This window comes from Mycolicibacterium sp. 624, assembly GCF_040548615.1.
In the GTDB taxonomy this organism is placed as follows: Bacteria; Actinomycetota; Actinomycetes; order Mycobacteriales; family Mycobacteriaceae; genus Mycobacterium.
Map to the genome: position 1 here is coordinate 172,021 of NZ_JBEPRZ010000001.1, position 56,954 is coordinate 228,974.

56 protein-coding genes and 2 pseudogenes (2 of these 58 only partly in view) are annotated in these 56,954 nt (G+C 64.0%); 24 read left to right on the top strand and 34 right to left on the bottom strand.

The window, feature by feature from the left end; all coding sequences use genetic code 11:
* The 8 genes from ABIA65_RS00765 to moaA form a co-directional block, all read right to left on the bottom strand.
* Window positions 1-451: the beginning of an MlaD family protein gene (locus ABIA65_RS00765; RefSeq protein ID WP_354522309.1), read on the bottom strand. The gene continues 557 nt to the left of window position 1, outside the view; only the first 451 of its 1,008 coding nucleotides appear in the window; its start codon is at window positions 449-451; its stop codon lies beyond the left edge, outside the window.
* Entirely contained in the window at window positions 448-1,635 is a 1,188-nt protein-coding gene (locus ABIA65_RS00770) for an MlaD family protein (RefSeq protein WP_354522310.1), read from the bottom strand. The genes ABIA65_RS00765 and ABIA65_RS00770 overlap by 4 nt, the downstream gene beginning before the upstream one ends.
* Window positions 1,599-2,471: an MlaE family ABC transporter permease gene (locus tag ABIA65_RS00775; protein ID WP_241401601.1), complete on the bottom strand. Its 873-nt coding sequence runs from the start codon at window positions 2,469-2,471 to the stop codon at window positions 1,599-1,601. Before ABIA65_RS00775 ends, ABIA65_RS00770 begins: the two co-directional genes overlap by 37 nt.
* Window positions 2,471-3,361 (bottom strand): ABC transporter permease, encoded by an 891-nt coding sequence (locus tag ABIA65_RS00780; RefSeq protein WP_371747147.1) that lies wholly within the window; start codon window positions 3,359-3,361, stop codon window positions 2,471-2,473. The genes ABIA65_RS00775 and ABIA65_RS00780 overlap by 1 nt, the downstream gene beginning before the upstream one ends.
* A 519-nt stretch (window positions 3,362-3,880) precedes the next feature.
* Window positions 3,881-4,435, bottom strand: a complete 555-nt coding sequence (locus ABIA65_RS00785) for a hypothetical protein (protein WP_354522311.1) — start codon at window positions 4,433-4,435, stop codon at window positions 3,881-3,883.
* Window positions 4,436-4,767: 332 nt separating this feature from the next.
* Window positions 4,768-5,286, bottom strand: coding sequence for an Rv2253/PknI dimerization domain-containing protein (locus ABIA65_RS00790; protein WP_354522312.1), 519 nt, complete (start codon window positions 5,284-5,286; stop codon window positions 4,768-4,770).
* Window positions 5,287-5,516: 230 nt separating this feature from the next.
* A complete protein-coding gene (locus ABIA65_RS00795; protein ID WP_241401604.1) occupies window positions 5,517-5,852 on the bottom strand; it encodes a DUF732 domain-containing protein in 336 nt (111 codons plus the stop codon).
* A 765-nt stretch (window positions 5,853-6,617) separates the two neighbouring features.
* The gene (gene moaA / locus ABIA65_RS00805; RefSeq protein WP_241401605.1) at window positions 6,618-7,676 is read right to left on the bottom strand and encodes a GTP 3',8-cyclase MoaA; all 1,059 of its coding nucleotides are present in this window, start codon (window positions 7,674-7,676) and stop codon (window positions 6,618-6,620) included.
* A gap of 749 nt (window positions 7,677-8,425) precedes the next feature.
* Between moaA and ABIA65_RS00810 the strand changes: the two are divergent.
* A pseudogene (locus ABIA65_RS00810) lies at window positions 8,426-8,632 on the top strand (hypothetical protein); the annotation flags it as partial.
* On the opposite strand, the gene ABIA65_RS00815 reads toward ABIA65_RS00810, so the two are convergent.
* The 5 genes from ABIA65_RS00815 to ABIA65_RS00835 form a co-directional block, all read right to left on the bottom strand.
* Window positions 8,596-8,775, bottom strand: a complete 180-nt coding sequence (locus tag ABIA65_RS00815) for a hypothetical protein (protein ID WP_354523115.1) — start codon at window positions 8,773-8,775, stop codon at window positions 8,596-8,598. The pseudogene ABIA65_RS00810 and the gene ABIA65_RS00815 overlap by 37 nt on opposite strands.
* A 375-nt stretch (window positions 8,776-9,150) precedes the next feature.
* Entirely contained in the window at window positions 9,151-12,567 is a 3,417-nt protein-coding gene (locus tag ABIA65_RS00820) for a pyruvate carboxylase (protein WP_354522313.1), read from the bottom strand.
* A 120-nt stretch (window positions 12,568-12,687) separates the two neighbouring features.
* On the bottom strand, window positions 12,688-14,166 hold the full coding sequence (locus ABIA65_RS00825) for an aldehyde dehydrogenase (RefSeq protein WP_354522314.1): 1,479 nt from the start codon (window positions 14,164-14,166) through the stop codon (window positions 12,688-12,690).
* Window positions 14,167-14,183: 17 nt separating this feature from the next.
* Window positions 14,184-14,774, bottom strand: a complete 591-nt coding sequence (locus ABIA65_RS00830; RefSeq protein WP_241401608.1) for a thiamine pyrophosphate-dependent enzyme — start codon at window positions 14,772-14,774, stop codon at window positions 14,184-14,186.
* Window positions 14,774-15,307: a phosphonopyruvate decarboxylase gene (locus ABIA65_RS00835; protein WP_354522315.1), complete on the bottom strand. Its 534-nt coding sequence runs from the start codon at window positions 15,305-15,307 to the stop codon at window positions 14,774-14,776. The genes ABIA65_RS00830 and ABIA65_RS00835 overlap by 1 nt, the downstream gene beginning before the upstream one ends.
* A gap of 101 nt (window positions 15,308-15,408) precedes the next feature.
* On the opposite strand from ABIA65_RS00835, the gene ABIA65_RS00840 reads away from it, so the two are divergent.
* Together ABIA65_RS00840 and ABIA65_RS00845 are read left to right on the top strand one after the other, a co-directional pair.
* The gene (locus ABIA65_RS00840) at window positions 15,409-16,335 is read left to right on the top strand and encodes a LysR substrate-binding domain-containing protein (protein ID WP_241401610.1); all 927 of its coding nucleotides are present in this window, start codon (window positions 15,409-15,411) and stop codon (window positions 16,333-16,335) included.
* A gap of 347 nt (window positions 16,336-16,682) precedes the next feature.
* A complete protein-coding gene (locus ABIA65_RS00845; protein ID WP_354522316.1) occupies window positions 16,683-17,495 on the top strand; it encodes an HpcH/HpaI aldolase/citrate lyase family protein in 813 nt (270 codons plus the stop codon).
* Between the two features lie 53 nt (window positions 17,496-17,548).
* On the opposite strand, the gene ABIA65_RS00850 is transcribed toward ABIA65_RS00845, so the two are convergent.
* The 4 genes from ABIA65_RS00850 to ABIA65_RS00865 form a co-directional block, all read right to left on the bottom strand.
* A complete protein-coding gene (locus tag ABIA65_RS00850) occupies window positions 17,549-18,247 on the bottom strand; it encodes a GntR family transcriptional regulator (RefSeq protein ID WP_241401612.1) in 699 nt (232 codons plus the stop codon).
* A gap of 291 nt (window positions 18,248-18,538) precedes the next feature.
* Window positions 18,539-19,234: a YoaK family protein gene (locus ABIA65_RS00855; RefSeq protein ID WP_241401613.1), complete on the bottom strand. Its 696-nt coding sequence runs from the start codon at window positions 19,232-19,234 to the stop codon at window positions 18,539-18,541.
* A 62-nt stretch (window positions 19,235-19,296) separates the two neighbouring features.
* A complete protein-coding gene (locus ABIA65_RS00860; protein WP_354522317.1) occupies window positions 19,297-20,712 on the bottom strand; it encodes an MFS transporter in 1,416 nt (471 codons plus the stop codon).
* A 72-nt stretch (window positions 20,713-20,784) separates the two neighbouring features.
* Entirely contained in the window at window positions 20,785-21,018 is a 234-nt protein-coding gene (locus ABIA65_RS00865; RefSeq protein WP_354522318.1) for a hypothetical protein, read from the bottom strand.
* 211 nt (window positions 21,019-21,229) lie between these two features.
* Between ABIA65_RS00865 and ABIA65_RS00870 the strand changes: the two genes are divergently transcribed.
* The 11 genes from ABIA65_RS00870 (at window position 21,230) to ABIA65_RS00920 (ending at window position 31,293) form a co-directional block, all read left to right on the top strand.
* A complete protein-coding gene (locus tag ABIA65_RS00870) occupies window positions 21,230-22,765 on the top strand; it encodes a hypothetical protein (RefSeq protein WP_241401615.1) in 1,536 nt (511 codons plus the stop codon).
* Between the two features lie 386 nt (window positions 22,766-23,151).
* Window positions 23,152-23,769, top strand: a complete 618-nt coding sequence (mspA, locus tag ABIA65_RS00875; protein WP_371747148.1) for a porin MspA — start codon at window positions 23,152-23,154, stop codon at window positions 23,767-23,769.
* A gap of 303 nt (window positions 23,770-24,072) precedes the next feature.
* Window positions 24,073-24,840, top strand: coding sequence for an iron-containing redox enzyme family protein (locus ABIA65_RS00880; RefSeq protein ID WP_241401617.1), 768 nt, complete (start codon window positions 24,073-24,075; stop codon window positions 24,838-24,840).
* 32 nt (window positions 24,841-24,872) lie between these two features.
* Entirely contained in the window at window positions 24,873-25,235 is a 363-nt protein-coding gene (locus ABIA65_RS00885; RefSeq protein ID WP_241401618.1) for a 2Fe-2S iron-sulfur cluster-binding protein, read from the top strand.
* Window positions 25,232-25,573, top strand: coding sequence for a Rieske (2Fe-2S) protein (locus tag ABIA65_RS00890; RefSeq protein ID WP_241401619.1), 342 nt, complete (start codon window positions 25,232-25,234; stop codon window positions 25,571-25,573). The genes ABIA65_RS00885 and ABIA65_RS00890 overlap by 4 nt, the downstream gene beginning before the upstream one ends.
* On the top strand, window positions 25,563-26,078 hold the full coding sequence (locus tag ABIA65_RS00895) for a RidA family protein (protein ID WP_241401620.1): 516 nt from the start codon (window positions 25,563-25,565) through the stop codon (window positions 26,076-26,078). Before ABIA65_RS00890 ends, ABIA65_RS00895 begins: the two co-directional genes overlap by 11 nt.
* A gap of 80 nt (window positions 26,079-26,158) precedes the next feature.
* Window positions 26,159-27,577 carry an aldehyde dehydrogenase family protein gene (locus ABIA65_RS00900; protein ID WP_354522319.1) on the top strand — a complete coding sequence of 473 codons (1,419 nt, stop codon included), beginning with the start codon at window positions 26,159-26,161 and terminating at the stop codon, window positions 27,575-27,577.
* Between the two features lie 77 nt (window positions 27,578-27,654).
* Window positions 27,655-28,074 (top strand): GlcG/HbpS family heme-binding protein, encoded by a 420-nt coding sequence (locus ABIA65_RS00905; protein WP_241401622.1) that lies wholly within the window; start codon window positions 27,655-27,657, stop codon window positions 28,072-28,074.
* Window positions 28,071-29,561: a gamma-glutamyltransferase gene (locus ABIA65_RS00910; RefSeq protein ID WP_354522320.1), complete on the top strand. Its 1,491-nt coding sequence runs from the start codon at window positions 28,071-28,073 to the stop codon at window positions 29,559-29,561. The genes ABIA65_RS00905 and ABIA65_RS00910 overlap by 4 nt, the downstream gene beginning before the upstream one ends.
* Window positions 29,562-29,616: 55 nt before the next feature.
* Window positions 29,617-30,486, top strand: coding sequence for a PDR/VanB family oxidoreductase (locus ABIA65_RS00915; protein ID WP_354522321.1), 870 nt, complete (start codon window positions 29,617-29,619; stop codon window positions 30,484-30,486).
* A gap of 126 nt (window positions 30,487-30,612) precedes the next feature.
* Window positions 30,613-31,293, top strand: coding sequence for a GntR family transcriptional regulator (locus ABIA65_RS00920; protein WP_241401625.1), 681 nt, complete (start codon window positions 30,613-30,615; stop codon window positions 31,291-31,293).
* 640 nt (window positions 31,294-31,933) lie between these two features.
* Here the strand turns inward: ABIA65_RS00920 and ABIA65_RS00925 are convergent.
* From ABIA65_RS00925 to ABIA65_RS00945, 5 genes and pseudogenes are all read right to left on the bottom strand, one after another.
* Complete coding sequence (locus ABIA65_RS00925) at window positions 31,934-33,106, bottom strand: CaiB/BaiF CoA transferase family protein (RefSeq protein WP_241405893.1); 1,173 nt, start codon at window positions 33,104-33,106, stop codon at window positions 31,934-31,936.
* Window positions 33,107-33,135: 29 nt separating this feature from the next.
* Window positions 33,136-34,290, bottom strand: a complete 1,155-nt coding sequence (locus tag ABIA65_RS00930; RefSeq protein WP_354522322.1) for an acyl-CoA dehydrogenase family protein — start codon at window positions 34,288-34,290, stop codon at window positions 33,136-33,138.
* 829 nt (window positions 34,291-35,119) lie between these two features.
* Window positions 35,120-35,521 (bottom strand): VOC family protein, encoded by a 402-nt coding sequence (locus ABIA65_RS00935; protein ID WP_241401627.1) that lies wholly within the window; start codon window positions 35,519-35,521, stop codon window positions 35,120-35,122.
* A 32-nt stretch (window positions 35,522-35,553) separates the two neighbouring features.
* Complete coding sequence (locus tag ABIA65_RS00940; protein ID WP_241401628.1) at window positions 35,554-35,949, bottom strand: beta-ketoacyl-[acyl-carrier-protein] synthase family protein; 396 nt, start codon at window positions 35,947-35,949, stop codon at window positions 35,554-35,556.
* Window positions 35,928-36,215, bottom strand: a pseudogene (locus ABIA65_RS00945) (thiolase family protein); the annotation flags it as partial. The gene ABIA65_RS00940 and the pseudogene ABIA65_RS00945, both read right to left, overlap by 22 nt.
* Before the next feature lie 290 nt (window positions 36,216-36,505).
* Here ABIA65_RS00945 and lysE point away from each other — a divergent pair.
* Window positions 36,506-37,105 (top strand): L-lysine exporter, encoded by a 600-nt coding sequence (gene lysE / locus ABIA65_RS00950; RefSeq protein ID WP_241401629.1) that lies wholly within the window; start codon window positions 36,506-36,508, stop codon window positions 37,103-37,105.
* Here lysE and ABIA65_RS00955 read toward each other — a convergent pair.
* Both ABIA65_RS00955 and ABIA65_RS00960 read right to left on the bottom strand, forming a co-directional pair.
* Complete coding sequence (locus ABIA65_RS00955; RefSeq protein WP_502919502.1) at window positions 37,056-38,456, bottom strand: MFS transporter; 1,401 nt, start codon at window positions 38,454-38,456, stop codon at window positions 37,056-37,058. The genes lysE and ABIA65_RS00955 overlap by 50 nt on opposite strands.
* 48 nt (window positions 38,457-38,504) lie before the next feature.
* Window positions 38,505-38,795, bottom strand: a complete 291-nt coding sequence (locus ABIA65_RS00960; RefSeq protein WP_241401630.1) for a hypothetical protein — start codon at window positions 38,793-38,795, stop codon at window positions 38,505-38,507.
* 164 nt (window positions 38,796-38,959) lie between these two features.
* Here ABIA65_RS00960 and ABIA65_RS00965 point away from each other — a divergent pair, with 164 nt between their 5' ends.
* On the top strand, window positions 38,960-39,334 hold the full coding sequence (locus tag ABIA65_RS00965; protein WP_354522323.1) for a heme-binding protein: 375 nt from the start codon (window positions 38,960-38,962) through the stop codon (window positions 39,332-39,334).
* Window positions 39,335-39,449: 115 nt separating this feature from the next.
* On the top strand, window positions 39,450-40,112 hold the full coding sequence (locus ABIA65_RS00970; RefSeq protein ID WP_354522324.1) for a hypothetical protein: 663 nt from the start codon (window positions 39,450-39,452) through the stop codon (window positions 40,110-40,112).
* 8 nt (window positions 40,113-40,120) lie between these two features.
* On the opposite strand, the gene ABIA65_RS00975 is transcribed toward ABIA65_RS00970, so the two are convergent.
* The 10 genes from ABIA65_RS00975 to ABIA65_RS01020 form a co-directional block, all read right to left on the bottom strand.
* Window positions 40,121-42,382 (bottom strand): molybdopterin-dependent oxidoreductase, encoded by a 2,262-nt coding sequence (locus ABIA65_RS00975; RefSeq protein ID WP_354522325.1) that lies wholly within the window; start codon window positions 42,380-42,382, stop codon window positions 40,121-40,123.
* Between the two features lie 7 nt (window positions 42,383-42,389).
* A complete protein-coding gene (locus ABIA65_RS00980) occupies window positions 42,390-43,241 on the bottom strand; it encodes a type II toxin-antitoxin system RelB family anti-toxin (RefSeq protein ID WP_354522326.1) in 852 nt (283 codons plus the stop codon).
* Window positions 43,242-43,308: 67 nt separating this feature from the next.
* Window positions 43,309-44,820, bottom strand: a complete 1,512-nt coding sequence (locus ABIA65_RS00985; RefSeq protein ID WP_354522327.1) for an NAD-dependent succinate-semialdehyde dehydrogenase — start codon at window positions 44,818-44,820, stop codon at window positions 43,309-43,311.
* Window positions 44,820-46,094 (bottom strand): aminotransferase family protein, encoded by a 1,275-nt coding sequence (locus ABIA65_RS00990; RefSeq protein WP_354522328.1) that lies wholly within the window; start codon window positions 46,092-46,094, stop codon window positions 44,820-44,822. The genes ABIA65_RS00985 and ABIA65_RS00990 overlap by 1 nt, the downstream gene beginning before the upstream one ends.
* A gap of 53 nt (window positions 46,095-46,147) precedes the next feature.
* Window positions 46,148-46,873 (bottom strand): DUF2848 family protein, encoded by a 726-nt coding sequence (locus ABIA65_RS00995; RefSeq protein ID WP_241401637.1) that lies wholly within the window; start codon window positions 46,871-46,873, stop codon window positions 46,148-46,150.
* Window positions 46,867-47,832, bottom strand: a complete 966-nt coding sequence (speB, locus tag ABIA65_RS01000; RefSeq protein ID WP_241401638.1) for an agmatinase — start codon at window positions 47,830-47,832, stop codon at window positions 46,867-46,869. The genes ABIA65_RS00995 and speB overlap by 7 nt, the downstream gene beginning before the upstream one ends.
* 59 nt (window positions 47,833-47,891) lie before the next feature.
* Entirely contained in the window at window positions 47,892-48,677 is a 786-nt protein-coding gene (locus tag ABIA65_RS01005) for an amino acid ABC transporter ATP-binding protein (protein ID WP_305853313.1), read from the bottom strand.
* On the bottom strand, window positions 48,677-49,624 hold the full coding sequence (locus ABIA65_RS01010) for an amino acid ABC transporter permease (RefSeq protein WP_241401640.1): 948 nt from the start codon (window positions 49,622-49,624) through the stop codon (window positions 48,677-48,679). Before ABIA65_RS01010 ends, ABIA65_RS01005 begins: the two co-directional genes overlap by 1 nt.
* A 49-nt stretch (window positions 49,625-49,673) precedes the next feature.
* Window positions 49,674-50,579, bottom strand: coding sequence for an ABC transporter substrate-binding protein (locus tag ABIA65_RS01015; RefSeq protein ID WP_354522329.1), 906 nt, complete (start codon window positions 50,577-50,579; stop codon window positions 49,674-49,676).
* Window positions 50,580-50,765: 186 nt separating this feature from the next.
* Window positions 50,766-51,518 carry an SDR family NAD(P)-dependent oxidoreductase gene (locus tag ABIA65_RS01020; RefSeq protein WP_354522330.1) on the bottom strand — a complete coding sequence of 251 codons (753 nt, stop codon included), beginning with the start codon at window positions 51,516-51,518 and terminating at the stop codon, window positions 50,766-50,768.
* A gap of 107 nt (window positions 51,519-51,625) precedes the next feature.
* Here ABIA65_RS01020 and ABIA65_RS01025 point away from each other — a divergent pair, with 107 nt between their 5' ends.
* The 7 genes from ABIA65_RS01025 to ABIA65_RS01055 form a co-directional block, all read left to right on the top strand.
* Complete coding sequence (locus ABIA65_RS01025) at window positions 51,626-52,306, top strand: GntR family transcriptional regulator (protein WP_241401643.1); 681 nt, start codon at window positions 51,626-51,628, stop codon at window positions 52,304-52,306.
* 90 nt (window positions 52,307-52,396) lie between these two features.
* Entirely contained in the window at window positions 52,397-53,389 is a 993-nt protein-coding gene (locus ABIA65_RS01030; RefSeq protein ID WP_354522332.1) for an ABC transporter substrate-binding protein, read from the top strand.
* Between the two features lie 12 nt (window positions 53,390-53,401).
* A complete protein-coding gene (locus ABIA65_RS01035) occupies window positions 53,402-54,091 on the top strand; it encodes a queuosine precursor transporter (RefSeq protein WP_354522333.1) in 690 nt (229 codons plus the stop codon).
* Window positions 54,092-54,166: 75 nt separating this feature from the next.
* Entirely contained in the window at window positions 54,167-54,823 is a 657-nt protein-coding gene (locus ABIA65_RS01040; RefSeq protein WP_241401646.1) for a 5-oxoprolinase subunit B family protein, read from the top strand.
* Complete coding sequence (locus ABIA65_RS01045) at window positions 54,820-55,707, top strand: 5-oxoprolinase/urea amidolyase family protein (RefSeq protein WP_241401647.1); 888 nt, start codon at window positions 54,820-54,822, stop codon at window positions 55,705-55,707. The genes ABIA65_RS01040 and ABIA65_RS01045 overlap by 4 nt, the downstream gene beginning before the upstream one ends.
* Window positions 55,708-55,809: 102 nt before the next feature.
* Window positions 55,810-56,367: a GNAT family N-acetyltransferase gene (locus ABIA65_RS01050; RefSeq protein ID WP_354523063.1), complete on the top strand. Its 558-nt coding sequence runs from the start codon at window positions 55,810-55,812 to the stop codon at window positions 56,365-56,367.
* A gap of 138 nt (window positions 56,368-56,505) precedes the next feature.
* Window positions 56,506-56,954: the start of a uroporphyrinogen-III synthase gene (locus ABIA65_RS01055; protein WP_241401648.1), read on the top strand. The gene runs 700 nt beyond the window's last position; 449 of the gene's 1,149 nt are visible here — the first part of the coding sequence; the start codon lies at window positions 56,506-56,508; its stop codon lies off the right edge, out of view.

Below are 56,954 nucleotides of genomic sequence, written 5' to 3' on the forward strand. Positions count from 1 at the left end.
CTGGTTGAAGACCGTTGAATAGGACCGTGATGTCGAATGACGGCAGTGTCATAGTGGTCGGAACGTCGATGACTCGATTCGGGGCCGTCTGCCCTTGTACGGGGTTCTGCACATCGACGTAACGCAGCCCAGTGAGGGCTTGGTATCGAACGGCGAGGCGGCTTTCCCGCACTATGCTGAATCTCTGATCCAGGGTGAAGTTCACGACGGCGAGACTTCGCCCGTCGCCAGACCGCTCCAGGGCGATGTCACTCACCTTGCCCACTCGAACACCCCGGACGCGTACGTCGGCTCCGTTCATGAGGCCGGAAACGTCGGTGAATTCAGCGTGGTATGTCGTGCTGGGAGCGTCGAGGGGATGGCTCAGTTCGTTGCCAATCGTGACCAGTAGAAATCCGCTCACGACAGCGGCGATTGCAACCCGCCACGCCGCACCCCTGGCCGTAATCAAGACGGACCCATCATTGTTCCGAGTGGTGCTGCGACGCCTGGAAGCTGGTCCAAGATTATCCTCACTTGCAGCGCACGCTGCTCACCCGAGCCCGCGTACATGCGCTCGAACCGCGACCGGATCTCGGTGATGGTGGTCGCAAAGGCCTCAGCGCTCAGCACCTTCGGGACTGTGTCGGTCAGCGCCCTCACGCTCTCGATAACCGGGAACAGGTCCTCCACGTGAGAGGACAGCAACACGCCGATTGGTGTGAAGAGTTCATTCTGTGCATTGGTCATCGTCGGAATGAGGTGGTTGTCGTACCAGACGTCGTTGTCCCTGTTCGCCAGCCACAGCTGTACGTTCTCGCGGTACTGGCGCTGGTTGGCTTCGCCCAACGCCGGGAAGAAGTTCCACTTCTTCTCGACCTCGTCGGCAGTCTCCGGCGTGAGAGTGTTGGGGTACGTGTTCAGCACCAGATCACCGGTACGGATCAACGCTTCGATGTAGCCCGGGAACGCCACGCTGATACCGGTCGTGTTGCGCAGAAGCTGCTCCGTGCTAACCGTCTGCACGACGGCCACGGAATTCGCCACGACGAGCGCGGTTTCGAGCAGCGGATTGAGACCGTCAACATACCGTGTCGCGCGATCGATGACGCTTACCAGTCTTTGGTCGAACACCCCGTTCGACAGTTCGCCCAACCGATACAGCAGTGTCTGCAAGCTGTAGTTGCCTTGAGGGGCGACATTGATCTCCATGCCGTCCCGGAGCGGACTGCCGTCCTGTACCGGTGTGATATTAATCCCTGTAACACCAAAGTAGTTCGATGGCCGATAGTCGATCGACATTGCGTCGGTGAGTCCACGGGTTGGCTTTGACTGCAAGTCCGTAGTCAGTCGAACCCCACCACCGGAAAGGCTCGATACGTCCGTCACTTCGCCGATCTTCACGCCGTGCATGATCAACGGGGTGCCGGTGGCTACTCCTTGACCGACGTATGTCGTTTCGATCGCGACCGAAATGACGTCCTTCTTGTGGCCGAACGGGTTGACGGCGAAGTACACGACTGCTGCGACCATTACGGCTACAACGGCGACCACACCGACTCTCGTCAGCGTTCGACTCTCTGATTCGGCTGTTGTGTGAAGCAGTGTCATCTGGTTGCCTAGCCCTTGAATACGAACGTTGGCTTGAAGCCCCATAGGGCAATGGTCATGATGAAGTCGAGGGTCATGATCGCCACCAGGCTGGCTCGGACGGCACGACCGGATGCTCGGCCCACCCCGACAGGTCCTCCTGACGCGAAATAGCCGTAGTAGCAGTGGATGATGATCACGGCGGTGGCGAACATGACCGCTTTGATGGTCGAATAGATGATGTCTCGTACAGGTAGAAACTGGACAAGGTAGTGCTGGTAGGTCCCGCCGGAAGCCGCGTAGATGCCTTCGATCAACAGGCTCGAGACGAAGAAACTAATGAGGAGTGTCAGCAGGTAGCCGGGGATCATGCACAGGAGGCCACCAATGAGGCGGGTGCCGACGACGAACGGGATGGGCCGCAACCCCATCACCTCGAGCGCGTCGATCTCCTCCGAGATGCGCATGGATCCGATTTCTGCTGTGAGTCGACATCCGCATTGGGCTGCGAACGCGATTCCAAGGCAGAGTGGCGCCATCTCCCGCACGTCGCCGAGGCCGGCGATGATGCCCGCGAGCGCTCCGAAGCCGATCATGTTCAAGATCGCCCACGCCTCGATGGCCACCATCCCACCGATCGCGATGCCCAAGACGACTAGGACGCTGATCACTCCCCCGTCCACGACCAACGATCCGCGTCCCCATGCGAGGTCGATCATTCGGGCGAGGCACTCGCGACCGTACTTTCGTGCCGTCAGCGGTAGGTAATAGAAGGTTTGCCCGATGAAGACAAGCCACTGGCCGACTTCTTCAAACGGTCTGCGCACTGCTTGTGCCAGTTTTCGCCAAGGCCTGAAGTAGGCGGACGGTTCGGCCTGGCTGGTTGACGACCCGACATCCATCACGCCACCTGCAAAGGGAAGAACATGGTCTGCAGCTGCGTGATCGCGAGATTCACGACGAGAATGAGGACGACGTTGATCACTACGGACGAGTTCACGGCGTCCGCGACGCCGCGGGGGCCACCTTTCGCTTCCATACCTCGCAGCGATGAGACGATCCCGGTGATGGCAGCGAACACGATCACCTTACCGATGGCGAAGTAGACGTCGACTGTCTTTGCGAAAGCACCGAAGGATTGCCAGTACGTGCCAGGCGCGGCGTCGCTGACCGCCAGGGAGAGAAGAAACGACGCGGTGATCGCCGAGGCGAGGATGACGGCACACAGGATCGGTGCGAGCACCAACAACGCCAGGAAGCGCGGTACAACTAGATACCGTACGGGGTTGATGCCCATCGTTCGAAGGGCATCGAGTTCGTCCCGGACAGCGCGAGCACCGAGATCGGAAGCGATCGCCGACGCCGCCGCGCCGCCCATCAGCAGCCCTGCGGTTATCGGCGTGCCCTGCCTGATGACCGCCACACCGCTCGCCGCTCCCACCAGTGAACTCGCTCCGACCTGGTTGATGAGGCCCGAGATCTGGACCGCGACCATCGCGCCGAAGGGGATGGCCATGAGCACCGCCGGCAGCGCCGTCACCTTGTAGAGCGACCAGGCTTGAATAATCAAGTCGCGCAGCGGCAGTCGCGCGGAGAGCGTGTCGGTCACACAGAAGCGAAGGACTTCGCCCGTCAACTTCGCTCCTCGCCCGATGGTCCCCAGCGCTTGCACCGGACGCCCCAGGAAAACCTTCACCGACTTGGCGAGCCGCGATGATGCCGAAGGACCAGGAGACGGCGCCTGTTGCTGGGGCTCCGACGTCTCAGAAGCCTGGACGAGCGTCGCTACCACTGGCACATCACCAGCGACCCCAAGACAGGTCGGCACCAGTTGGGCTGGGCCAACACAGCGATTGCGCTCGGGTCGAGGCGTCGCGAGATGCATTCCATGGCTGGTCAGGACCTGCTTCCATCTGGTCCCGCAGCTCCCCACGTTGGGAACTTCGAGACGTCCATCGGGGGCTGTAAACCGTGTGCGGACGGACTCATGGTCTGGCAATCCGGCGAGTAGGTAAAGAGCGGCGGCCCACATAGCTGAACTTTGCCAGAATCACCGCAGCGATCCGCCATTTTCGCGTAAGCTGAAGCCGCAACGTTGATGAGCTGAATCTGCAACGTTGATGAGCGGCTGTGTTAGTTTGCCATGCCGAATGGTCCGCCGTACCTGCCCGATCGGGCAGGCCCACGACACCTCACCGGTTAAGGCAGGTGCAGCCCTCTCCGCATGGTCTATCGAAATCCGAAAATTCAGCAATGTCGGGCATGAAAATTAGGGTGCGATGCCTAACGATCCCGATCCGGCTGTAGTTACCTATTCGCAAACGTGCGACCGATTGATCTTGCTTCCCCAGTGTTTGGTTCGCTGCACCGAAGGACCGTAGATCCACGCGGTGTTTCGGGCCTCGATACCAACACCGACGTTCGAGAGGTGCTGCCACAACCGATAGAATGCCTCACCTTGATAAAGGGGGAAGTACACGTCGCCTGCGAAATCCTGGGTCTGGGTCAGCGCCAGGGCCCGGGGTGCGAGCCAAGCCACCGTGTCCTTTACGTTGACGACCACGGCATCTGCTTGAGCCTGGATCTGCCCGATCGTCCAATCGTTATTCGCGGCTAGCAAGTTGAAACCGAAGCCCTCGACTTGACCCATCAGTTCGTCATACGTTGACGTGAACCACTGGCACATCTCACGCTGAGCGTTGATGTCAGCATCCGTCACGTCCCTTCTGGTCTCGTCGTACGGAATCGGGAACTTCGGCGCCCAATCGCTTGGCGTTACCGTCACGGCAGGTAGTGGCGGTACCGGTGGGTCGAACGGGCTGGCCGCGGCTGAACCACCGACCGCGGAGAGCGTCGCCGCGAACATCGCTACGCAAGTGAATACTGCACTAGCCGCGCACCGCAGAGCGGTCCGCGCCCGTGTTCGCCTCGGAGCCATAAACATCTGAAACCTCCGGAGAAACAGGCAACCACTAGTCCAGCCCGCGGGCTGCTCGCTAGTCGATCAGCAATGAAGTGCACCGACAACCGACACTCAATCACGAGATCCCGCTACTTCGTGCCATCTTGTTCCACGCATGTGAACGAACCCGCACGCCGCTCGAAAGCTCAAAACGGTGGAATCACTGGAATTGTGTTCCCGTCAACGGAGCACAAGACGCAGGCGCGCTTCTGAATCAAGCACGCCAGGCCCTTAGATCACGCGATCTTGTTCAGCCGCAACGGCAAGATGATCGTGAGCGGCTTGGCTCGACCGCATGCGTAGCGCTCTCCTACCGTCTTATCGGTTCCTTCAAGATAGGGCGACCCGATCTGGGTGAGACCGTCCGAGTCCGAGGGATAGAACTTGAACGTCTGACGCCCTGGCAACACTGATCCATCTGGACATGGCTGCCAGTTCGGCAGATCGCGTTCGACGTACCAAACATGGCCCTCACTCGTGTAAACCGGTGCGGTCCAACCCTGATCGCTCGATACCTGGCCGGTACAGGACACTTCTGTGGTGCAGGTTGACGTGATAGTCCACGTGCTGATCACCGTCGCCTCCTTGTGGAACGCGTAGTCGGTCGTCGCCCACTCACCATCCGACGTCACGGTGAAGGTTCCGTTGATCGCGAACGCATCTTCGTTCGCTTGTGCCGACGGCGTGGCACCGACTGCGGTGGCCACGATGATCGGGATCGCCGCTGCACTGGCGGCTGTGCTGATTCGACGCATCATGCCCTCCTTGTCGGGTCACCCTATGCGCCAATACCTCTCGATCAGCCGCGGCGACACCCTCGAGCGGTGACCGTAGCACCGATCATGGCTACAACGGGAGTGATGCTCGACGATTTCCGGCTGATAGGGCTGCCAAACAATCGGGTGAATGCACCAGCGAGTCCGCTCGAAGACCGGCTGGACGCGCGAACTCGAGCGCGGACCCGTGTGAGGCGCGCCCAATCTTCTTAATTCGGATGGACCGGTTCGTAGGCGACTTCGCACAATGTCGCCTGGGCGGCCTCCACGAAAGCCGCTAGCTGTTGCGGTGTGGCGTGGGGAAACTCATAGACGATGTCAGCTTGGGCGTCTTCGGCGGTGAATCCGTAGTGGAACAGCGTACATACAGAGGTGGCGGTGCTGAGCGTATAGGCGATGTCAGTACCTGTGTCACCGACATCAAAGCCACTGGCAGACACCATGTTCAGGAAATCGTCACTGGCGTCGGCGTGCGCCGGCGCGGCGACGGCGAGCATCACGGCCGCCGCGATCGCAGTCATCCCGATGCCAAGGCGCGTACGCATAGTGCCGAACTATAGACCCAAGAGGACGTTGCCGGCGAGAGCTGCCCGAGTTCCCGTACATACGGTCCGCATGTTGGAACAGCTCACTGGTACTGCCGCCGCCCGCCTGACTGAATCGGCGGCATGGCGGCACGGCGGCGTTAAGCGCTGCCGACCACTCGTTGAATCCGTACGCGGGTCTGGTGCTTCCACACCGGTAGACGTGACGGATTCGAAGAGCAGGGCACAGGTCTCGAATGCCACAACCCGGCGGTCGGCCCCGACGGAGGCGACCGCCGCATTACCGATCTCCAGCGTTCCGACTCGCTTCCTGGCGGCGATTGCGCGTACACGTCCACTGTCCGAGGCGATTTCGCTCGCCACCCCGACGAGCACCTCGTGGTCGATGAGATCGATCCGCTGCTCGGTGAGATCCGCACGGCCCACGTTCGCGCTCACCGGGGTTGTCTCCGCCGGCAACGTGATCGAGGGCGACGCGAACCATCGTATCCGCCGGCGAAGGGCGGCAACACATCGACTATCCCCGTTCTTTCCAGGGACTTTCCCCGATCACGCACCGCCACACCGTTTTTCAGAACAGAGCACCGACGGAGAATCTCAGCCAACTGCGGCCCACGCCCCCGAGAGTACCCTCACCAGATCGTCAATCCTCATGTCTGAGGCCACATCAATGGTATTTCCGTCTCCTTACCCGCTGCCGCACGCGTTGCTGCGAAATGGCAGACGGTGACCCACCATCAGGGCCTCTAGCATTCGCGCTAGCGCTCATCCGCCGATCGCGGACATCGGACGGTTCGGCTGCACGAATCCTGGATCGTTGATGCCGTGACCTGCAGGCTTGCCCCACATCGCGGTGCGCCACGCGGCCTCGACGGCGGCGTCGTCGGCGCCCGCGCGGAGAAGGCCCCGCAGATCGGTCTCCTCGCGGAAGAACAGACAGGTGCGCATCTGACCGTCGGCCGTGAGCCGGGTGCGGTCACAGGCAGAGCAGAAGGCGTGCGACACCGACGCGACGAGGCCGACGGTGCCCGTGGGGCCTGGGCCGGTCACGCGCCACAGTTCCGCGGGCGCGGAGCCACGTGGGGTGGGACCCGGCTCGAGGTCGAAATGGGTGCGTAGCGCCAACAGGATGCTGTCGGCATCGAGTGTGTTGTCGCGCTGCCAGTGATGGCCGGCGTCCAGGGGCATCTGCTCAATGATGCGGAGTTGGTATCCGTGCTCGAGGCAGAAGCGCAGCAGTGAGACAGCGTCGGACAGCCCGGTGACCGGGTCGAGCACCGCGTTGACCTTGACGGGTGTGAGGCCTGCCGCTGCCGCAGCGGCAAGCCCCGCCACCACGTCGGACAGCCGGTCACGCCGAGTGATTTTGGCGAACCGGCGGGCGTCGACAGTGTCGAGCGACACGTTGACCCGATCGAGGCCCGCGGCCTTCAACTGTGCGGCGCGACGCGCCAGTCCGAGTCCGTTTGTGGTCAGGGCGATTTCGGGCCGCGGACTGAGCGCCGCCGCGGCGGCGATCGCGGCCTCGAGGTTCGGCGACACCAGCGGTTCGCCGCCGGTGAACCGCACGCTGGTGACACCGAGTCGCGCGACCGCGATGCCGATCAGCCGGCCGAACTCGTCCGCGTTCAGCAGTTCGTTGCCCGGCAGCCAGTCCAGTCCCTCCGCGGGCATGCAGTACGTGCAGCGCAGATTGCAGCGGTCGGTCAGCGACACCCGCAGGTCCGTCGCCGCGCGCCCGCAGGCGTCGACCAGGGGTCCGGAGGCGGGTGCGGTCCCCGTCGCGCGGCGCAGCGATGGCACACCGAGATCGGTGACCGTCACTGAACGCGCAGCAGCTGCGAGCTGCGCTCCTCGGCATCAGCACAATCGCTGCGACACACAGTGGTTACGTCGGTCACGTGTAATCCGCTCCTTTGGGTCCGGGCCGGTCGGTTCGACGGCTACCACCCGCCCTGAGACAGGGGCACCCAGTTCGGTCTGATCCGACAAGGCCCGGTTCAGCCTGACGGAACGTGCCGAGATCAAGCGACGGCATATCGAGCCGGGGGTTAACGAGGCGGGGTTCAGGGTGAAGATTGTCAGCGACCGCAACAACCGCCCCTCCGGGGCACTGCACGTTAGGCGACGAAACGCAGCTATTTCAGGAGCGGCTGTCGCTTCTCAATCTGAATGGCAATCGTTAACGCTCCCAGCTGCCGTTTACCGCAATTCTCAAGGCGATGGCAGACCGCTTTCTCGCAACCAGATGACAAAAGCAACAACGGTACGGTCGTCCACAACTGTGACCGAATGCGAGGGGGCGCGGTAAGAGTGGCCATGCCGCCGCATTCACTTACGCATCGGCGGCAGCGCGGATTGGCATCACGCAAGCGCTCGGCTTGTTCGACAACCCCATGCACTTCGTTTCGTCACGTGACATGCAGCGCTGCCGGCTGCGGCCCTGACATACGGAATTGATTCCAAGGCAACATATTTCGTGGACACCGGCCGTCATCAGCCGCCCTAGTGGGCGGCTGTTCTGCGACACATCGGGACGCGCCGAGTAGAGACGCTCCCGGATCGTGCTGATGGCATCGGGGATTGCCATGGCCTACAAGCTGATCGATGCCGCACAAGCACGCTGGAGGACCGTTGACGCACCACACCTGGTCGCCCTGGTGCGCGGGGGCGCCATCTTCCACAATGGCAAACTGCTCGAGCACAGACCAACTGAAAATCGACTGCACTGTTTCCGCTGGCCTCACGCAGCGGCCTCGTTCGTGGGAACCGACACATGAGTCGGCACGGTCTGGATGGCGCCTTCCGCCCGCCTGGTGGCTACGCGCAGCTCGATATCGACCCCGGCGTCGTGCTGCTCGCGTACCCACCGGTACCAGCCCCGTACTTGCCCTGCCAGCTCCTCGACAGCGATCGCCCCCACTGGGAACCTGTGCGGCCACGCACTCAACGCCGGTTCGGCCAGTGCTGAAGCCCAGGTGCGATCTGGGCGCCGCCGGATATCACCGGTAACCCGATCCAGCGACTTCACGACCACGCTGCGGCCAAATTGCCGACAGGTTCGGTGCTCGCTCCGGCTTTTGGAGAAACTCGTAACGCGCGCGAAACCTGGCCTGCCGCCGGAGCCACGGCGGGATCGCCGCGGTGCCCGCGGCGCAGTGGGTGGGTTCCGCGGAGCGGCGGATCGTGGTTCCAGTTTGGTGCGGTCATCGTGATGCCGACCTCAGGACAATCTTGGTCGGGCTTGTCTGCGCCGTCACGGAGTTGCAATCGGTCTGGTTACGCATGGCCCACGGTCCTAGTTTTCTGATGGCGACGAGCGGGGCACTGAGCGCCGGACGGCGATCAGTAGATCATCGCTTTCCACCTGTGCGGTCGAGGTGACAGCAACTCGGTCAACGGTTCCTGAGGCGGGGGCGGTGATGGCAGCCTCCATCTTCATGGCCTCGATCGTGGCGACGGTCTGTCCGGCGTCGATCGCGTCACCGGCGTTGACGATTACGGTGACAACGCCGGCGAATGGGGCGGCCACGTGATCTGGATTGGTGCGGTCGGCTTTCTCGGCAGCCGGAACCTGGGAGGCGATACTACGGTCGCGCACCATGATTGGACGGAACTGGCCATTTATGATGCACATGACGGTGCGCATGCCACGGTCGTCAGCATCCGAGATGGCTTCGAGCCCGATCAGGAGCTCAACTCCCCTCTCAAGTTCGACGCGGTGTTCTTCACCTTGCCGCAGCCCGTAGAAGAACTGGTTGGTACTCAATCGCGAAGTGTCACCATAGAGTTCGCGGTGTGTTTCGAACTCTTCGGCTGGGCGTGGAAAGAGTAGCCGATTCAGTGCCCCCTGTCGTTTGGGTCCGGGTTGGGCGAGAAGAACCTCGTCGTCTGGTGATAGCGCAGCAGCCTCGACCGCCGGGGCCCTCCCCTGGAGCGCCCTTGTCCGAAGAGGTTCTGGCCAGCCGCCGGCGGGCTCGCCGAGTTCACCCCGAAGGAACCCGATCACCGAGTCGGGGATGTCGTGATTGGCTGGGGCGGCGGCGAATTCCTCGGCGCTGATGCCGGCTCCCACCAGCGCCAGGGCCAGGTCGCCGACCACCTTCGACGTGGGTGTGACTTTGATCAGCCGCCCCAGGACGCGGTCTGCGGCAGCGTAGTTGGCTTCGATCTCTTCGAACCGATCGTCCAACCCGAGGGCGATGGCCTGCTGTCTCAGGTTCGATAACTGCCCGCCGGGGATCTCGTGGGTGTGTACGTGGCCGGTCGGTGCGGGTAGGCCGGACTCGAACGGCGCGTAGACCTTACGCAGCGATTCCCAGTACGGTTCCAACTCGCATACCGCACGCAGATCCAGGCCGGTGTCACGATCAGTGTGGGCCACCGCGGCCACGATCGATGACAGTGCGGGCTGGCTCGTTGTGCCGGCCAGCGGCGCCGCCGCACCGTCGACCGCATCGGCACCTGCGGCCCAGGCGGCGAGATAGGTGGCTAGTTGGCCGCCTGGGGTGTCATGGGTGTGGACGTGCACCGGCAGGTCGAATCGGTGGTTGAGCGCCTTGACCAGCGTCGCGGCTGCTGGCGGGCGCAGTAGTCCAGCCATGTCCTTGATTGCCAGCACGTGTGCACCGGCCTCGACGATCTGCTCAGCAATCCGCAGGTAGTAGTCCAAGGTGTAGAGCTGCTCGTTTGGATCTGAGAGGTCGCCGCTGTAGCACATCGCGACCTCGGCGACGGCGGTGTTGGTGGCTCGCACGGCGTCGATCGCGGGACGCATAGAGTCGATGTTGTTGAGCGCGTCGAAGATCCGGAAGATGTCGATCCCGGTGGTGCTCGCTTCGTCGACGAACGCGGACGTGACGATCTCCGGGTAGGGAGTGTAACCGACGGTGTTACGGCCACGTAGCAGCATCTGCAGACAGATGTTGGGCAGGACTTCACGCAGGGCGGCCAGCCGCTCCCACGGATCTTCCTTCAAGAACCGCAACGCAACGTCGAACGTCGCGCCGCCCCAACACTCCACCGACAGCAACTGCGGTGTGTACCGTGCGACGTATGGCGCCACCTGCAGCAGGCTAGCGGAGCGTAGTCGGGTGGCCAGCAGCGACTGATGGGCATCTCTGAACGTGGTATCGGTGACGCCAAGAGCCGCAGAACCTTTGAGCCAGGCCGAAAATCCCTGCGGACCGAGCTGCATCAGCTTCTGCTTCGACCCTGCTGGCGGCGCCGCGGACAGATCTAGCTCTGGCAGTTTGTCGTGTGGATACACCGTCGAGGGCCGCTCCCCGTGCGGTTTGTTGACCGTCACATCAGCCAAGTAGTTCAAGATCTTCGTGCCTCGATCAGCACTCGAGCGCGCGGTACGCAGTTTCGGTCGCTCGTCGATGAAGCTGGTGGTGATGCGGCCGGCGGCGAAGGCCGGGTCGTCCAATACCGCTTGCAGGAAGGGGATGTTCGTCGAAACCCCACGGATCCGGAACTCTGCCACCGCGCGGCGTGCCCGCCGCACTGCGGTCGCGAAATCTCCGCCCCGGCAGGTCAATTTCACGAGTAACGAGTCGAAGTGCGCCGACACCTCCGCGCCCAGCACTGAGCCACCGTCGAGACGGATGCCAGCACCGCCCGGCGATCGGTAAGCGGTGATTCGGCCAGTGTCGGGCCGGAACCCGTTGGTGGGATCCTCGGTGGTGATTCTGCACTGCAGCGCCGTGCCATGTGCCTCGAGAGTCTCCTGGCTCAATCCCAGATCGGCCATCGACTCGCCCGCGGCGATTCGCAGCTGCGAGGACACTAGATCCACATCGGTGATTTCCTCAGTCACGGTGTGTTCCACCTGGATCCGCGGGTTCATCTCGATGAAGACGTGGTTGCCGCTCTCGTCGACTAGGAACTCGACGGTGCCCGCACACGAGTATCCGATGTGCCTGGCGAATGCGACGGCGTCCGCGCAGATCCGTTCTCGCAGTGCGGGGTCGAGATTCGGCGCGGGGGCCAGTTCGACCACCTTCTGGTGACGCCGCTGTACGCTGCAGTCCCGTTCGAACAGATGAATGACCTCGCCGTGGGTGTCGGCGAGGATTTGCACCTCAATGTGGCGAGGATTGAGCACTGCCTCTTCGAGGAACACAGTCGGATCACCGAACGCCGATTCGGCCTCTCGCGAAGCGGCCTCGATCGCCTCACCCAGCGCGGACGGCACCGTCACCCGCCGCATGCCGCGACCGCCTCCACCGGCGACCGCCTTGACGAACACTGGGAATTGCATCGACTCAGCTGCTACCAGCAACTCGGTGACATCTCGGGAAGGAGGCGAGGACGCCAGCACCGGCAACCCGGCTTCGCGAGCGGCGGCGATTGCCCGCGACTTGTTCCCGGTCAGCTCGAGCACATCGGGCGATGGACCCACGAACGTGACACCGGCTGCCGCACACGCCCTGGCGAGGTCAGGATTCTCCGAGAGGAATCCATAGCCCGGGTACACCGCATCGGCCCCGGCGAATACCGCCGTGGAGACGATGTCGTCGACCGACAGGTACGCCCGCACCGGATGGCCCATCTCGCCGATCTGGTATGACTCGTCGGCCTTCGACCGGTGCACCGAGTTACGGTCCTCAAACGGGTACACGGCGACCGTACCGACACCCAATTCGTATGCCGCGCGGAATGCTCGGATAGCAATCTCGCCGCGGTTGGCAACCAGAACCTTCGAGAACATGCGTACACCCGTCTGTAGTGGAGATGACGAACCAGGTAGTGACGAAGATCGGTTGCGACCCGGTCCGGAGCGTGGCAGCTTCTCCGCGTCGGCTACACACGTCGGCGCAGTCAGATCAATTCAGCGCAGGACGAACGGATTGCCCGTTGTTGCACCGATGTTGATCCACACGCTCTTGGTCTGCAGGTAGTCACGCACCGCGTCGATGCCGTTCTCCCTGCCGATCCCGGAATCCTTGACACCGCCGAATGGCATCAGGTAGCTCACGGCGCGGTAGGTGTTGACCCACACGGTCCCGGTCTGGATTGCCGCCGACATCCGAAACGCACGACCGATGTCGGCCGTCCAGACCCCCGCACCTAGACCGAAGCGTGAATCGTTGGCTATCGCGACGGCCTCGGCCTCGTCCTCGAAAGGGATCACCGCGAGCACGGGCCCAAACACTTCTTCCTGCGCGAGCCTCGACGAGTTGGCCACCCCGGTGAAGATGGTGGGCTCGATGAATCGGCCGCCCGCGCAGGGACCGGACGTGACTTCGCTGCCGCCGAGAGCGAGTTCGGCGCCCTCGGATTTGGCCACGTTGATGTAGTCCAGAACCTTCGCGTACTGGTCTGGCGTCGTGATCGGGCCGACCTGTGTATTGGGATCGAGGGGGTCTCCCATCTTCGCAGTCGCGGCAAGCTTGACTACGCGCTCGACGAATTCATCGTGGATCGAGGATTGCACCAATAGACGAGAACCTGCGATACAAGTCTGGCCGGTAGCGGCGAAGATCCCCGAGATGACGCCATTGACAGCGGCATCCAAGTCGGCGTCATCGAACACGATGTTCGGTGACTTACCTCCCAGTTCAAGTCCGACATGCTTGAAGGTCCGCGCCGCCTGCGCACTGATCCGCCGGCCTGTGGTATCCGACCCAGTGAAGCTGATCTTGGCGACCCGGGGGTGGTCCACCAACGGCTCCCCCACATCAGCGCCGTATCCCGTGACGACGTTGACAACGCCCGGCGGCAGGCCAGCCTCCTCGAGGACACGAACGAAGTCCAGCGTCGACGCGGAGGTGAACTCCGAAGGTTTGATCACCACCGTGCATCCGGCCGCCAGCGCGGGCGCGAGCTTCCACGTCAGCAACAACAGTGGTGAGTTCCACGGCGTGATGATGCCGACGACTCCGACGGGAGATGTGGTGGTGTAGCCGAAGAAGCCCTTCTTATCGAGAGGTACCACGTCGCCTACGAGCTTGTCCGCCAGACCGCCGTAGTAATAGAACCACTCGGGAATGTACCCGAGCTGGCCGCGCATCTCGGTCAGGAGTTTGCCGTTGTCGCGCACCTCCGTCCTGGCCAGCTCGTCGCCACGTTCGGCGATGGCGTCGCCCAGGCGATGTAGCAGTCGGCCGCGCGCAGATGCCGTCAGCTCTGGCCAGGCACCCGAGGTCAACGCGGCATGCGCGGCATCGACAGCCAACTCGACGTCCTGTGGGCCGCCCCGGGCGATCTCGGCCCAACGAGCGCCGCTGTAAGGATCATCGGTCGGGAAGAAGCCACCGGTCCGCGACTGGACCTGCTGACCGTTGATGTGAAGCAGATAGCGTTGCATCTCAGTACCTTTCGCCGCTAGAAGGTCGGGAAGCCGAGTGCGTCACGGAATCTGTTCTTCACCGCAACCCCATCCCGAGGTGGCAGCGCGCGTGGGGGTGCGCCGGTGTCAATGAAGATCTGGGCAAAGGTGAACGAGAGACGGGAGTTCACACATTCCGCGACGTCGGCGACCTGGCCCTGCTCGCGCACCTTCAGCACTTTCGGCACCCCGAAGCCCGCGGCCACCGCGGCCAGATCGGCGCCGAGGCTGGAATGGCTGCGCTGCATCCCGGTCTCGCCGAAGTGGCCGTTGTCCAGTACTGCGATGGTGAGGTTCGCGGGGCTCTGAACGGCTGCTGAGCCGAGAGTGCCAATCCCCATCAGCATTTCACCATCGCCGGTGACGACCAGTACTGGTCTGTCCGGCTGCGCCAGCGCCAGTCCAAGTCCGGTCGGCACAGCGCCCCCCATCGCGCCCCACAGGTAGAAGTTGTACGGCCGATCCCCGGCGGCGAACACGTCATAGGACGGCGATCCCAGGCCCGTCACGATCAACGCGTCAGGGCTCGCCGCAATCAGGTCAGCGACGAATGCCCGCCGGTCGATACCGGCTGTGAAAGTTGTCATCAGTTGCGCTCCCACTTCTTGCGTCCGATCAGAGTCTGTCCGAGCAGCACCGCTACGCGCTCGCCCGCCAGGAAGACAGAATCGAATGCAGCACTGACGATCTCGCTGACCTGATCCGGGTGGTCGGCGCGCATGACGGTGATACCCATCAGCTCCAGGGCCTGCTGCGTCCCGTGCCCCATGGGGACCTGCCACGGATTGAACTCGGCGTACTCGCCCCGCATGGTCACCAGCGTCAGGAACGGGAACTTGCACATCTGCAGCAGTGAAAACATGTTGACGCAGTTACCGACCCCGCTGCTCTGCATGAGCAGCACTGCGCGCTGACCGCCGAGCCAGGCGCCACACAGTACGCCCACACCCTCTTCCTCGGTGGTCAGAACGACGTCACGGATTCCTGGATCGGCGGCGGCGGCGTTGATGGCGTAGGCGTGCCCGGCATCGGGCACGTAGGCGATCTGTTTGACCTCGCCGGCGCGAAGGATGTCGAAAATCTCCTTCTGCCACGATGACGAGTCGGTAGGGGCGCTCATATCTTCCTTTCACACACGTTGTGTAGTTCAATTCTGGATCGTGATGTGAAGTAAGTGAAAATCACGATTCGTGATACCGCTATTCCGGTTGGAGGCCCCTGATGGAAACACGGCACCTGCAGGCGTTGATTGCCGTCGCCGACACTGGCAGCGTCACTCGCGCCGCCGAACTCTTGCATGTGGTCCAGCCTGCGGTGACGCGATACATCAGGGCGCTCGAAACCGAGTTGGGCACCGAACTGTTCGAGCGCAGTCGCTCGGGCATGCGGCTGACCCAGGTCGGCCGCCAGGTGACCCATCACGCCCGGCGGGCCTTGGCCGAACTCGAGCGGGCTCGCGAAGAGGCCCGCTCCGCACAGCACGTGGTCCGTGGCATCGTGACCGTCGGTCTCCTTGTGAGCACGGCGCGGTTGCTTGCTCCCGCGCTCGTCACCGAGGTGACCAAGCGCTATCCGGGAGTGAGACTGCGCGTGGTTACCGGCTACGCGGGCAACCTCGTTCAATGGCTGGAGAACGGCGACGTTGACGTCGCGCTGTTGTTCGATCAGCCGATCTCCCCGACGTTCGCCACGACTGAGCTGATCATCGAGGATCTGTGGGCGGTCATGCCGAAGCGGACGGCCACTTCTCGTCCGACACAACCCATCCCGTTGTCCGATGTGCTGGCGAAGCCGCTCATCGTGCCGAGCGCTCCTCACGGCCTACGCACATTGATCGACACCGCCGCGGCCCGCGTCGGGGCCACTGTCACCATCGCGGTGGAGACCAATGACGCCGATTTACAGCAGTGCCTGGTTGCGGCAGGCCACGGATGGTCGGTGCTGCCAGCGATCGTCGCGACCAACAAGGTGCCGGGAGTTGCCATGGCCCCCATCAGCGATCCCACGATTCGTCGCACCATCGTCCTGGCCGTCCCGGGGCGACCGGCACCCTCGGAAGCAGTGCGGTCGGTGGCCGGCGTCCTGCACGACACCGCACAACTGGCCGTCATCGACGGCCGCTGGCCCGGCGCTCGACTTACCGAGTGATCTGAGGCGTTGTGACGGAGACGCGCGCACGGTAGCGTCTCTATAGATAATATTCTATGGAGGAATCGATTGCTCCCCCTGTACGACGTGTCTACCCCCTTCGTCGAGCAAGCCGCCGACGTACCCTTCGCCCCGCGGCCCCATGCCGGTCGCGTCATCAAGTTCGAGCGCCCCGGCGACTCCACGCCATTGCGAAGTGCCCGCCATGAGTTCGGTGCCGGCACTGCGGCAGCGCACTGCTCAAATTCTCTCCGGAAACTGCTGGGGCTTAGAAGAAGTCACTCAAAGACGCAGTGCAGTCCGACGACGGCTCGGTGCGACGACGCCCAGCGTGAGCGGGGTGTCCGATGACTGACTCTGCGATCGGTTTGGCCCGGACCCTCCTCTTCGTACCGGGATGCCGGCCGGAGCGGTTCGCCAAGGCCCTGGCGGCACAACCAGATATGGTCGTTCTCGATCTTGAGGATGCCGTCCCCGCAGAGCAGAAGGACCGGGCTCGTCAGGAGGTTGGGGCGTGGCTGGCAGCGGGTAACGCGGCCGCTGTGCGGATCAATGGTGTCGGAACATCCTGGCATTCTTCGGATCTGGATTTGATGGCCGAGGTCGGAGCACCGGTCATGCTGCCCAAGGCAGAGGAGCCCGACGCTGTTGCCGACGCCACGCGAGGCGGTCGGCTCGGCATCATCGCCCTGATCGAGACGGCCGCTGGCGTGCTGGCCGCACCAAAGATCGCTGAAGTGCCCGGCGTGCATCGGCTCGCGTTCGGACACATCGACTTCTGCGCCCAGCTGGGAGTGGATCCAGGCGATCGTGACAGCTTGCTGGCAGCGAGAATTGCGCTGGTCCTGGCCTCAGCGGCAGCCGGTCTGTCAGCACCCGCCGATGGCGTTACCACCGCGTTGAACGACTCGAACATGCTGCGCGATGACATCAGGTACGCGCGTCGGCTCGGATTCGGGGCCAAGTTGTGCATCCATCCAGCGCAGGTCGACGTTGTCCACGAGGCAATGCTGCCATCGGCCGTTGAGGTCGAGTGGGCGCGGCGGATCGTCTCAGTCTCGGGGCCCCGTGACGCCGCCGTGACCGTCGACGGTCAGATGGTGGACGCTCCGGTCGTCAAACGCGCGCAGCGGATCCTTGCTGCGATGTCGAGGAACTGAGCGGTTCCGTCACAAACCTGCACGAAATGTGCTCGCGCGTTCGACTTTCGGGATCAAGCCCTGGTTGGGTTGTATCGGATCGCATCCTGGTCGGTCACTGCAAGGTGCTGCGCCAGCAGCGTGCCGGCGTGACGGATGTGGTCTGCCATCGCGGCGCGCGATCGCTCGGCATCACCAGCCTGTAGGTGTTCGATGATCGCGCGATGATCGGCTGCTGACGCATCAGGCCACCCCTCCACCTTGGCGAAGAACTTGCGCGGGGCGTAGGCCAGGGTGCGCTTGAGCAGCCAGCGGATACGACGCGAATTCCCTGCTCGGTAGATCATCGCGTGGAACTCATGGTTAAGACGTTCGACCTCGTCGTAGTTGCCGCTGGCGGTTGCGTGTTCGAGAGATTTCTGCACCGCCTTAAGCGAGGCGATCGTCTGCGGTGTGCGCGAGGCCGCGGCCCTGGCGGCGAGTTCCCCGCCCAGCAGGGCTTGAGCATCATAGATGTCGCGGATATCGCTCTCGGAGAGAGAACTCACGCTGAAGCCGCGTCGCGGCACCATGTCCAGGAAGCCTTCGGACTGCAGTTGTAGGAGACCTTCGCGCGCCGGCGTTGCGCTGATACCGAGATCCTCGGCTATCGACTCGGGGCGAATGAACTCGCCTGGCCGCAGTTGCCCGGACACGATCAGCTCGCGGACGTGATCCGAGGCGATGTCGCTCAGTCGCTGCAGGCGCCGCCGCGGCGCGTCGGAAGCGGGCATCACACGAATATAGTCCATTTTCTGTTCCGTCAGATTTACCACCGTGCGACTGATGCTGTCTGCTTCGGGGCCCAGTAGCTGAGCAGATCAAGGCTACGCAAAGCTGAGGCGACTCGGGGGAGGGTTGCTGCAGCCGAGAACACTGCTCACGGACCTGCAATACCATGGCGCCACCGGGATCTCGCAGTCCGAAGGGGTCATCGCACTGCGGCGGTCCGTGTGGGTCCGGGGTACGCCATCTCAAGAAACGATGAGGCTGCGCTGGCTTTGCCGCGACCACATCGCGTGCGCCTAGGCATCGGTTCCTCGCCCCCAGCGATGTCCGGCCAGCGCTGTCAGGAACACAACTGCGGCGGCAGTGAAGATTCCAGCGCACAGGTGCAGGCGCAGCAACAGGGTTCCGATCACGGCGCCCACGCCAATGAGCGCGATAGCAGCGGCCCGCCGCCGCCACGGGTGGGGCCGCCCAGCGCCCAGCCTCGAGTCGGCCGCCAACCCGGTGATCGTCGAGGTGACCACGACTGTGGTCACATCCTTGACGGCGACATGACGTGCCACCAGTGCCTGTGCCCCGGACCCGCATGCCAACATGCCCGCGGCGATGACGGGGGTTAGGGTCGAGGAATCCGCGAGCACGACGACACCGGATGCGCAGAACATCAGTGCGACCACAGTCAGGGCGACGGTCGTCCGGTTACTCCATGCAGAGCTGCACGTCCGCATGAAACGCCCCGCGAGCGCGGCGCCTAACATGAACGACGCAAGCGCCGTCAGGGGGCCGAACACGGGTAGCTCATCGCCGCCGGCGAGCGCCATACCCAGGATCGCGACGTTACCGGTCATGTTGCCCGTGAACACTCGATCGAGCCCCAGGAAGCCCACGGCGTCGATGACGCCCGTGGCAGCCGTCAGCACAAGCATGCAGACGAGGTGCACGTCGGTGGGATCCAGCCGCCAAACGCGGGGACTATCGGTCGGAGTCGACATGGGGTGCACGCAGCCTCTCTCTTGCAGGTTTGACGAACAGTCCGCGGGGTTCGCGGGCTTACCTAGACCGTGGAAGCGATCGAAACACGCTGAGCAGCATCATCTTCCGGATTTCGGCCGACGAATGAAACGACGAGGGCAATCGCTGCGGCGCCCGCGGTTCCCGCGAAGATGAACAGGGGCGAGCCCGAGAGCAACACACTGGCCGATACCCAGGCTCCGCCGGTGGCCGAGGATCCGAAGCGCAGAAGATTGAACAACCCGAGTCCGCTGCCGCTGGCACCTGCGGCGGAGCGGGTCGTGCCCGCGGCGGCGAGGGTCTGGATGAAACCCATGCCGATCCCGTTCGCGACCAGAAGCCCCGTGACGACCACGACGGGCGGCGGCACGGGGTTGAGGGCAACACCAATCCCGATCTGAGCACAACCCAGGATCACGAGGCCGATGCGCATCAACCGGCGAGGTCCGAACCGTTCACCCACCGCCCCGATGAACGGCGCGACAAGGACCAGCGTGACTGGTAGCGCGAGAACGATGAGTCCAACGGTTCCGCTGGCAAACCCGTACTCACGCAGGTGAAGTGGAACGCTCAGTAGCGTGGCGCCCAGGGCAAACATATGAGCCATCGCCGCGACCGCACTGCGTCTGTACCGCGTCTGGGCCACTGCCCTCAGGTCGATGAAGGGTTTCGGGGCGCGCAAGCTGTGCCAGATGTAGACACCACCGAGAGCTGCTGCGGCACCGAGCAATGCGGGTGCAACCCAGTTCGGCATACCAGTCATCGGCAACAGCGACAGGGCGAGCAACAGAAGGGTGCTGCTCAACGTCAACGTCACCGCCCCGAGGCGATCTAGCGAGATGCGTTGTGCGGGATACCGGGGGATCAGGATCAGGGTTCCCACAAGCGCGATCATCGCCAGTGGTGGCACCGGAACGAAGATCCACCGCCAGCCCGCTACCTGGGTGATGAACCCTCCGAGCGACGGCCCAACTGCCTGGGCAGCACCGTTGACGCCGGCCCAGGCACTGACAGCACGGACCCGGCGCTCGGGGCCTGCGAGCCAGGTGATGAGACCCATGACCACCGGGGCGAAAGTCGCCGTGAACGTTCCGTCGAGGACCCGCCAGGCGATCAGCGCGTCGAGAGTAGGCGCCGTGGCGGCACCAACCGAGCACACCGCAGAACCGACGAGCGCCCCGCAATAGACCCTGCGCCGGCCGAAGCGGTCGCCTGCCCATCCCACGAGCGGCATCGACGCCGCCATGGCGATCAGGAACCCGATGACAACGAATGCGCCTTTGGCGAACGGCGCATCGAACTCAGCCATGATGTCAACCAGCGGGACATTGACCACACTGTTGCTGGTTGTGCCGATGAACGTGCCGGTGAGTAGGACAGTCAGGGCCAGCGGAAGCCGCTTTACCGGAGTCGGGTGCGCTGACGCGGACGGACGGTGCGTGCGGCGCAGCGCTGGCATCACGCTGTCCCCCTTATCAGTTCTGCACCCGCATACCTGGCGGCTACCACCGATAATACAGTACGCGGTATACTACATACCGCGTAGTGATCGCTCGACACGACCAAGTCGATGCGTGTCGATGATGTTTGCACATTCACGATCGCGTCGGCCCGCGCCGGCCTTATCGCCGCTGTCGCGGTCGTCATCCATTTCGTGCCAGATGCCGCCAAGTTCATTCACTCTCGATTCCTGCCTGGCGGCCCAAGGCCTTTCGCCCAGCGACCGCGTATCACCGAAATGAATATGTGCATCTGAAATGGGCATGAGTTCCTGAGAGCGACGAAACCGCAGGTTGAAGAGGTTTCAGAAGCGGCGTTCCACTAGCTGGAGGCCGGGGGTGCGCGGTGCGTCCAAGTTCAGTCGCCGGAAATCTGAACGCTGCCCTAACCTAGCTTCCACCAACGAGATCCACGTCACACCCGACCGGATCTGTGGGGTCGACAGCCCAAATTTGACCACCCAGAATGAGGATTATGTGAACGCGCATTTACAGGCCGCGCACTGGATCTACCTAATCGGAATCGTGCTGATCCTGGTGACCATGATGATGCGGAGAAGCATCGTCGTCCCGGCGGTGCTCGCCACCTTCCTGACAGCAGCGATCTATCTCCACAGCTTCACCGGCGGCCTGGCTGCCATCTTCAACGCCAGCCTCACCGCTGCCAGGGATCTCTTCAGCGTCTTCCTGATCATTGCTGTCATCGTCGCGATGTTCGGCTCGCTACGCGTGCTCGGTGCCGACAAGCGGATGGTCGCGCCGTTCCGGAAAGTCATGCGAACCAGCACATCGAGCTTCATCGTCCTGGCATTGGTCACGTATGTAATCTCGCTCTTCTTTTTCCCCACCCCCGCGGTACCTCTCGTCGGCGCCGTGCTCATCCCCGTCGCGATCAGGGCGGGCTTATCCCCCATATCCGTCGGTATGGTGATCGCCATCGCCGGTCAGGGCATGGCCCTCTCCTCGGACTACATCATCAAGGTCGCTCCTGGCATCTCCGCCAAAGCGGCCGGCGTTGAGGTCGACGCGGTCGCCAATAGAGCACTGGTGCTGTCGCTTATCGTGGGCGTCACCGCGCTGTTGATCACCTACGTCACACAGCGAAAGACGTGGAAACAGCCTTCCGAGGAGCTCCTCACGGCCTGGGAGAACAAGGCCGATGCCCCGCAGGCGCCGCAGCCCGACGGCACAAGCGACATCCCCGCGGACGGCGGCGCAGCAGGGGCCGGCTCCAGCAGCGCAAGTGGCGTCGCGGTACTCACCGCTGCGGAGGTGCGGAGTTCGGAGGCTACAGAATTGTCTCAGCGCCGCAAGGCGCGGAGCTTCGCGATCCTCGTCCCCGTTGTGTACTTGATCTTCGTGATCTACCTGATCTTGGGAAAAGTCACCGACTGGGTGCCGGCCATCGTTGGCGCCGACGCATCAGCGATGATCGGCGGCATCGCCATCCTGATCCTGTTCGCCGCGTCGGCTGTTCACGATCGCACCAAGTTTCTCGAGGACACCGGCGACCACATCACCGATGGCTTTCTATTCGTCTTCAAAGCGATGGGCGTGGTCATCCCGATCGCCGGCTTCTTCTACCTCGGAAATCAGTCATTCTCCGGCCCCATCCTCGCCCTCGGAGAAGGTGTCACCGGTCCGGCACTGCTGTTCGATCTGATCGAGTCGGCGCAACAACACCTGCCCACCAACGCCATCGTGATCTCGTTCGCGATCCTCCTCGTCGGCCTGGTCGCCGGCCTGGAGGGCTCTGGATTCACTGGCCTGCCACTGACCGGATCCCTTGCTGGCGCACTGGCCCCCGCTGTGCACATGGATCCCGCCACCCTTGCAGCCGTCGGACAGATTGGCAGCATCTGGTCGGGCGGCGGAACACTGGTCGCGTGGTCGTCGCTGGTCGCCGTGGCAGGCTTCGCGCGGGTCCCGGTTATGGACCTCGCTCGCAAGTGCTTCATCCCCGTGATGACGGGCCTGGTGCTTTGTGCGATGTTTGCCGCGCTGGTGCTGTGAGAGCCGGAACCCCACACATCGGGAGCCACATCAGCGACTACGAAGACCGCTGCACTGTCCCTCGGCGGCCAGGTCCGATCTCGACCCGTTGAAACCGCTGCCGCCGCCTGAACGCCGGTTCAGATGAGCGGACCTCCAGCGGCATGTGCATCACACGCACCACCACCCACCACATCGTCAAAGGCGTTCAGCCATGCCCGAATACCCGCGACACGCGTTACCAGATCGGCGACCGCCCCACCTTGCACTCGGCGCTGGCCAGTGCCCGACCCGAGGCACCATCACCAAAACCCAATGGGACAAACCAATTAACCCTCCCCGAACGATCAACACGACCCGCAACTAGCCCTGGAAGCAAAGGAAACCACATGAGATTAGTCAATCGGATGCTGGCCGTAGTCACCGCCGCCAGCGCGGCCGTGCTCCTCAGCGTAGGCACCTCACATGCCGGTCTGGACAATGAGCTGAGCCTGGTCGATGGCAAGGACCGCACGTTGACGGTCCAGCAGTGGGACACCTTCCTCAACGGTGTGTTCCCGCTCGACCGCAACCGCCTGACTCGTGAGTGGTTCCACTCCGGCTCCGCCAAGTACATCGTGGCCGGCCCCGGTGCCGATGAGTTCGAGGGCACCCTGGAGCTGGGCTACCAGATCGGCTTCCCCTGGTCGCTGGGCGTTGGTATCAACTTCTCCTACACGACCCCCAACATCCTGATCGACGATGGTGACTTCACCGGTCCTCCGTTCGGTTTGGACTCGGTTGTCACCCCGAACCTGTTCCCGGGTGTGTCGATCAGCGCCGACCTCGGTAACGGGCCGGGCATCCAGGAGGTCGCGACCTTCTCCGTCGACGTCAAGGGCGCCGCTGGCAAAGTGGCGGTGTCCAACGCTCACGGCACCGTCACCGGTGCTGCCGGTGGCGTGCTGCTGCGTCCGTTCGCTCGCCTGATCTCGTCCACCGGCGACAGCGTCACCACCTACGGCGAGCCCTGGAACATGAACTAAACAGTGCTCGCGACAGCCCTCGACTCTGCGCGCGGTTGGGACAGTAGGTTGTCGCGGCGACCTGCACACGCGGCCGAACCGCCAGACTGGCGCACCTTGCACCATCGCCTCCAATTTGCAGTCGCACGCCCGCGCCGTCATCACCGCAGCTAACTCAATACGAGAGGTGCCGAAGGTCCAGCACCGCGTGCGGATCTCCGGGCTCGCGCGGGCGAAACCCCGTAACAAGGGTTGTGCCTGGAGCCAAATTGAATTACCGTGACGGTATACTTCACACAGTATCCCTCCTATGAAAGGAGTGCCATGACGGCACTGTTGTCAGAACTCGACTTCCGCACGGAACTCGAGAAGGCCATGACCGGCACAATGGCCAAGGACGCCTCGTTCAGTCGCGCATGGGCCACCGGCAAGCTGTCTCGAGCGCACTTCCGCCACTGGGCCGTCAACCACTATCACTACGTTGGCGCGTTCGCGGATTGCCTGGCCCTTATGTACGCCAACACTCCAGACACCTCCCGGTTCGCAAAGGACTTCATCCTGCAGAACATGTACGAGGAGGAACTCAGCGATGATCGACATACCGACCTGCTGATCCGATTCGCTGAGACCTGCGGCGCCACAAGGGAAATGGTGATGGATCGTCGCAACACCATGCCCTACACGCGCGGCATGGCCGGCTGGCAGTACCAGCTGTCGGCCACGAAGCACTTCGCCGTGGCAACTGCGGGGATGGTCGTCGGCCTCGAGTCGCAGGTACCCAGCATCTACCGCACGCAGTACCCGGCGCTGATCGATCCGGAGATCTATGGCTTCAGCGAGCACGATTGCGAATTCTTCGATCTGCACATCACCTCCGACGAGGTGCATGGCGAGCGCGGTTTCCAGATCGTTCTGAAGTACGCCGACACACCGGAACTGCAGCAGGAGTGCATCGAGGTCGTTCGCGAGGCGGCCGATATGCGTTTCAACTACACCAAGGCCCTCTACGAGGCCTACGTCAAACCGGATCTCGGCGAGTGGGTGGAAGAAGTCCCGGCAGCCAGCACCGGCAGCCTCGTCAGCGCTCAATAACTACTCAGCAACAAACAGGGAACCAGCTCCTGATGCCTAAGATCAGATTCCAGACCGCCGATATGTCCGAGGATTTCCCGGACGGCACTGATGTCAATGTCCTACGTTTTGCCATTCGTCACGACGTCCCACTTCCTTGGCGTTGCGGCAGCGGTAAGTGCGGCACCGACCGGATCCATATCGTCGAGGGCGGTGAGAACCTCGACGCCCCGCGACGGAGGGAACGCGAGCGTCTCGGCCCTCTGCTCGACGAGGGTTATCGGCTGGCTTGCCAAACCTACGCGTGCGGTGACGTGACGGTCACTTGGGATCCTGAGCAGAAGGGCCTGGACGAGGACAGCGAGCAGTACGCCAAGCTCAAAGCTCGCTGGCTCGCCAAGGCGGACAATCAATGACCGACAACGCACTCTCGGGTGCCGGAGTGGTCGTGTGTTCCGCGTCAGAGCTGGAGAAGCAGGGCCGAGTGGTTGCCGTCGTCGACGGAGTCGAGATCGTCGTCTCCTGGAACGACGGCAACCCCGGGGCTCTGACGAATGCCTGCGTGCACCGCGGTCGCAAGCTCGCCGAGGGATTCTTCCTCAAGGGCCGACTGGTGTGTCCGGGACACCAGTGGTCCTTTGACGCAGTCACCGGCTACTGCAAGGAGCGGGAGAAATACCAACCCGCACACCGTGTGGAAGTGGTGGACGACAAGGTGACGGTACACGTGACTGTAGATGCTCATGCGCAATAGAAGCGACCTTGGGGAGGTGCCCGGTCTGCCGACAGGCTGGACTCCGGCGAGTCCACCAGATGTGACCGTAGGCCTGAACTACTACTCGGCGCCAGTCGGGCAGTATGTGAAGGTTCGCAGGCACAACGATCTTCTCTTCGTGTCAGGCCACTCACCTGTGCGGCCTGACGGCACAAGAGTCGTGGGGAAGGTCGGCCCCGGCGCAATGACCATCGATGAGGCCAGGGAAGCGGCCGAACTGGTGGCGCTGGGATTGCTGTCCACCATCCAGGCCGAACTCGGGTCACTGGACAGCGTTGCCTCTGTGCTGAAGATCTTCGGAATGGTCAACTCCACCAACGGCTTCAACGAGGCACCTGCGGTAATCGACGGCTGCTCGCTGACTTTGGGGCGCCTGCTGGGCGAGCGGGCATCGGCCCATGCCCGCACGGCCATCTGTGTCGCCGAGTTGCCCTTCGACATCCCTGTCGAAATCGACGCCGTCGTCGCGGTCACCGGAAGCTGACCATCCCGAGCCGTGAACGGCATCGGCGACACGATCCGTCGGATCATTCGCTACATCTCATCGAGTTCAGGAGTTTCGCCGTGACCAGCACCAGCATCGACGTTCCCGAGGTGCATCAGTACATCTCGGGTAAACCCGTCCGTGCCACGGGCGCTCGGATGTCGCTTGTCAATCCGTCCGACAGCGCCGATGTCCTCGCCGTCATCCACGGAGCCACCGCTCTAGAGATTGGCAACGCCTATGCGACAGCGCAACAAGCGCAGATCGCGTGGGCTGCCCGGCCGCCTGCAGACCGGGCCGAAATCCTGCGCGCCGCCGCCGCCGCCTTCCGAAGCCGGGCCACCGAGCTGGGGAAGCTGATCTCGCGCGAGATGGGTAAACCGGTTGCTGAGGGCATCGCTGAAGTCACCAAGGGCGCCAACGTCTTCGACTTCTACGCCTCGAGTGGCTACCGGCTGACGGGACACACCTACCACACCGACACCGGCGACGACGTCTCCGTTCTCCGCGAACCCCTGGGAGTGGTCGCGCTGGTCACCCCATGGAACTTCCCATTCACCCTGCCCGCCCGCAAGATCGGTGCAGCGATCGGCGTCGGCAACGCAGCCATTGTCAAGCCCGCGCCGGGGGGCGTAATGCTGGCTCTCGAAATGGCCGCCGTCCTGCACGAGGTCGGAGTGCCCGCCGGGGTCTGCAATGTCATCTTCGGCGAGATACCAGAGATTGAGTCGGCCCTGTTCCAAGATCCCCGGCTTGCCGCGGTGAGCATGACCGGCTCGTACCGAAGCGCTGCGATGATCCACCGGGCGTTGCCTGTCCACGTTCCACTGCAGGCCGAGCTGGGAGGGAAGAACTCTCTCCTGATATGGGCCGATGCCGACCTCGACCTCGCAGTGCGGCTCATAATCTCCTCGTCATTCGTCAACAACGGCCAGGTCTGCACCTCGACCGGACGCCTGCTACTGCATCGCGACATCGCTGACGCGATCATCGAGAGACTTTCGGCAACACTGAACGAAATGCCACGCCAAGAACGGGGAATGCTGGCCAATGCCGCTGCCACCGCTGGTGTCCACGCCGCACTGCAAACCGCGAAACGCCTGGGCAATAGGGTGATCCGTGCGCCATGGGACGACGGATACACCGCGCCGACGCTGCTCGTTGACGCTACCGACGAAGCCCTGGTGACCGAGGAGATCTTTGGCCCGGTGGTGACGGTGGAGCGAGTCAAGACCCTCGAGGAGGCGATCTCGACGGCCAACTCCACCGAGTACGGCCTCACGGCCGGCATTGTCACTTCAGATATTACTGTGGCACAACGTTTCTGGAAGGGGGTCCGTGCCGGGACCGTCAAGGTGAACACCGCGCTGACAGGGTCGCCCTTCCACGTCCCCATGCAGGGCTTCAGCCACTCCGGCGCAGGTGCTGGCGAGGGCGGGACGGTCTCAGAGGAGTTCTTCACCCGCCGCAAGGCGATCTACCTCGGGAGCACGCAATGACCGACGCAGTCCAGAGACAGTACACGCCCACAAAACGGCTCCAGCGTTAACACCCGTCACAATCGAGAGGAAATCCCTTGAGCAAGATCACGATCGCCGAGGCACGCGAGATCGTCGCCGAAGGACTGGCATCTGCCAACGAACAGGGCGTCGGGATGGCGATCGCCGTCGTCGACTACGCCGGCCAGCTGGTGGCCTTCGAACGTTCCGACGATGCACCCTGGATCGTCTCCGAGGTCGCATGGCGCAAAGCACGCACCGCAGCAGCTTTCGGCAAGGACACCGCCGATCGCGAGCAGGCCTGGGCGCAACGTCCCTTCTTCGCCCAGTCGGTGATCGCACTCGGCAACTTCGTTGTGGGCAAAGGTGCCGTGCCCCTGATCGACGGTGACGAGGTTGTGGGCGCAGTGGGCGCCAGCGGCGGAGTGCCCGATCAGGACCACATCGCGGCAGTCGCCGGTGCATCAGTATTCCGCACCACCGTCGCAACGCAGTGACAACGCCGAGGCCTGGCGCGGTTGCCTCAGGCCATCCACTGGCGACGAAGGCCGGACTCGACGCACTGGCCGCCGGCGGTTCAGCGGTGGACGCGGCCCTGTCAGCTGCATTCACACAATGGACTGTGAACAGCCCCATGTGCGGTCCAGGCGGCGAGATGCTGCTGATGGTCGTCAACGGTGAGCACGTCACCGTGTACGGGGGGTGGTCGCGGACGCCGTCGCGATTGCCCGCCCTAGACCCGATTCCCTACAGCGGGCCCGAGGTAGCGGTGGTCCCCGGCGCAATCCCGGCGGCTTATGCCGCCTGGAAGGACTACGGCGTGCTCTCATGGAGCCGCTTGTTCACCGGGGGCATCGAAGCGGCGGACAATGGGCACAAGGTCACCGATCAGATGGCGGCCAGCTACGCGTCCGTCGCTCGTAAACATCCGTCGACGCTGGGTGACTTCTTCGACCAACAGACCGTTCCCGTGGTTGGCGACACGGTCACCTCCGAGCGATTCGCCAGAACCCTCGCCCTGTTGGCCGTGGAGGGCCCGTCCGCGTTGCACAGCGGCGGCCGCCTGGCTAAGGAGATCGTCAACGCATCCAAGGACGCAGGCGGCTACCTCACTATGGCCGACCTGACAACGGCGGCCCCGCAGGTCTGCGAGGCACCGACTGTCGAGTTGGACGGCGGTCTCCGACTGAGCTTTCCCGGAGCACCGAGCCAAGCGCCCATGATCGCCGAACTCCTTGAGGCGACGGATCCCCAGTACGCCGCGGAGTCAGCCGAATTCGTGACCGACGTGGCTCCCACCACCGAGGCTGCGCTCATCAGACGTTGCGTGGCCGGCCTGAACGGAACTGCAACGGCCATCGCAGCCACCGGCAAGTGCGCTGCCGTCGCCGTGCACAGTTTGGCCGGAGTCCAATACGGCACCGGTTGGATCGCCGGGAACACCGGTATCGCCCTTGGCAACCGGGTCGGCACTGCACACTCCACTCGGCCTGAGCTACCGGGTGCACACCTGCGGCCCGGTCAGCACCCGGCACACACCCTCAGCGCGGTATGGCTAAGGCACGGCAGCCGCTCCGCGCTCATCGCCACTCCGGGCGGCGATCGTCAGGTGCAGTGGTTGGCGCAGTGCGCGCAGCGATTCAGGCAGGGCCACGACATTGAGGACCTCGTGACCGAGCCTCGCTGGTTCGTGTGTCCGGAAGGCGATCGATTTGGAGTCCCGGGCGGCGTTGGCGCGCAATGGTTCTTGTTCGCAGAGCCCGGAGTTCCCTGGCGAGACCGCCGCGAGCTGGCTGGCTACGCTATCAAGTCGGTCGACTCGATCGGCGGCGGCCTGCAGGCCGTCCAGCCCCGGCTGTCGGAGCAATGGTCTAGCGCGTCTGATCCGCGTGCCGGCGGGAGCGCAGCAACCTGGTGCCCTTCCAACGGTATCCGCACTGCACCGACACCGGCCGTCACAGGCCCAGGCGTGCACGATGCATAACGAGACAGTGCTCGAAGTCGTTGCAGTCCAACAGATCGCTGATGAAGTTTGTGCCGTGGATCTCGTTGCGCCCGGGTCCGGCAAGCTGCTCGACTGGCAGCCAGGCGCGCACATCAGTGTGTCTCTGCCGGTCGGTCGCAGGCAGTACTCCCTGTGTGGCCCCAGCGATGCGGAGTTCTACCGGATCGCAGTGCTGCGCTCTCCGACGTCCCGCGGAGGCTCGGCCTACATTCACGACGAGGTTCGGGTCGGCGCACAGCTTCAATGCTCAGCTCCGATCAATCGTTTTCCGTTGGTGCCCGCCGAGAAGTACCTCTTCATCGCCGGCGGCATCGGCATCACGCCGATCCTGGCCATGCTTGTCGCTGCGGAGAAGGCCGGCGCCGACTGGCGACTCGTCTATGGCGGCCGGACACTGGCAACCATGGCCTTCCTCGATGAACTCTCCGCCTACAGCAATCGGGTCACAGTAGTTCCGCAGGACACCGAGGGCCATATCGAACTGGACACCTACCTGGGGTCGGTACAGTCGGAGATGGTGTACAGCTGCGGACCTGAGCCTCTGCTGCGTGCAGTGCAGGAACGCGCGGGCGCATGGGCGGCAGAGCAATTGCATTTTGAGCGTTTCGAGGCCGCGTCTGACTTGGTCACAACGCGCGACGACGACCTGCCCTTCGACGTGTTCTGCAACAAGTCAAACGTCACGGTGCCTGTGGTCGCCGAACAGACAATGTTGAACGCGCTCCTCGAGGCAGGCCTCGATGTCGACTCGGACTGCGAGGAAGGCACCTGCGGCACCTGCGAGATCACCTACCTGGCGGGAACAGCCGATCATAGGGATGACCTCCTCCTCGACAGCGAACGTGCGACGCTCATTCTTCCGTGTGTGTCCCGCGGCCGCGGCGTGATCACCGTTGACCTCTAACCTGAGGGCAAACGAAAGCGGGGCGTGGCCGCCTCAATCAACGTCCACCGCTCAACGCGTTGTACAACGACACCCTCAGGTAAGCTACGATCGACGACGGTATACTGCATGCTGCAAGGGGGTTCGATGACAATCTCGCACCGCTCGCTGCGCGAAACCGTGGCTGATGCGCTGCGCGACATGATCATCACCGGACAGCTCGCTCCAGGAACGCGGCTCGCCGAAGGCGCGCTCGCCGAGCAACTTGGCGTATCTCGTGTGCCGGTTCGGGAGGCTATTCGCGCACTCGAGCCCACAGGCCTGGTGCAGATCGTGCCCCGCCATGGCGCACACGTCGCAACTGTGAATTCTGATGATATCGAGGCGATCCAGGAGATTCGCCGTGTCTTGGAGGGTTGGATCGTCGGCGCGGCCGCTGAGCGACACACAGCCGAGGACATGCCGACGATCGATCGATACCTTGCCGATGGAACAAAAGCGGCCAAGGCGGGTGACACTGTGGCGGCATCGCGCGCCCACAACGGATTTCATCGCGCAATTGAGGCGGCGACCGGTAATCCGCACGCCGCCGTGGCGATGGAACCGTTACGACAACGCACCGAACTGGTGTTCTCGATGATCGGTGCGACGGACAGTGGTTTACAGCAGTGGGAAGAACACCGCGCGATTCGCGACGCGATTGCCGACCGCGACGCGGACAGGGCCCGGACGCTCATCGACCAACACATCACGCAGGCAATGGCTCGCTATCGGGACGCCTTGCAGGCCGCACCGCAAGGTCGATCGACCGTATCGATCCAAAAGTAGCTCATGCGCCAATCACGCGACTCCGAAATGCGACGTTGAGCGTCCCTTTCGCGACACGTCGATGATGATTATCGGGAGCACCGCCAACGAGATCCTGAACGGCGTCACGGCTAAACGAGTCGTCAAATTGGCCGTCAGCCACCTCTGCGGATTTTGCACTGCAGCGCATTCCTCGGCGACCAGGCTCGGAGCCGGTAGGCGTCTACGCGGAAGTGCGGTCAGGTCACGTGTGAATCCCACACCTCAGCGTGGACGTGATGGCGACTGCTGGGTACCCGGTCCACGAGTTCATACGAACAGACTGGTCGCCGCGGCGACCTCGGGGGACACGCCGGGTCGACCACACCGAGCACGCTCCTGCGCACAGTGTCGAACCGCGGTGCGAGGCGGAGTTTCCCCGAGCCGAGGCGCGCAGTAGGAGGTATCCGACGGTACTGATTCGGCGGTTGGACTTCTGCAAGTAGTCAGGAAGGGCAGCGAATCCCCCGAGTCGAGCGCTCAGGTCAGATCGAGGAAGTGGCCAGCTGTTGGGCACACGTCGAGCCAAGAACATCGGCAAAATCAACGCCTTCGGGCGTGCCAACCTTCGATGTAGCCTGCGAGGCCCCGCATCGCTGCCCTAATCGATCAGAGCAACCCCTCAATCTTCTTGTGCAGCAACGATTTTTGTAAGGCTATTCGGATCCCGCCCGAGTTCGGCGAGGATCTGTCCGGTGTGTTCACCAAGCGCGGGCACCGGACCCATCCTAGGTTCGACACCGAGATCGATGGGGGGCAACAGGGACTTGACGGTGCCGCTCTCGGTCAGCGTATCGCGCCAGCGGTCACGACCTCGCAGCACCGGATGGTTCAGGAACTCCGAGACGGTGTTTACCCCGGAAAAGGCGATTCGCGCCGCGGTCAGCCTGGCTTCCAGTGTGTTCGTCGGGTGTGCACCAAAGCACTGCGTGATGACCTCGTTCAGTTCTTCCCGATGAGCTACCCGCAAATTGTTCGACACGAATCGGGCATCGTGTATGAGTTCGGGACGGTCAAGAACCTCCCCGCAGAACCGCTGCCACTCGGGCTCGTTCTGGATGGCGATGAGGATGGTGTGGCCGTCGTCGGCCTGGTAGGGACCGTATGGCGCAATGGTCGGGTGCTGGGCGCCAATTCGGCCGGGCTGGCGTCCCTTACCGGCGGTGAAGTGTGCCGGCTGGCCGACCCACTCGGCGAGCGCTTCGAACAGCGACACCTCGATCGAGGCGCCTTCACCGGTGCGCTCGCGGGCGTACAGAGCAGCCAGAATCCCGCTGAAGGCATACATTCCTGCCGCGATGTCGGCGATCGATACGCCAACTTTCGCGATGTCTACGGGCGTGCCCGTCAACGACACCAGTCCGGTCTCGCATTGCACCAGAAGGTCATACGCTTTGCGGTCCGCCCACGGGCCGTCACTGCCCCACCCTGTAATGCCCACGACAATCTTGCGCGGGTCGATCGCCCGCACCTGGTCGGCCGACAGCCCCAGGCGTGCCGCCGCGCCGGGACCGAGGTTCTGCACGATGACGTCGGCACGCTCGGCCAGCTCATGCAGCACCTCGCGGCCCTGCAGCGATTTGACATCCAGTGCGATGGATTCCTTGGAGCGGTTGAGCCAGACGAAGTAGCTCGACAAGCCATCGACGGAATCGTCGTACTGGCGCGCGAAGTCGCCCGATCCGGGCCGTTCCACTTTGATGACCCGCGCACCCAGATCGGCCAGCTGGCGCGTGGCGAACGGCGCCGCGACAGCGTGCTCCAGCGACAGCACCGTCAGACCACTTAGGGGCAGCCGTCCACCGTGAGTGGGGGCATCGGGCCTCACAGGTCTAGCCCGCCCCGCTTAACCAGCTGCTTGGCGATCACGTTCTTCTGGATCTCATTGGTCCCCTCGCCGACGATCATCAGCGGCGCGTCGCGGAAGTAGCGTTCAACGTCGTACTCGGTCGAGTAACCGTAACCCCCGTGCACCCGGACAGCGTCCAGTGCGATCTGCATGGCGGCCTCCGATGCGAAGAGTTTGGCCATCCCAGCTTCCATGTCGCAACGCTCGCCTGAGTCGAAACGTGCTGCAGCAGACAACAACAGCGCACGAGCAGCATAGAGTTTGGTGCCCATATCGGCCAGCAAGTTGCCCACCGACTGATGCTGCCAGATCGGTTTACCGAAACTCTCCCGGTCCTGTGCGTAGGCGAGTGCATCCTCGAAGGCCGCCCGTGCGACGCCGGTCGCCCTCGCCGCGACCTGAAGCCGGCCAACCTCGAGACCCTTCATCATCTGAGCGAAGCCGTGGCCCTCGCTAGCACCAAGCAGCGCACCGCTCGGGACGCGGCAGTCGGTGAAGTTGATCTCGCAGCTCTCGACACCCTTGTAGCCGAGCTTGGGGAGGTCCTTTGAGACGGTGAATCCGGGGACCTTCTCGACCAACAGAATCGAGACACCCTTGTGGGAGGGCTGGGCTTCGGGATCGGTCTTGCACAGCAGGGCAATCAGGCCTGAGCGTCGGGCATTGGAGATCCACGTTTTGCTGCCATTGATTAGGTACTCATAGCCGTCGCGGCGGGCCACGGTCCGCATCGCCTGCAGATCGGACCCGCCGCCTGGCTCTGTGAGCGCCATGGTGGCACGCAGCTCGCCGGTCGCCATCCGGGGCAGGTAGGTCTGCTTCTGCTCTTCGGTACCGAACTGCAGGATCAACTTGGACACCACACTGTGCCCGCCCATCGCACCGGCAAGGCTCATCCAGCCGCGAGCCAGTTCCTCCGCGACCAGCACGTAGCACGGCATCGACACCTGCCCGAAGCCGTACGGCTCGGGGATGGCGAGTCCGAAAATGCCGATTTCCTTCATTGTCTCGATGAGGTCCTCGGGATAGACATTCGCATGCTCGAGATCCCGCACGACCGGCTTGACCTGCTTCTCCACGAAGTCGTGGACGGTCTTGACGATGGCTTCTTCTTCAGCTGGCAAGTGCATTGTTGTGCCTCCTCTATAGAAAATATTCTATTAATGACGCTGGCGGATGGCAAATCGACAGCGGGCTGAAAGAAGGCGCAATCGAATGCACAGACACTCAGGGATGCCTTGGCCGTCGCACGAGAGGCCGCCACCACCGCTGGCGCCAACTCGCCGAAACCGAAGCCGTACTCGATACCGGACGCCGCCGCGTTGAAGCCAGGGTGAAGTGGCCGATGGGATTACGCAACGCCGCGGGCCATTATCGGCGGCGCCTGCAGCACCATCGCGAGATTCGCCACGACAATTGTCAGGCAAGCAGTAGCCATGGCGATCTGGGACACCACCACCCGCGAGCAACTGGACATTTATGTGACGCGTCGACGCGACGAGTTCCGACAGCGGATCCTGAACCTTGCGCAGGGGGCGACCTAATGAACCTGTTCAGTCTCGCAAATGGCGGAGGTGGTGACGGCCCAAAGGAACCCGGTCGACCGACAAAGTCTCTCCTGCTGCATCTGAACTGGGTCCATGGCTCATTGCAGGAAGACTGGGCGGGATCACATTTGGCGGGCGCCAGAAAAGTCAGCTATGGGTCGTTAATATGTTGCGCAACAGAATGTTACGTGCGTAAAGTCACACTCGGGAGTTCACCGCGCTCAACGAGCGACCATGAGAACAGCCAATGAAAGCGGGCTTGTTCGAGGGCGAGCGACAGATCCCAGTACGCGATTTCCCTGAGTCCGCGATCGTGAAACTTGAACAAACTTCGCACCGCCTCGGCACCCACCCGTCGCTTGCTCGAGCAATCATCCGAAGCCCCGACGGCCAGCCTGTGGACTTGTTGGCACTACTGAGGGGGTGCGAAGAATTCGAGGGCGATGCCATCGGGATCACGGAAGGAGATCCCCGAGCCGTAGTGAGCGCGCTTGATCCCTCCGTGTGAGATCCCGAGCACGTCGAGTCGTTGCTCCCAACTCGTCAGTTCGGCCATGCCGCAGTCAAAGGCGACGTGATCCAAACCTGGTTGCTCAGCGCGGTATGCCTGGGTCGGATCCACACCGGTGTGCTTGTGCAGGCCGAACAACATGCCATTGTCGAGCGCGAAGACGGTGTGATGGAAGGCGCCCGACTCTTCGTCCTCGTCGAACACGGGGCCCGAGTCGAAAAGACTGCGATACCAGCAGGTGCTTGCTTCGAGGTCTGACACGGTAATTGCGACATGAGCGAAGCCGGGGAATGGGCTCGTCATCAAAACTCCTTCAAATGTGGTGAAAATCGGCCTCAGACAGGCACGCGGAGCAGCATGGCCTGCCTCTGACCGCCGCCGCAGATGGCAGTGATGCCGTATTCTATTGATTGGTCACGTATTTCGTATGCCGGTGTCATGATGAGTCGGAATCCCGAGGCTCCGAGCGGGTGGCCAAGGGAGACGGCCCCGACGTTGACATTGACGTTGTCCGTATCAAGATCGAGTTCTCTCGTCGAGGCGACGACAACGCCGGCGAAAGCCTCGTTGATCTCCCACAGGCCGATGTACCCGCGCTGAGGCCGTTCCGGTCTAGCAGCACACGGGCAGCCATCGCGGGTTTGAGGTGCAGTGTGCCCTCGGTGGAGAACGCGGGCCGAAATCGCGCGCGTCCCTGTTCGTCGGTGCCGGCCCTGATGCCCTCGTGGCATTCGAGAAGGTCAGTAAGAACAGTGATCTCGGACCTGAATCGACCGCGTTCGGTCGCAGCATTCGCCCGTCGGTGGCTTTCCGCGGCAAAGGCGTCCTGCTCGGACCGCCCGATTCCCAACGCGAAGTTGGCAGCTTCTGATAGCTCGCCCATGCCGGTGTCGCAGACCGCGCACCAAAGGCCTTCGGTCACAAGCAGGTCCCGTATCTCGGCCGGGCCGACTTTAGCTCCAGCCGGGAGGGCGAGGGCATGACGCGCGCGGCTCATCGATTGGGCATTGGGAATCGTACCGTTCCCCTTGCCCGAGATATCTGCACAGCGCGGCCCCGACGGATTGATACGGCCTCCGATGGCGTCCGTTGGGGTCGACTTCTCATCCAGATGACAACGCTGCCATTCTGTGCCATTTCAGATGAGAGATTTCCACGCAGATTGAGAAGCGCTATTGGTGCACTCTCGTTAATGCCGGTTGCCGAATGGTCTTGCATGAGAATTTCTAATGCATCACAAATATCATTAGCTGTACTTGTTCAGCGTCCACACCTAGCGTCGACGTCATGGACTCGCCCCTGCTCGTTGGCTTCTTCGCGTCATTCGCGCTCATCGCCGCCATCGGCGCGCAGAACGCGTTCGTGCTGCGTCAGGGCATCCGCCGCGAGCACGTGCTGCCGGTGGTGGCGATGTGCACGGTGTCCGACATCGCGCTGATCGCGGCGGGTATCGGGGGCGTCGGCGCCCTGATCACCGCCCACCCGAACGCGGTCAACGTCGCCAAGTTCGGCGGTGCGGCGTTCCTGATCGGCTACGGTCTGCTCGCGGCGAAGCGCGCCTGGCGGCCGTCGGCCCTCACCCCATCGGACGCGGCGCCGGCCCGGCTCGGCGCCGTGCTGATCACCTGCGCGGCACTGACGTTCCTCAACCCCCACGTCTACCTCGACACCGTGGTGCTCCTCGGCACGCTGGCCAACGAAAGCGGCGACGGGCGTTGGCTGTTCGGCGTCGGTGCGGTCACCGCCAGCGCCGTGTGGTTCACCAGCCTCGGGCTCGGAGCGCGCCGACTGGCCGGGCTGTTCGCAACGCCGTCGACATGGCGCATCCTCGACGGCATCATCGCCGTGATGATGCTCGCCCTCGGTATCTCGCTGGCGGTGTCCTAGATCCCCGAGGCTCGTCGTTGTTCGAGCTGCCTGCGTCTTGATCCGGCCTGGGTCTGGCGCCCAGGTAGACCACCACGGCAGCCGCGGCCAGGGACAGTGCCCCGACCACCCACATCGCGGCCTTGGCATCGCCGGTCAGATCGGTCAGCCACCCGGTGATGTAGGGACCTCCGAAGCCGCTGAGGTTCCCTAGCGAGTTGATCAGGGCGATTCCGCCGGCCGCGGCGACACCGGTGAGGAATGTCGAGGGCAGCGCCCAGAACACGGGTAGGGCACACATGACCGCGCAGGTGGACACCGTGACGGCGACCATCGCCAGATAGGGGTCGGTCATATAGAGCGCGGCGGGTATTGACACCGCCCCGACGATCGCCGGGATCGCGACGTGCCATACCCGTTCGCCGGTCCGGTCGGCGTGGCGCGCCCACGGCACCATCACGATGGCGGCGATGACGTAGGGAACAGAGGTCACGAGGCCACGCTCGACAACGCTCATATGCGTGCCGTACTGCTCCTGGAACCCGGCGACGATGGTCGGGAGAAAGAACCCGACCGCGTAGAGGCCGTATGCGATTCCGAAGTAGACAAATGCCAGCATCAGGATCCTCGGATGACTAAGCGCCTTCTTGAGCGGCCAGTGCTGGCCGGTCTGGGCACTCAGTCGTTCGTCGTCCAGTGTTGCCTCCAACCAACGCTTTTCAGCAGGTTCAAGCCACGTGGCATCGGCTGGTCGGTCGGTCAAGTAGAACCAGCAGACGAACGCGAGAACGACGGCGGGCATGCCCTCGACTAGGAACAGAAGGCGCCAGCCGTCGAGGCCGAAAAGTCCGTGCCCCCAATCGATGATCAGCGACGACATGGTCGACCCGATGGCTGTGGATACCGGCACCGCCACCATGAACAACGAGATCGCCTTGGAGCGATGCCTTTCCGGGAACCAGAAGGTGAGGTAGAGAATGATCCCGGGGAAGAATCCCGCTTCCGCCACACCGAGCAGGAACCGCAGGACGATAAGGGTTTCCGTGTTGGGCACGAATGCGATCGCACTGCTGATGATTCCCCACGTCAGCATGATGCGTGCAATCCAGCGGCGACCGCCGAACTCGTTGAGCGCGATATTGCTCGGCACTTCCAGCAGCAAGTACCCGATGAAGAAGATGCCCGAGGCGAATCCGAACGCCTTGGCGCTCATCCCAAGGTCCTCGTTCATGCCGTTCGGACCGGCGAAGCCGATGTTGACGCGATCGAGGTAGTTGACGAAGTAGAGGAGTACCAGGAACGGAATCAACCGGCGGCTGACTTTCGCCATCGTCTTGATTCCGATGGCCGAATCAGCGAGGTGCGTGCTCACGCTGACATTCTGTGTCGCCGGATGTCAGCCCGGGGCAAGACGGGAAACCTAGTGGCGGGGACCGATTCCACCGCCACCGCCCCCGCCGCCACCGGGGCGCCACGGATGGTCTGGACGCCAGTCCGGCGGGCCCAGTTCGATCGACAGGCCCGCGTCACACAGGTAGTCGTACTCACACGGGTACGGCGTGTAGGGGCCCGGACCCGGCCCCGTTCCGCCGTCCGGACCACGGACGTCGCCCTGAGCGCAGACGCTGACGCCGTTCGACACGGTGCAGTCCGCGGAGGCCAGCGGCGCAGCGGCAAGGACGAACGGCACAGCGCCCACCGCCAAAGCCATAAACGGGTACAACCGCCGAAACGGCACGGCCGACTCCAATCGCCGATCGAGGTCTTGTATCGCGTGACCTTAACCTCTGCGGGCATCGGGAGCAGCGGTGATTAGACCGGCGACACGCGGGTAGCCCCACTGCAACACATACAGCAAACCGAGGAGGTTCGACGATGAAGACCACACGCATCCGCACCGCGGGACTGGTCACCGGGCTGGTAGCGGCGACCATCGCCGCTCCGATCGCTTCTGCGGCACCCGATCCATGCAGCGCAGACAACATTTCCGGAACCGTGAGTACGGTCACCGGCCAGGCCAGGGACTACCTGAACGCACACCCGGGCGCCAATCAGGTGGTGTCGGCCGCACGCACGCAGCCGCGGCCCGAGGCGGAGGCCAACATTCGTGGCTACTTCACCAACAATCCGCAGGAGTACCACGAACTGCGTGGGATCCTGACGCCGATCGGTGACACGCAGCGTCAGTGCAACGTCACGGTGCTCCCACCGGATCTGGCGTCGGCATACGACACGTTCATGGCCGGCTGACACCGGTTCGGAACTTCGCCGACCATCCCCCCAGCCGTCACCTCGGTGACGGCTGGGTGTCGACCGCGCCCTGTGCAATGGCGGCCATCCGTACTCGACCGGAAGGACCGTCGCCATGCCAGACACCGACACCACCCTCGAATGTGACGAAATGATCGTCCGCGACGAACCCGTCGAGGTCACCGCATCGGTGGTGCCCACCGATGACGAGGTACCAACCGAGGATCGGCCGACCCGCAATCTGGTCATCCGCCAGGTTCTCGAACGACAGCTCGTCGCCGGGCAGGGATTGAGCACCGACCTGGTCGAGGCCGCGATCGACGCCACTGTGGCCCTGGCGCACTCCCCCGCCACCGTGGTGAATGAAATCCGCAGCGGCGCAGACCTTCCCAGCGCTCTGGCCCGCACCGGTGCCGGTGTGCGCGAGGCCGTGGCCGAGGCAGGCGGACGTGTCCGCGCCGTCGTGGGTGGATACCTCGTCTCCCAGGCAACACTGCCGAATGCCGTGATCGCGGGCACCGCCGGTATCGCCGAGACCATCGTGCGGGCTCAAGGCATCGTCACGACCTCGGCGCTGGACACCGCCTTCACGCTGGCCGCCGTGGCCGCACAGGGTGGCGACGTCCGAGACGCCTTCGCCCGGGAGCGCACCGGCGTGCAGGACAGCATCGACGTAGGCCGAGACCGCATCACCGCGTCGGTGGCGCGGGCCCGCGACGAGATCCGCTCGGCCATCAAGGACTACGACACCATCGGGGACGCATTCGGCGACCGCTGACGTCCTAGTCAGGCCACCGGTGCCACCGCGACGGGGATGCCGTTGACCGCTGCATTCCCGCTCGGCACATCCACGAACGCCACCGGCGACAGGATGTTGCTGTTCACGCCCGGGTGCGCGGATGCCACGGCCGTGCGCAGACCGGGGCGGTCGTGACCCCAGCCGTGTGGCAGGCACACCACGCCGGGACGGATACCGGAGTCCAATTCCACTGGCACATCAATGGATCCGGACGCTGAGGTCACGGTGGCCAACTCGCCCTCGGCGAGCCCGAAGCGAGTGGCGTCGTCGGGGTGGATCTGCAGGGTGCACCGATTGGACCCCTTCACCAGAGCCGGGACGTTGTGCATCCACGAGTTGTTGGACCGCAGCTGTCTGCGGTTCACCAGTACCAGGTCGTCGGCAGGCCGGCTCAGTCGCGCGGCCAGACGCGGCAGGTCCGCGGTGATATGCGGTGGCGCCAGCACGACCTTCCCGTCGGGAACGTTGAGCACCTCGGCGAGTCGAGGGCGGTTGGCGCCCAGGTCAATTCCGTGTGGGTTCTCCAGGAGCAGGTCCAGAGACAACCCGTCCGCCACCTCGCCGTACCGGTCGCCGAACGGTCCTGTGCGCAGGGTGAGGTCGAGCAGCCGCTGCGGTCCGCCAGTGCTGAACCGTCCCTCCTGTTCGTATCGTGCGCGCAGCGCGGCGCCATCGAATCCCTTGATGGAGGCCATGACGTCGAACAGGCCGTTGTCGATGACGCTGACGTCGACCTCGTCGGCGGCCTGACCCTGGCACGCACACGCCAGGCGGATCAGGATCTCCCACTCCTCAGGCCGGCCATCGGCGGGCGGGAAGACAGCCGGCGAGTAGTTCGCGCCGCTGCGCACCGCGAAATTCCAGATGAGGTCGTCATGGTGAGGCTGCTCGAGCGGAGACAACCCGGGCAGGATGACGTGCGCGTGCCGGGTGGTCTCGTTCATCCAGTTGTCGACGCTGATCATGCAGTCCAGTGCCGGCAGGGCCCGATCGAGAAGCTCGCCGCCAGGTGCGGACAGCACGGGATTGCCCGCCACCGTGAACAGCGCCCGGATCTGCCCGTCGCCCGGGGTGGCGACCTCCTCGGCCAGGCACGACACCGGCACATGACCCAGGATCTCGGGAGCACCCCGCACTCGCGTCTTCCATCTCCCGAAGTTCGGGACACCCTGTTCGAGCCCGGGCATCGGAAGTTCAGTGAAGGACCACGCCGAGGGTGTCGGGAACAGCAGACCTCCCTCGGCGTCCATATGCCCGGTGATGATGTTGACGACGTCCACCAGCCAGGACGCAAGAGTGCCGAATTCCTGGTTGCAGGTGCCGATCCGGCCGTACACCACCGCGCGCTCCGTGGAGGCCAGCTCGCGGGCCAGAGTGCGAATTCGACCGGCCGCGATGCCCGTGACAGCCTCAACCCGCTCCGGAGTCCAGTCCTCCAACAGATCGCGCAGCTCGTCGAGCCCGTCGACGAGCCCCTCCGCGGCACCCAGACGCACCAGGTTCTCGGCGAAGATCACCTGGCACATCGCGGCAAGGAACGCGGCGTCGGTACCGGGGGTGATGGCAAGCCACTCGTCGGCCTTGGCTGCGGTCGCGGTGCGCCGCGGGTCGATCACCACCACCTTGCCGCCGCGCTTGCGGATCGCGGTGATCTTGCCGATGACATCCGGGCAGCTGAGCAGCGATCCCTGTGAGACCGCAGGGTTGGCGCCCATCACGACGAGCATGTCGGTGTGCGGGATGTCCGGGACCGGGATCTTCCACATGCCGCCGTACATCAGGTGCGAGCTGACATTCTTGGGCCACTGGTCAACGGTTCCGGAGCTGTAAATCATTGGAATGCCGGACATCCCGATAAGCACCCCGGCGTAGCGGCTGAGGCTGAAGCCGTGCGCCAACGGATTGCCCACATAAGCGGTGACGGCCTCGATACCGTGCTCCGCGATCACGGGGCTCAGCAGCTCCGAACAGCGTCGGAACGCCTCCGGCCAGCTCGCCTCCCGCCAACGCTCCCCCTCGCGGATCATCGGCACCCGCAGCCGATCGGGGTCATGGTGCATCGCACCGAGTGTGGTCCCCTTGGGACAGATGTGGCCTTGGCTCCACACGTCGAGCCGGTCGGGTTTGATCTGCACCACCTGATCGCCCTCGACGTGAATGTCGAGCCCGCACATGGCTTCGCAGAGTGGACAGGTGCGGTGGTGGACGGTGCGTGCGGCAGGATCTAGCGCCGAAACTTGGTCGGTCATGGGACTCCTATGTCGATCTCAACCAACCGCCGGAATCTAACGCCGATACCTGGATCTGTAAAGCAGGTATCAGGCGGCGATACAGATACGCGCGTAAACCACCCTCGGTCTGACAACGCGTCCCGTCGTCGACCATGAGGGACACCACGAACCTCATCACGGTCTCGGCGATCTCGTCGAGTTCGTCCGCCACCTGCGGCTCCCACGTCAGCAGCGGTAACAGCGCTACGCGGGACACCTCGACCGCGTTGGCCGCCAGCACCTCGCCAGGGCGGATCAGCCCCAGCAGCGAGGCCGCGGGATCGCGACGGTACTCCATGACCACGGTGACCACCGACTCCACGACGAACTCCGCCCCAGAGTTCGTTCCGGCTGCCGCAACGGCCGTAAGTTGAGCCGAAATACGCTGTGCCGCAGCTGCGGAGACAGCAAAGAGCAGGTCGTCGCGGGAGCCGAAATACGAATAGACCGTGGGGCGACTCAGCCCCGCCCGCACAGCCACCTCGCTGACGGTGGTCCTCTCCCAACCCACGTCGATGAGGCATTCGACTGCGGCATCGACGATGCGCTCCACCGTCGAGGAACCGCCGCCGTGCACCTGTCGATCCAGTGCCTGCACGACGGCCGGACCAGTACCCCTCGTCGTGCCGTGCGCACCGCCCTCAACCAGGGAAAACTCCAAGTCAAGCTCGCAAAGCCGAATCAAGCGCAGCACATCATCGAACTTCATCGACGAGGTGCCGTTCTCCCAGCGAGCAATGGACGGTTGCGCTGTGCCCGCACGGGCAGCGAGTTCGGCCTGAGTGAGTCCAGCGCGCTGCCGAGCCTCGCGGATCAGAGCCCCTCCGGAAGGCTGCATGGCCAGAAATATACCAGTTCAGTTATATTCTGGTCGAGGGATCTTTGGGCACTCGGCAACCGCCATATCAGGTTGTGGGCCGGCGAGCGATGTTGTAGAACCGAATCTCCTGATACTCGTCGAGACCCTCGCCGCTGCCCTCTCGGCCGAGTCCGGATTGCTTGACCCCACCGAACGGGGCCGCCGCGTTGGACGGAACCCCCTGATTGATACCGACCAGCCCTGTCTCAAGCCGATCGGCCACGTTGAGCGCGCGATCAAGGTTCTCGGTGAACACGTAGCCCGCGAGGCCGAACTCGGTGTCGTTGGCCCGCGCCACGACTTCGTCCTCGCTGCCGAAGCGCTGGATCGCGGCGACAGGTCCAAAGATCTCGTTGCTCACCACCTCTGCAGTTGGTGGGACGGAAGCCAGCAGCGTCGGTTCGAAGAAATGGCCGGCACCGGTGATCGCGGAGCCGCCGGTGACCACCTCGGCGCCGCGTTCCACAGCATCGGAGACCAGCCGCGACATCGCTTGTACCGCACGGCCGTCGATAAGCGGACCCAGCTCGACACCAGATCCAAACCCGCTGCCCACCTTGATGTCTCGCATTCGAGCGGCCAACCCCTCGGTGAAGGCATCGGCGATTCCCTCTTGTACGAAGATCCGGTTGGCCGCTATGCAGGACTGGCCACCGTTGCGCATCTTCGCGCTGAAGGCTCCGTTGACCGCACGCTCCAGGTCGGCATCGTCGAAGACGATAAGCGGGGCGTTACCGCCCAGCTCCATCGATGACCGCAGGACGTTCTGTGCCGCCAAGCCCATCAACGTGCGACCGACCGGTGTTGACCCCGTGAACGACACCTTGCGCACTCGAGGGTCGCGCAGGACGGCATCGCTGAATGCTGCGGCTGACGTCGTCGTGACAACGTTGATCAGGCCCTCGGGCACTCCGGCCTCGATGGCGAGGTCGACGGCGAGAACGGTGGTCAGCGGCGTCAGCGCGGCCGGCTTGATGATCACGGGACACCCCGCCGCGAGGGCAGGGGCGATCTTGCGAGTCGCCATGGCCAAGGGGAAGTTCCACGGTGTGATCAGCACCGAGAGCCCCACCGGAGCCCGACGGGTCAGGAGCTGACCGCCTCCTACCGGGACCTCCCGGTTGTTGCCGATCGGCCTCGTTGCCTCTTCGGAGTACCACCTGACGAAATCGGTGCCATAGGCGACCTCGCCGCGGGCCTCCGCCAGAGGTTTGCCCATCTCGCGGGTGATGAGCAGTGCTAGCGCCTCGGCGTTGGCGATGAGCAGCTCGTACCAGGCGCGAAGGATGTCAGCGCGGGTGCGGGTCGTCGTTCGAGACCATTGCTCACCCGCCGCGACTGCCCGTCCCACTGCGTCAAGCGCCTCCTCGGGCGTCCAGTCGCGGAGCGCAGCGATCACCGAACCCGTTGCAGGATCTTCGATCTCGAATCCTGACGGAGGTGTCGCATCGAGCCCCAGCCGGGCGATCACCTCGCTGGATGCGCGGAGGGCATCCGCGTCGGCCGCAGCGAGCGAGCTACGAGAGCCGGCCACCGGTGGCGTTTGCGTGCTGGTCATCACTGAGCCTCCGCAGTCACCGTGGCGTCGATCGCGTCGATGTAGTCCCGCAGTTCGTCGTCGGTCGTGATGAACGGTGGGCTGAGCTGCAACGTGTTACCCCGCAACGGCCGTGAGACGAATCCGACGTCGATGAGCGCATCGGCAACGCGAACCGCATCCACTGTATCGACGAGCGACACTCCGCCGAGAAATCCGCACACACGCACCTCACGGACCGATGGGTTTCGGGCAGCCAGTGCGTCAAGTCCGTCGACCATTTGGGACTCCAGGTCCTTGACCCGAGGCAGCAGCGCTTCTTGCTCAAGGACATCGAGGTTGCGCATCGCGACCGCGCATGCGGTGGCATGGCCGGCATAGGTGGCACCGTGCCGAAAGATCGGCGTGTCTGCGTCATCGCGATAGAACGGCTGCCAGATCCGAGCACCGACCAGGACCCCGCCCAACGGCGCGTATCCGGAGGTCACACCCTTGGCGAAGGTGAGCAGATCCGGTGTCACACCGAACCTCTCGGCGGCGAACATCGTTCCGGTCCGCCCGAATCCTGTGATGACCTCGTCCAGGATCAGCAAGATGTCATTGGCCTCGCAGATGTCCGCCAGGCGGCGTAGGTACCCCTCTTGTGGCGGGTGAACTCCGCCGGTCCCCTGGATGGGCTCGGTGACGACGGCTGCGATGCGGTCGGCGCCGATCTCGGCAATGAGTTCGATCGTCGCATCGAGGTCATGCAGGGGAATCCGCGCCGTCTCCGGGACCAGGGACTCACCGCCGTAACCCTCACGGTTGAAGTCGAGACCGGCAATGCTCGTCCCGAAGGCGTGCAGACCGTGGTAGGCAAACTGTCGACTCAGGATCACTCTCTTGTCGAGCCGTCCTTCACGCTGCCAGTGCCTGCGCGCCAACTTGCATGCCACGTCGATGGCATCGGAGCCACCTGAGTTCAGAATGACCTTGCTGTCGGGAATCGGCGATAGGGCCGACAACCGATCGGCGAGCGTGAGTGCCTGGTCATTCACGAACCGTCCGAAGATGTGATAGGTCTCCAGGCGGCGCATCTGTTCAGCGGCCGCCTCGGCGAGTTCAGGTCGACTGTGACCGATGTTCGCGTGCCACAACCCCGCAGTGCCGTCGAACAGCCGTCTCCCATCAGCGGTGACGATGTATGACCCCTCACCGCGCTCGATGACCAACTGTCGGCCTACGACGGAGGGGACGTGGGCCTGCGCGGGCCACAGTGCGGGCGCATCGAGCACAGCACCAGTGGATGTTGACATGATTGTGTCCTTACGTGTGTTTGTCGAATCTCCGCTATCGCAGCGTGATTGCGTCAGATCTCTTCGCTCAGCCGCCGCAGCGTGTAGCCGAGTTCAATCCGCCGGCCGGTCTCGGGGTCCTCAAGCCGGGCACTCCAGCCACGCATACCGGGCGTCGGTTCCCCAGCGACGGTGCCCGACATGATCACGGTTCCGACGGGCAGCGCACCGGGTCGGCGATCCTCCAGAATGCTGATCAACTGGTGCGGAGCCAGCAGATGCCCCGTGACGTCGTGCTGTAGCTGGGTTGTCGCTCCGTCGTCGGACTCGGCCCACATCGTCATGGTGAAGCGGTCCCAGTCGTCGCGGACCTCATCGAGGCGCCACGCGGTGGCTCCGACGACATCGGGGCACATTGCCTTGGCTTTCGGCATCTTCACCCCCTCCACCTCGAGATCGGTGTGATCAGATCCGATGGTGACCAGCCAGCCGTGCTCCTCGGAGTTGATGAGGGCGAACTCCACCTCGCCGTAGGTCTGCTCACCCGAGACGGTGAACTCGGATGCGGTGCTGATCCGATCCGGCGGGATCGGGAAGATCGCCGGAACCTGCTGCGGGGCAGCGAATCCCAGCGCGCGCATCTGATCGACGTGTTCTTGGACTCCCTCGCGGTCGCGGGCGGCGTAACCGAAGTTGTACGCCTCAGTGACCGCCACCGTCACCGGTGTGACTTCATCGCTGGTCCTGTGCACGTGAAGGGACAGCTGCGCGCCTGTGACGCTGGGCGAGGACGTCAGCATGCCGATACCTTCCCGCCGAAGATGCTGATCAACTCGTAGATCAGTGTCGAGGCGGCGAGCCCGGTCAGTTGAGCCCAGTCGTAGCTTGGGGAGACCTCCACCACATCGGCGCCAACGATGTTCAGATCGCGTATACCGCGCAGCATTTGAATCATCTCGCGCGAGGTCAGCCCACCGGATTCGGGCGTGCCCGTGCCGGGTGCATGCGAGGGGTCGAGCACATCGATGTCGATGGAGATGTAGACCGGGGTATCACCGATCCGCTGCTTCATCGATGCCACGATCTCCGGGACGCCGCGTTCCGCGATATCCATGCAGGAGATGATTCCGAACCCGATCTCAGCGTCGCGGTCCAAGTCGTGCTTGTGGTGCAGGTTGGCCCGGATCCCGACGTGCGTGAGGTGTTCGCGAGACAGCAGTCCCTCCTCGTGCGCGCGAAGGAACGGTGTTCCGTGGGTGTAAGGCTGGCCGAAGTAGGTGTCCCACGTGTCCAGGTGGGCGTCGAAGTGCAGCAACGCGACCGGCCCGTGGGCCTTGGCGGCGGCCCGCAGCAGCGGCAGTGCGATGGTGTGATCACCGCCGATGGTGACGATCTTGGTGCCGTTCTCGGTCAGTTCGGTCGCCCGACGTTCCACCGCGGACAACGCCGCTTCGATGTCGAACGGGTTGGCGTTGACATCGCCGAGATCAGCCACCTGCTGAACCTGGAACGGTGCGACATCCTGAAACTGGTTGTAACCCTGCAGCAGTCGGCTGGCCTCACGAACCGCTGACGGACCGAACCTGGCACCGGGCCGATAGGACACCCCGGAGTCGAACGGCACGCCCAGCACACCCACATCGACGTGGCTGACATCTTCGGCGCGCGGCAGCCGCGCGAACGTTGTCAGCCCCGCATAGCGAGGCATCTGCTCGGAGTCCGGTGGGCCGACGTACGGCGAGGACGTAGTGCTTTCCATGCTGAATTATGCTCTCTCTCTTGATGTCTGAACTGAAGACTTCTGCTGGGACATTGGCGCTAGGCCGGGATGGCGCGCTCACCGGCGGAGTGACGTGCCAGGAACGCCTGTGTGCGCGCCTCGGTTGGCGCCTCGATGACCTGTTGGGGAGGCCCGCTCTCCACCACGCACCCACCGTCCATGAACACGACCCGGTCGGAGATCTCACGAGCGAACCCGATCTCGTGGGTCACGACGATCATCGTCATGCCCTCGTCGGCGAGTTCACGGATGACCGCGAGAACCTCGCCAACCAGCTCGGGATCCAAGGCACTCGTCGGCTCATCAAAGAGCATCAGTGACGGATCCATGGCCAGTGCGCGAGCGATGGCCACACGCTGTTGCTGCCCGCCCGAGAGCTGGCTGGGATAGTTCGACATGCGGTCGGCCAATCCGACGCGGGTCAACACCGTGCGGGCGCGCTCCTCGGCCGCGTCGCGGCTGCGGCCCAGCACCACCCGCTGGGATGACACAACATTCTCTAACGCCGTCATATGTGGGAACAGGTTGAACTGCTGGAACACCATGCCCGTTCCGAGGCGTTGGCGCGCAACCCCCTTGGGGCCCAACAGGTGCAACTTGCCGCGCTGTTCGACTTTCCCCTGCAACACGCCATCGACGTAGATCAGACCGCTTGTGGTCGTCTCCAGCTGGTTCACGCAACGCAGCAGAGTGCTCTTGCCGCTGCCCGACGGACCCAGGAGCGTCACGACCTCGCGTGGATAGACCTCGAGATCGATACCCCTCAGCACCTCAACGGTGCCGAAAGTCTTGTGAACATCGATGATTTCAACCTTGGGCATCATTATCGCGCTCCCGCCCGGAAGAGGCGTGCCGTGACGCCGCGGCGAGCCGGGGTGACGGTGACCAACGATCGACCCATGCGTCGTTCCAGGGCGCTTTGACCGAAGGTGAGCAACGTCGTGAGCGCGACGTACCAGATACTGGCAACGATGAGTAGCTCGAGGGTGCGCAGGTTCACCGAGTAGATCAGCTGGACCGAGGTCAGCAGGTCCTGGTAGGTGATGACGCTGGCCAGTGCCGAGATCTTCAGCATGATTATGGTCTGGTTGCTCGTCGGCGGGATGATCATCCGAACAGCCTGCGGCAGTACGACCTTGCGCAACGTCTGCAACGGTGTCATCCCCAACGACGCCGCCGCTTCGCGTTGACCGGCGGGCACTCCCAGCAGACCGCCCCGGATGATCTCGGCCATGTAGGCCATTTCATTGAGCCCCAACCCCAACAGCACGGCAACGAATGGGGTGATCGCCACATTGGCTGACACTGAGAACAGTTGGATCGAGGTACCGGGAATACCCAGCCCGAGCATCGGGAAGACGAGGCCCAGGTTGAACCAGAAGATCAACTGCACCAGGACCGGCACACCCCGAAAGAACCAGATGTAACCGCCGGCTCCCACCCGAAGTACGGGGTTGTTGGACAACCGCGCCAGCGCCAGAAGCAGTCCGCCGCCGATGCCGATTGCCTGCGACAGCACTGTGATGACGATGGTGTTCTTCACACCGGTGAGCACGCTCGGGTCGAACAGGTACTGGCCGACGATGTCCCAATCCAAGTTCGGATTGGTGGCCATCGCCCGAAGGAAGAGAGCGAGCAGTGCAAGCATCGCCAGGCTGACCGCCCATCGACCCAGATGAAGCGGCCGCGACTGTGGCAACGTCGCGTCGTGCGTACTCCTGCCCGACGCACGAGCGCCCGTGCGATCTGGCGGCGCCTCAGTCGTTGTCACGGTCCTGTCCTCCCGTACTGTCTCGTCATCGATTGCCGGAGGCGTCATATCAGCCCGCCCGCGAGATCTGCGCGTGGTCGACGGCCAAGTCCGGCACGTCGTACTTGTCCAGAATCTGCTGATACGTGCCATCGGCAATCAGCTCGTCGAGTGCCTGTCTGATCGATTCGGCGAGTTGGTCGTTGCCCTTCAGCACCATGACGCCGTGCGGACGGACTTCATACCGCTCCCCCGGCACGACCTCGAACTCGTCACTCTGCGCGGCGCTGTACGCGGCGACCGGTGAATCCAGCAGGTCAACGGAGATACGGCCATTGCGAAGCAGCATCTGAACCTCGGAGTCCTTGCCGAGCTGCTTGACATCGATCGGCGGCTTACCGGCGGCCACGCAGTCGGCACTTGCCTTCTCCGCGATCGGGACCTGCACGGCCCCCGACTGCAAGCCCACGCCCTTCCCGCAGAGGTCCGCAATTGTCTTGATGCCGTCCGGATTTCCCTTGCGGACCATCATGGCCGTGCCGCTCTGGCTGTACTCGACGAAGTCGACGGCGGCCTTGCGTTCGTCAGTGACGGTCGCGAAGGAGAACACCATGTCCAATCGCCCGGACTGCAGCTGCGGGATCATGGTGCCGAACGCGCCGTTCGAGTGCTCGATCCGCACCCCGAGCTTGTCACCAACGGCCTGGGCGAGGTCGTAGTCCACTCCGGTGAACGTCTTGCCGTCGGCCTCGACGAATTCGAGCGGGGGGTAGGTGAAGTCGGCGCCATTGCGGATGACACCGGCCTGCTGGATCTCGGACGGAAGCGTCGCGAACAACGCGGGCCTCTCCCCGTCAGCGGCCTGCTCGCCCCCGGCGCCGTTGCCCGACGCACCGCACGCCGTGACCAGCGACAGCGGCAGCACCAACGCGACGGCAGTCCACAACCGCCGCCACTCTGTTCCCTGTTGCTTCATCAACCAGCCTCGATTCTCTCGTGATCGCTAATCGTTTACGATTGACGATGACGTTAGCAAGAGGTGATCCAGCGCACAACCGCTGCGGCGGATCTTCTGGATTTGGCACATACGAGTGAACGCACCCGGCCGAGGCCGGGTGCGTTCATGTGGTGGCGGTGGGCAGCAGTCGCCGCGTAGTACGCCCTATTTCGCGAGGAACCCGCCGTCGACGGGCAGCGATACTCCGGTGATGTATGCCGCGCCCGGCGAGGCCAGGAACGACACCGCTGCCGCGACATCCTCGGGTTCGGCGATGCGACCGAGGGGAATCGCGGCCGCCTGGTCCCGCGCGACCTGATCGGAGTCGGGCAGACCGGCCATCCACTCGTCGTACAGCGGTGTGCGCGTGAGGCCCGGCGCCACCGCATTCACCCGGATCCCATGCTCGGCGAACTCAATCGCCGCCGTACGAGTCAGCGACAACATCGCCCCCTTGGAGGCGGTGTATATAGATAGCCCGGAGACGCCGGCGCTTGCCAGGCGGGAGGTGATGTTGATGATGGATCCGCCACCGGAACCGATCATCGACCTGGCCGCCGCCTGCAACAGCAAAATCGCCGCGACGGTGTTCGTGTCCAGCGTCGACCGGATGTCAGCGGCCGAGGCCGACAGCAGCGGGCCGGAGTAGTCGATGGCGGCATTGTTGACGAGTACGTCAAGCCGGCCAAACCGCTCGACGACCGCATCGACCAGCGCCTGCGCCGCATCGTCGGCGGTCAGGTCGGCTGGGAAGAAGTGCGAGGGGGCGCCCAGTTCGTCTTGCAGCGCGGCGCCTCGCTCCGCCGAGCGACCGGATATACACACAGTGCACCCGTCGGCATGCAGTTGGCGGGCGATATGGGCCCCGATACCTGACGTCGATCCGCTCACCAGTGCTACACGCTCGTTGTTGCTCATCGTTCTCCTCGGTCAAATCAGGCGGCGGTGCTAGGCATCCGTGTTTATTCGATGTAAATTGTAAGCGATTAACGATGTCGGGTTTGTGACGGTAGGAGCTGAGCTGGATGACAACGAGGACGTCGCTAGCCGACATCACCCCCATTGAGCCCGTCGACATTGCGCTGACCGTGGCCAATCGGCTGCGAGACATGCTTGCCAAGGGCCGCTTCGCGCCCGGCGAGCAGATCACCGAACCCTCCATCGCGGCGGCGTTCCGTGTCGGTCGCGGTCCCGTCCGGGAGGCCCTCAAGCGCTTGACCGAACAGGGCCTTCTTGTCTCGGAGCGCAACCGAGGTGTCTTCGTCCCGATCATGTCGGTCGAGGACGTGGAGGACATCTATCGGCTGCGCGGGGCAATCGAGCTCGCGGCGCTGGCGTGTCTGGTGCGGAACCCCGACACCCAGGTGTTCGGCCGGTTGTGGCAGATCCTGAAGCAGTACCGGGAGTATCTCGCGGTGCGCGACTGGGAGAGTGCCGACGAGATGGACATGGCCTTCCACCGCGAACTCGTGCACGCGTCGGGCAGCAGACGGCTCATCCAAGCGTTCGACACCGTCGCGGTCGAGACTCGAATGTGCCTGCGCGCATTGGTGTTCCACCACCCCGACCATCCCGATATGGACGTGTGGCACGCAGACATCCTGCGTGCCGCAGAGCAGGGAGATCTACCCGCAGCCCAGCGCGCACTGGAGTTCCACAACTCAACCGTGATCGCGGATTTGAAGCGGACAGACGAATCTCAGTGAGGGCACTTTCACGTCCACACTGATCACCGCCGGCCTGGTGCAGGCGTTGTTCGCCGCCTTCCACCCGGGTTAGCCACTACGCTCAGCGACGTGCCATCGAACTGGTCTCGGCGGAGTTTCCTGGCAGCGACCGCCGGCCTCGTGGCGGGCACCGCCGCCGTGTCCGCTGCCTGCAGTTCGGAGAAGTCGGGCGCCGTCGCCAAGGACGGCTCGGTCACCATCAAGCACGCCTTCGGTGAGACCAGGATCCCCGGCCCGCCGCAGCGCGTGGTCAGTGCGGGGCTCACCGAGCAGGACGACCTCCTTGCACTCGGCGTGGTCCCCATCGCGGTGACGGACTGGTTCGGCGGAGAGCCGTTCGGTGTATGGCCATGGGCCCGACCGAAACTCGGCCCGGCACAGCCCGCCGTCCTGAGCCTCGCCGACGGCATCCAGGTGGATCCGATCGCCGCCCTGAAACCCGATCTCATCGTCGCCGTCAACGCCGGACTGGATGCCGACACCTATGCCAAGTTGTCGGCGATCGCACCGACCATCGCCCAGTCCGGTCAGGACGCGTTCTTCGAGCCCTGGAAGGCCCAGGCGACCGTCATCGGTCAGGCCGTGTTCAAGGACGCCGACATGCGCGCCCTCATCACCGCGGTGGACGACCGATTCGTCAACGCCGGCAAGGAGAATGCGTCGTTCAGTGGTAAACGGGCCTTGGTGGTGGGCGGCACGTTCTTCGAGGACCAGGCCGTCGTCACCGCCACCGGATGGCGCACCGACTTCCTCACCCAGATGGGTCTGGCGATTCCCGATGCCATCGATCAGTACGTGGACGGCGACCGTGCGCTGGTACCGCGCGACCGCATGGCCTCGGTCCTCGACGCCGCCGATGTCCTGATCTGGACCACCGAGAGCGACGACGAACGCAATGCCCTGCTCGCCGACCCCACCTTTGCCACGCTGAGGGCCACCCGCAACAACCACAATGTGCTGACCGACAAGGAACTCGCCGGTGCCATCGCCTTCGGCACGGTGCTGTCCTATCCGCTGGTCGCCGACCGACTGCCACCGCTGCTCGCCACCGCGCTCACCTGAGAGGATGACCCGGTGCAGCCCCAGACACCCGACGTGACCGAGCATCCAGGATTCGCGCGGGTCGGATCGGCCTACTATCCGGGCCTGGTCGCCGTCTTCACCGCGCTGGTGATCATCTCCAACGTGACCGCCACCAAGGGCGTCGCCTTCGGCCCCATCATCACCGACGGCGGGTTCATCGTCTTCCCGTTGACCTACGTCATCGGCGACGTGCTGTCCGAGGTGTACGGCTTCAAGGCCGCGCGCAAGGCGATTCTCCTGGGCTTCGCGATGAACGCGCTGGCCGCGCTGGCGTTCTGGGTGACGATCTATCTGCCCGCCGCCGACTTCTATGAGAACCAGGCGCACTTCGAGAACATCGTGCACGCGTACACCCAGTTGATCGTCGCGGGCCTGGCCGGATTCCTCGTCGGCCAGACCATCAACGCCTGGGTGGTGGTCAAGATCAAGGAGCACACCAAGGAGAAGCATCTCTGGGCGCGCCTGATCGGCTCGACGTTCGCCGGCCAGCTCGGCGACACGCTGGTCTTCTGCAGTATCGCGGCCGCCGCGATCGGCATCACCACGTTCAAGGACTTCGCCGTCTACGCCGCGCTGGGCTGGTTCTACAAGACGGCGGTGGAGGTGGTCATGCTGCCCATCACCTACCGCGTCATCGCCGTCATCAAGCGCCGCGAACCCACCTACCAACCCTCGTTATGAGCCTTCGCTAAGGCTCCTCTGGCGAGGTCCTAAACCTTGCTGCGAAACGTAGCTACTCGCGGGTAGCTTGAGTCAATGACAGTCACGGCGGAGATGAGCATGATCGGTGCCGTCCACGACTACGGGGATCAAGCGCTGCTCCTCGAGTTCGATGACACTGCCGAGGTACTTGCGTGGACGGACGCGATACGCGCGGCCGACCTGATGGGCGTGCTGGACATCGTCCCTGCATCACGAACGGTGCTGGTGAAACTCGCCGCGCCCCGGCACCGGCAGGCCACTCGGGTGCGTCTGTCCAAGATGCGCATCGATCCGGCAGATATCCAGATCGCCCCGGCCCCCGATCAGCGACCCGATGTGGTGCTCGACGTCGTCTACGACGGCGAGGATCTGGATGACGTCGCCCGGCTCACCGGCCTGACCCGCGATGAGGTGGTGGCCGCGCACACCGCGGCCCACGTCCGAGTCGGATTCGGCGGATTCGCCCCGGGTTTCGCGTACCTGATCGGCGGCGATCCCCGCCTGCACGTGCCACGACGGGCGGAGCCGCGGACCAGGGTGCCTGCCGGCTCGGTGGCGCTTGCCGGTGAGTTCGGTGGCGTCTACCCCCGCGAGTCTCCCGGCGGATGGCAGCTCATCGGCCACACCGACGCCGACCTGTGGGACATCGACCGCGAGCAACCCGCCCTGCTGCTGCCGGGTATGTGCGTGCAATTCCGGGAGGCACGATGAGCGTCACGCTGGAAGTTCTGCGCACCGGCCCGTTGGCACTGATCGAGGACCTCGGGCGTCCCGGCCTCGCACACATGGGTGTCACGCGGTCCGGCGCCGCCGACCGGCGGGCCCACACGCTGGCCAATCGGCTCGTCGCCAATCCGGGGGAACGGGCCACGGTCGAGGTGACGTTCGGCGGGTTCTCCGCCCGCGTGCACGGCGGCGACGTGGCGATCGCCGTGACCGGCGCCGACACCGACCCGGCCGTCAATGGAAAACCCTTTGGCACCAACAGCATTCACTATGCCCACGATGGCCAGGTGATATCGCTCGGTGCGCCGCACTCGGGTCTACGGAGTTACCTGGCGGTGCGGGGTGGCATCGACGTCGCCCCGGTTCTTGGGTCACGCAGCCACGACGTGATGTCCTCGATTGGCCCGGCACCCCTGCGGGCCGGCGACGTGCTGCCCGTCGGCGCGCACACCGCCGACTTCCCCGAGATCGACCAGGCCCCGGTGGCGGCCATCGAGTCCGAGGTCCTCGAGCTCAAGGTGGTGCCTGGCCCCCGCGACGACTGGTTCATCGATCCCGACATCCTGATCCGCACCAACTGGCTGGTCACCAACCGCAGTGACCGCGTCGGCATGCGCCTGGTCGGGATGCCGCTGGAGTACCGGTGGCCCGACCGACAGCTGCCCAGCGAGGGGGCCACTCGCGGCGCAATCCAGATACCGCCGAACGGATTTCCCGTGATCCTCGGCCCGGATCATCCGGTGACCGGCGGCTACCCGGTGATCGGCGTGGTGACCAACGACGACATCGACAAGCTCGGCCAGATCCGGCCAGGCCAGACGGTGCGGCTGCACTGGTCGCGTCCCCGCCATCCGTTCGAATCCGCCTGAGAAAGCCGCACGACAACCTGGGGCTCGCCCTGGTAGGAACGAGGGGTGCGGTCCCCCGATCCGTTTGACCCTCACGTCCGCGCCGAGTCGGGCGCTCCCAGCCTGCGCGGCATTCACACCGCCCGCCTGGTCCACACCGCTGACCTCGACGCCGAGACCCGAGAGGGTGCCCGCGAGATGGTCATCGCGGCGTTCGACGACGGCGACTTCTCCGACGCTGACTGGGAGCACTGCCTGGGCGGCATGCACGCGCTGGTGTGTCACCACGGTGCCCTGATCGCGCACGGCGCCGTCGTCCAGCGTCGCCTGGTCCATCACGGCCACGCCCTGCGCTGCGGGTACCTGGAGGCCGTCGCGGTGCGACACGACTGGCGCGGCCTGGGTCTGGCCACGGTCGTGTTGGACGCCCTCGAGCAGGTCGTGCGTGGCGCGTACGACCTCGGCGCCCTCAGTTCGTCTGCTGCGGGTCGGTACATCTACTCCTCCCGCGGCTGGCGGCCATGGCGAGGCACCACATCAGTCCTCGCCCCGACCGGCACTGTCCGCACCCCCGAGGATGACGACTCGGTGTTCGTGTTGCCGGTCGCACTGCCTGCCGGCGTCGAACTCGACATCACCGGTGACATCGCCTGCGATTGGCGCAACGGCGACGTGTGGTGAGGTTGTCGTGACTCCTCACCACCGGGCCACCCGACCGGTGAGGCCGATGTCATAGTCGAGTCATCGACATCGAGTCGCGACACTGCACGGCAATGGCCGGGAAACTGATTGGAAACATGAGCTGCCTTCACTGGTGTCATGGTTGAGCCGGGCTGGGCGCCCCTGACGGGGTTCCGCATCGCCGTGACCTCCGCGCGTCGGTCCGAGGAGCTGGCGGCTCTACTGTCGCGTCGCGGGGCGACCGTGACCAGCGCCGCCGCCATCACGATGGTTCCGCTGCCCGACGACGATGAGCTGCGCGAATACACCGAGGCACTCATCGCCGCGCCACCCGACATCGTGATTGCGACGACCGGCATCGGGTTGCGGGGCTGGATCGCCGCGGCCGACGGGTGGGGCCTTGCCGCCGACCTGACCGAGGCGCTGGGTGCGGCGCGTGTCGTGTCTCGCGGCCCGAAGGCCACCGGCGCGCTCCGAGCCGCAGGCCTGCCCGAGGAGTGGTCTCCCGAGTCGGAGTCCTCCCGTGAGGTCGTGCAGTACCTCGTGGAGGGCGGTATCGCGGGTCTGCGCATCGCCGTGCAGCTACA

Bases quoted from the DNA above. Each gene is read 5' to 3' on its own strand.
- ABIA65_RS00785 (WP_354522311.1), bottom strand. From the start codon at position 4,435: ATGTTCGCGGCGACGCTCTCCGCGGTCGGTGGTTCAGCCGCGGCCAGC.
- ABIA65_RS00880 (WP_241401617.1), top strand. From the start codon at position 24,073: ATGACGGCACTGTTGTCAGAACTCGACTTCCGCACGGAACTCGAGAAG.
- ABIA65_RS00975 (WP_354522325.1), bottom strand. From the start codon at position 42,382: ATGACCGACCAAGTTTCGGCGCTAGATCCTGCCGCACGCACCGTCCAC.
- ABIA65_RS00985 (WP_354522327.1), bottom strand. From the start codon at position 44,820: ATGACCAGCACGCAAACGCCACCGGTGGCCGGCTCTCGTAGCTCGCTC.
- ABIA65_RS01025 (WP_241401643.1), top strand. From the start codon at position 51,626: ATGACAACGAGGACGTCGCTAGCCGACATCACCCCCATTGAGCCCGTC.
- ABIA65_RS00865 (WP_354522318.1), bottom strand. From the start codon at position 21,018: ATGCCCATTTCAGATGCACATATTCATTTCGGTGATACGCGGTCGCTG.
- ABIA65_RS00895 (WP_241401620.1), top strand. From the start codon at position 25,563: ATGCGCAATAGAAGCGACCTTGGGGAGGTGCCCGGTCTGCCGACAGGC.
- ABIA65_RS01015 (WP_354522329.1), bottom strand. From the start codon at position 50,579: ATGAAGCAACAGGGAACAGAGTGGCGGCGGTTGTGGACTGCCGTCGCG.
- ABIA65_RS00995 (WP_241401637.1), bottom strand. From the start codon at position 46,873: ATGCTGACGTCCTCGCCCAGCGTCACAGGCGCGCAGCTGTCCCTTCAC.
- ABIA65_RS00775 (WP_241401601.1), bottom strand. From the start codon at position 2,471: ATGGATGTCGGGTCGTCAACCAGCCAGGCCGAACCGTCCGCCTACTTC.
- ABIA65_RS01045 (WP_241401647.1), top strand. From the start codon at position 54,820: ATGAGCGTCACGCTGGAAGTTCTGCGCACCGGCCCGTTGGCACTGATC.
- ABIA65_RS00770 (WP_354522310.1), bottom strand. From the start codon at position 1,635: ATGGGGCTTCAAGCCAACGTTCGTATTCAAGGGCTAGGCAACCAGATG.
- ABIA65_RS00825 (WP_354522314.1), bottom strand. From the start codon at position 14,166: ATGCAACGCTATCTGCTTCACATCAACGGTCAGCAGGTCCAGTCGCGG.
- ABIA65_RS00820 (WP_354522313.1), bottom strand. From the start codon at position 12,567: ATGTTCTCGAAGGTTCTGGTTGCCAACCGCGGCGAGATTGCTATCCGA.
- ABIA65_RS01040 (WP_241401646.1), top strand. From the start codon at position 54,167: ATGACAGTCACGGCGGAGATGAGCATGATCGGTGCCGTCCACGACTAC.
- ABIA65_RS01005 (WP_305853313.1), bottom strand. From the start codon at position 48,677: ATGATGCCCAAGGTTGAAATCATCGATGTTCACAAGACTTTCGGCACC.
- ABIA65_RS00840 (WP_241401610.1), top strand. From the start codon at position 15,409: ATGGAAACACGGCACCTGCAGGCGTTGATTGCCGTCGCCGACACTGGC.
- ABIA65_RS00960 (WP_241401630.1), bottom strand. From the start codon at position 38,795: ATGGCTTTGGCGGTGGGCGCTGTGCCGTTCGTCCTTGCCGCTGCGCCG.
- ABIA65_RS00920 (WP_241401625.1), top strand. From the start codon at position 30,613: ATGACAATCTCGCACCGCTCGCTGCGCGAAACCGTGGCTGATGCGCTG.
- ABIA65_RS00890 (WP_241401619.1), top strand. From the start codon at position 25,232: ATGACCGACAACGCACTCTCGGGTGCCGGAGTGGTCGTGTGTTCCGCG.
- ABIA65_RS00790 (WP_354522312.1), bottom strand. From the start codon at position 5,286: ATGCGTCGAATCAGCACAGCCGCCAGTGCAGCGGCGATCCCGATCATC.
- mspA (WP_371747148.1), top strand. From the start codon at position 23,152: ATGCTGGCCGTAGTCACCGCCGCCAGCGCGGCCGTGCTCCTCAGCGTA.
- ABIA65_RS01020 (WP_354522330.1), bottom strand. From the start codon at position 51,518: ATGAGCAACAACGAGCGTGTAGCACTGGTGAGCGGATCGACGTCAGGT.
- ABIA65_RS00990 (WP_354522328.1), bottom strand. From the start codon at position 46,094: ATGTCAACATCCACTGGTGCTGTGCTCGATGCGCCCGCACTGTGGCCC.
- ABIA65_RS00965 (WP_354522323.1), top strand. From the start codon at position 38,960: ATGAAGACCACACGCATCCGCACCGCGGGACTGGTCACCGGGCTGGTA.
- ABIA65_RS00830 (WP_241401608.1), bottom strand. From the start codon at position 14,774: ATGACAACTTTCACAGCCGGTATCGACCGGCGGGCATTCGTCGCTGAC.
- ABIA65_RS00845 (WP_354522316.1), top strand. From the start codon at position 16,683: ATGACTGACTCTGCGATCGGTTTGGCCCGGACCCTCCTCTTCGTACCG.
- ABIA65_RS00935 (WP_241401627.1), bottom strand. From the start codon at position 35,521: ATGACGAGCCCATTCCCCGGCTTCGCTCATGTCGCAATTACCGTGTCA.
- speB (WP_241401638.1), bottom strand. From the start codon at position 47,832: ATGGAAAGCACTACGTCCTCGCCGTACGTCGGCCCACCGGACTCCGAG.
- ABIA65_RS00930 (WP_354522322.1), bottom strand. From the start codon at position 34,290: ATGCACTTGCCAGCTGAAGAAGAAGCCATCGTCAAGACCGTCCACGAC.
- ABIA65_RS00885 (WP_241401618.1), top strand. From the start codon at position 24,873: ATGCCTAAGATCAGATTCCAGACCGCCGATATGTCCGAGGATTTCCCG.
- lysE (WP_241401629.1), top strand. From the start codon at position 36,506: ATGGACTCGCCCCTGCTCGTTGGCTTCTTCGCGTCATTCGCGCTCATC.
- ABIA65_RS00795 (WP_241401604.1), bottom strand. From the start codon at position 5,852: ATGCGTACGCGCCTTGGCATCGGGATGACTGCGATCGCGGCGGCCGTG.
- ABIA65_RS00980 (WP_354522326.1), bottom strand. From the start codon at position 43,241: ATGCAGCCTTCCGGAGGGGCTCTGATCCGCGAGGCTCGGCAGCGCGCT.
- ABIA65_RS00860 (WP_354522317.1), bottom strand. From the start codon at position 20,712: ATGCCAGCGCTGCGCCGCACGCACCGTCCGTCCGCGTCAGCGCACCCG.
- ABIA65_RS00850 (WP_241401612.1), bottom strand. From the start codon at position 18,247: ATGCCCGCTTCCGACGCGCCGCGGCGGCGCCTGCAGCGACTGAGCGAC.
- ABIA65_RS00855 (WP_241401613.1), bottom strand. From the start codon at position 19,234: ATGTCGACTCCGACCGATAGTCCCCGCGTTTGGCGGCTGGATCCCACC.
- ABIA65_RS00940 (WP_241401628.1), bottom strand. From the start codon at position 35,949: ATGCCACGAGGGCATCAGGGCCGGCACCGACGAACAGGGACGCGCGCG.
- ABIA65_RS00970 (WP_354522324.1), top strand. From the start codon at position 39,450: ATGCCAGACACCGACACCACCCTCGAATGTGACGAAATGATCGTCCGC.
- ABIA65_RS00835 (WP_354522315.1), bottom strand. From the start codon at position 15,307: ATGAGCGCCCCTACCGACTCGTCATCGTGGCAGAAGGAGATTTTCGAC.